We start from the raw sequence: 56,903 nt of genomic DNA on the forward strand, positions 1-56,903 counted from the left end.
ACAGCAAGGGCTGCGCCTGATTCAATTCGGCATCCTGCTTTTGCTGACTTTTTTGATACTGTGCCGTCAGAGCTTTGAACTCTTTTTCATAGGGTGGCGTTGGTGGTGGGAATTGTTCATTCTTGCGCGGAGTATTCCCGGTGCCACGTTTGCGTTTGATAATTTCCAACTGCTCTTTGGTGATTTCTGATTGAAACTTCTGGCGATAAAGATTTTCAATAATAGGTTTGAGCTCTGTGGGAACATCCACAGAACTGGGCTGCCTGTGGGGTGTTGTCTGACAGGAAATCAAAGAAAGAGTCAGGCCCAAAAACATTACGTGCACGGAGTTGGTCGTTGTCTTTTTCATTTGAAACCTATCGGAATATTAAGGGGTTGCCTGAATGCAGACAGAGGGCCGGAGGACCCATAAGGCCTGTTTCAAAATGAGAATAGGGTGCTGGGAAACCGATAAAAAAGAATTAATCCCGTTTTAATCGGGGTTTAACGGTCGAGTGCTATCTTGGATTTCAGAGAGATAACTCAAACAAAAACCAAAATGGAGGTTTTTATGAAGTTCGCACTCGTAATGATGTCTATGATGATGGCTGGCGCATTTGCACACGCTGAAAATACTGAGGCTCCTGTGGCTGCGGGCACAGAGGTTTCTGCACCAAAAACAGAAGTCGCCATGGTTAAAAAAGAAAAAGTTCACAAGAAACACATTAAAAAAGAGAAATCAGAAAAATCTGAATCTTCTGGCAAATAGTTTCCCCTCCTGAGTGTTGTTGAATCCTTTCAAGCCCCTCGCAATGAGGGGCTTTTTCCTTTAGTTCAGGTCCTGTTGTGGCGATAAGGCCTCTATGATTAAAAGAATCTGGTCTGTGGGACTTTTCTGTTTTTTTGCGACTGTTGGGTACTGGCACTCCTGGGAGGTTTCTCAAATTGCAGAGCTCAGCTCTCTGGATTCCTCGAATCCCTTTGTTGTGGCACATCGCGGGGATGAACAGCTTTTTCCTGAAAACAGTGCAGAGGCCTTTTTAAGTGGAGCCCGAGCGGGGGCCGATTATGTCGAGATGGATGTGCGCCGCACTCAAGACGGCGTCTTCGTTATTCATCATGATGACTCTACCGGGAGGAGTGTTCGTTGCGCCCAAAGCGAGGTGGCGATTGCCAGGGCCTCGTGGAGCTATTTGCGTTCTGAGTGTCGCTACAAAGACCTGCCTCCGGAAAAAGGGCAGGTGCTGACGTTGGCTGAAACCTTGGAGCTTTTGCGGAAAACAAAGACGGGTCTTGTTTTGGATGTGAAGCCTGTGATCAAAGAAAACGAAATGGCGGATCTGGCTGAAGAGCTTTTGCGCTTGGACCCACAAGGGCAGTGCGCGCTTGGGGTGGATCTCGGCGGCACTTACAATTGCTTTTCCAACATCATTATCTATGTCAATGATCTGCCAGCTCACGATAAGCTGTGGCGTTGGGCTAAAGGACTTGAGTCTGCTGAGGCTCGCTACAAAGTTCTGGGTGCGATGAAGTTCTTGAAGATCGTCCACAACGGCAGCGCTGCACTCAAAGAGCCTGCGAAGTATCTGGACAATGACGGCATCGCCTTCAATATGAAGGCGACATCCGTCGAGGACATCCAAGCTTTACGGGCACAGTTCCCTGAAAAGATTCTGGCCGTGTGGACTTTGGGAAAGAAAGCAGAGTTTGATCTAGCGCGAGATCTGAAGATGGACGGCATCATCACAAGCCATCTTCATGACTATCTCGGCCTATGGCGCTCGCCATCATTGCTGAATGATTCAGCGAAAGAGTGATTTTGTTGGCGGGGTTATTTCACCCATGATATGGCATTGCACCTTATGCATCTTGATGATCTCAACTTTGATGGTGAACCAGCGGGTTCATGCGCGTCGCGCTGTCCTTCGGTGACCGACGACTTTAAAATACGCACGGAAATGTTTTCGGCCACGGCAAGTCTGTTGAAGAAAATCCGCAAGTTGGAAAAAGACCATGCTGATTTTTTACGCTGGGATCAGCTTCTTTATGAGGACTGGTACAATCTGACCTTCCGCAAAGAGCGTCTGGCTGGCGAGCAGCTGGAACGACGGTATCGAACTCTTACCACCTTTCATCTTCATCTCAAACACGTCGCAGAGACCTCCAATGTCAGTCTGGCGCGGGCCTATGTGCTGCTCAAGGAAGAAGAACACCAATATCAGGCCGGGGATGAAGACTGGAAGTTCGTGATAGAAAACTTGCGTCACCAGCGTTTGAAGTGGGCAGCCAAAGATCCGGCTCCAGAGAGCGAGAAACGAATAGAACATTTTGTGACAGAAAGCCTGTTTCCTTCCGCTGAGTTGGCGGGTAGTACGGCAGGTGGACTGGGGTCGTTAAATCGCCAGGCGCGTTCTGTATATCACTACTTCGGTGAAGCCGGGGATGAAGTCATGAACCGGCACTTTGCTGATCCCACAGTGGGCTATGAGCTTTTTAAAGAAGTGTTTCAGATCGCCATGAAGTGCGGGGACTGGAAGCTGTTGGCTCGTATCTGGAAAAACACCAGCTTGCCTTATCAGCAAAAGTTGTTAAAGCCCATGCCATCACATCTGAAGGATTTTTTGCATCAGATGATCGGCAGTGTTCTGCAGGAAGGAACTCCTTCCTCAGAAATTGCTGAACAGGACCTGATTCTGCGTTCGACCTATCGAAAACTGGCGCGACTGCTGCATCCGGATATGCAGGCAGAGTCGTCAGTGATCTTTCAGGAGTGGTCTCTTAAAATGTGGCAGAAAGTGCAGACGTGCTACAAGGCCCGGGACCATCAAGGGATACGGCGGCTGGAGCTTATTTGCATGGCCGAACTGGGAAATCTTAGCGACCTGACACTGGACGAGATTTACGAAAGCTCTCTGGTATTTGCGGAAGAACTGGAAGCTTTGAAAAAGAACCTGCGCTCGTATCGCAAGCATCCGGCATGGAGGTTTTCTTCACGCCGAGGATACGAAGCTTTGACGATGAGAATCAGCCGGGAGCTGAAAAAGCGCTTCGGCCCTTTGGAGGCCGAAGTCAAAGCGATGGAAGATCTGCTTAAAGAGGTTTCTGCAGGGGAGACGCTTTAACCGGCCAGGTGCTTTTCAGCACAACCGGGCGTCCTTTGAAGATCAAAACTCCAAAAGTTCCATAGTGAGTCAGGCGTCCGGCCCATTCGGCGGGATTGTTGTCGGCACTCCAGCGAACCCACACCACAGTTTGTTGGGGGCGTTGTTTAAGACGAGCCACAAAAACGGAGCTGACTTCATTCAAGTTGAAAACCTGTCCGTCCACAGTCAGAGTTTTGTCGGTGACGGCGAATTTTTGCTCTGCCAATTCCTGCTTCATGAAGTTCACAAAGCCAGCCTGATCCCCAATGAAAACTACAGCACCTTTTTCGGGAACTGTAATGCCCTGATTTAAATCATGATAGATATCTTTCCCGTCTGTTTTGCTGGCCCAGGCGTCAGCAAATTTGCGGGCATTGCCGTCCGTGGAATCAAAATAATAGTGAAGCTCACTGCTTCCCAAGATGGACGACAGGGTGGCAGGGCGTTCTTCGCTGTAAAGATGACGGAAGATTCTGAAATCGGGATCAATGGAAATCTTCACCGGGCGCGAGTGGGAAGTGAAGGAATAGATCTGATTTTTTTCCGTCAAGCGTGCGATTTGACGGACTTCAGCTCCGGACTCCAGCGTCCACACCACCGGAATATTCAAATCATAAGGAAGCTCTTGGGTCTGGCTCAGCATATAAGTGGCCGTGGTTGAACCGTCATACCACTTCATCAGCTTTACATCGCTCAGCTCCAGTTGGGGAGCCCCAGTTCGATCCAACCATTGACTGAAGAAGGATTCCAGATTTTGATTGGCGACCTTTTCGAAACTTTTTTGAATTTCCAGGAAAGAAGCTTTTTTGAAAAGATTCTGAGCATAGAAGTCCTGCAGGGCTTTGATGAAAATCTCTTTGCCCAGTCGGAACTCAAGCATATGGAAAAGCATCATCGATTTGCCGTAACCCACAGCCTGAGAGCTGGAATTGTGGCGACCCCGGAACTGGCGCAGCGGGAAGTCTTTTTCCGGCTGGCTGGCAACAAAGTCAGCATAGTTGATCAGGGAGCTCAGTCGATACCCACGATCATTGCCACTTTTTTCCTGCTGCCAATAGTCTGACATGTAAGTTGTCAGGCCCTCGCACCAGTTGCCCTTTTCATAATCCACATAAACGCTGTTGCCCCACCAGTTATGCAAAACCTCATGCGGCAGGGACGAGTTCAGAATAAATGGCAAGCGCAGCACGGTGGGCCCCAGCAGTGTGAAGCCAGGCATTCCGTATCCGGTTTCCCAGAAATTTTCCACTACAGTGAAAGTCGAATAAGGATAAGGGCCAATCAGTTGGCTGTAGTGCTGAATATAGTCCGGAACCAGAGCCAGGAAGCTTTGGGCCAAGGCGGGCTCATCCTTGCGCAGCAGGACCTGAACCTTTTTCCCAGAGGCGGTATCCAGTTGATAGCTCTTAAAGGGGCCGGCCACCAGATAGATTTCCTCTTGCGGGTAGATCTCGACAAAACGCGTGATACGGTTGTTGCCCTGATACGCGGTACTGGTGATCTGTCCTTGAATCAAAGACATCCAGTCCGCAGGTGTCTGAACTGTGATATCAAAGTTTTTCTGTGTATCTAGAAAGAACGGATACCAGTAGGTGCTTCCGAACAGAGTCGCGCCTTCCGGAGAGATCAAACCGTTACTGTTGTCATTCACCACGGGGTCAAAGATCACACCGAAATAGCTGAGTGAAACCTTGTTGTCGCTATTGCCCAGAGTCAGGCCATATTCAGCATAAGGTTCTTTCAGGGTCGCGGGATGAAGAAGTGCAATGGAATCATCCGCACTGGTGACCGTGATCTGCAGATCCTTATGCAAAAGGAAGCTCAGCTTGCGTGGGGAATCCTTCGGGAACGTCAAAGTATCCTGAGCTTTGATCATTTTCAAACCCGGAGAGAGTTCGACATTCATTTTGTGATGAAGAGTCTGACCATGGGATTGCATGGAGACGAGAAGAATGAATAGAAGACCAATGACGATCATCAGTTTGTTAAGAGCCTGCGCTCGAGTCATGATTTACCTCGGAAACGGGGTCTGTTTCTACGCCCGTCCACCGAGGAGGTCAAAGGGATTTCAGTTTGTCTGTCAGGGGCTGCTCAGGATCAAAGAGAAATTGAATTTTCTTCCATTTTTCACAAGGGGGAGCCTCGATAGAGACTTTTTCGCCACTCCAGGGGTGGGTGAACTCCAGGCGCAGGGCTTTCAAGCAAAGCCCCTCAACACCCAATTCATTACGGAAAAAGCGGTTATGGTGTGAATCCCCATGCACGGCATCCCCTAAAAGAGGATGAGAGATGCGGTTAAAATGGCGGCGGATCTGGTGATAGCGTCCCGTGTGTGGCGTGACTTCCACCCACGAGTAACGGGCGGTGGGAAACTTTTTACCGACGGCGACCGGGAATTCGACTGTTGCCAGGCGTTTAAAGCTGGAATGGGCGTCCACGAGGTCCCCCGTGGAATCAAGCTCCAAGGGGATCTGGATATCGCCGTCTTCCTTCACATAACCACGGACCACGGCTTGATAGGTTTTATGGGTGGCGCGCTCTGTGAACAGTTTGCAGAGCTTTCCGGCGGCAGGTGAAGACAGGGCGAAAAGCAGCACGCCGCTGGTACCGGCATCCAGACGGTGCACAGGGTACACGTGCTGCTTCATCATGCGACGAGCATGGTACAGACAGATTTTATCCCGGGAAACACGATGTTCTGGGTTTTCGTGAGGATGTACGTGAAAGCCGCTGGGTTTATTGACGGCAATAAAAAATTCGTCCTTGTACAATAGCTCCACGAAAACTCTTTCCTAGGGTTGCCCCGCCCAGATGTAATAAACGCTGCCACCCTTAAGCTGGCTGACAACGGTATTGATATATTTTTGTTCGACAGCCGGGCAGCCTTGGCTGCGCCCCAGTGGTTTATACTGAGGATCGACGTACCAGGCGCCGTGCACCACAATGGCGCGATTCATGGCCTGGTCGTTGGTTTTTTCCAAACCAATCAGACGCATCGAGCGACCATGCTTACCACTGTATTCAGCACCGGTCACGTACATCCCGATCGAAGACATGTTAGACCCTTCGACATTGGAAAATTTTTTCGCGTAACCTGTGTGAGATGGATCTGAGCCTTTGCCGTGGGCTGTCAGATAGCGGGTGACGACTCCGGTTTTCATATCCACAACATACATGCGCTTGTTGCTGGAGCTTTGTGTGAAGTCAATCACCGTCAGATAGTTTTTGTTGGCGATTTTTGACAAATAGACGTCATAGTAGCGCAGGGCTTTTTCCAAAGCGGGTGTGGGGATTTCTTTTTTCGGGTCAACATAGTCGTATTTGCTCAAATCCACATCTGCAGGGCGAAGATCTGCAAACGCCGGGGCAATAAAGAACAAGCTGGCTAACAAAGCAAGGATGCAATTGCGCATAAGTTTTCTCCATGGAAGTTCGTTCTTCTCCATCGGAGTTTCGACTTGCAGACTTGACCTGTTGAGGGAGTCATCTAGACTTAAGCAGGAGGTTTTGCATGAAACATCGGGCTGTTCTATTCAGTGATTTCAACTGCCCCTTCTGTTACGCCCTGGAAGAAAGGCTGGTGGCCCTGCATTTGTCTGCTTCTGTAGATTGGAAAGGGGTGCAGCATGACCCGGGACTGCCGGAGCCTCGCCAGATCGCAAACTTTGCTGTGAGCCGGGCCTTGGAGCGCGAAGTGGTACACGTCAAAGAGCTGGCGCCCGAGGTTGATATCGCGTTCCCCGTCGGTAAACCCAACACCCGAAGAGCTTTGGAGTATTCAATCGCAGCAGCAAGAAAAGATGCGATGCTGGGGCTCGTCTATCGCCACACTGTCGCACGCGAGATGTGGGTGAATGGTGAAGATATTTCTGATGAAGTGCTGCTGTCGAAGATAGCACATCAACTGGGGTTGACCGATTTGAACGTCAGCGAGGCTGACCGAGCCAAAGCTCAGCAATGGCAGAGCGAATGGGAGCAGGTTGGCACGGGAGCTGTCCCAACATTGGCGCGTGATGATGGAAGAGTTCTGGCGGGCCTTGCCAGCACTGCGGATTTACAGAAGTTTTTTACTGAGTAAGAAATAGGGTTTTTCGTCCAGCTCGATCTGCTGTTGATTTGCAGTCGGTGCGGGGGATTCTGGAGTTCCTCTCTGCTCTCAGAGAGGATAAAGCCAGTGAAGGAGAGCCGCCATGAAGAGCCATAAAGTTCTTTTTGTTCTGACCAGTACAGAACAACTTGGAGACACCGGTCATCGTACCGGCGCTTATCTTGCTGAGATCACACATCCCTATGACGAGTTTATCCGGGCAGGCTATGAAGTGGATTCCATCAGTCCTCGTGGCGGCAAAGTGCCTTTGGATGGCGTGAAGATGGATGATCCTTTGAATGCCACGTGGATGAATGACGAAGAGTTCTTAAGCAAAATTGAAAGTACTCTGTTGCCCTGGCAGGTGAATGCCAAAGATTATTGTGCCATCTATTTCGCCGGTGGGCACGGAACTATGTTTGATTTCCCCGAGAACCTGCAACTGCAAAAGCTCACACAGGAGATCTTTGAAAATAATGGAGTGGTCGGGGCTGTCTGTCACGGATCGGCGGCGTTGGTGAATGTGCGCCTTTCTGACGGAAGCTATCTGGTGAAAGGCCATGAGGTGTCTTGTTTTACCAACGACGAGGAAGAAACCGTGGGCATGGAAAAAGCCGTACCGTTTTTATTGCAAACCCGATTGCAGGAAAGAGGAGCCCACCACACCTCATCGCCGAAATTTGCAGGCCACGTGGTTAAAAGCGGACGTCTGGTGACGGGGCAGAATCCCGCATCCGCCGCAGGAGTGGGCAAGGCCATGGTGGAAGTTCTGGAGTTTATCGAAGAAGGTCGCATCGTGCCGGAGCAGAACTGGTGCGAGTGGCATGAACCGCATGGGGAAGTGCGAGGTTCGTTGTGAATATAGCCGGTCATATTATTGGAAAAAGTCCACGCTTCATGGACGTGCTGGAGATGGCTCGTCGTGTGGCGGCAAGTTCAGCCAATGTTCTGATTACAGGTGAAAGTGGTACGGGGAAGGAAGTTATTGCGCGCTTGATTCATGATCTCAGCGCCCGTCAGAAGAAAACTTTTGTGCCGATAAACTGTTCGGCCATTCCGGAACCTCTTTTGGAATCCGAGCTGTTCGGATATGCCCGTGGTGCATTCACCGGTGCGCACAGTTCCCGTCAGGGACTTTTTGAAGAGGCGGACGGCGGAACTTTGTTCCTGGATGAAATCGGAGACCTGGCTTTGCATCTGCAGGCGAAGCTTCTACGGGTGTTGCAGGAAAAGAAAGTCAAAAGGGTTGGTGAAAATCATTACCGTCCTTTGAACTTGCGTATTGTCTCGGCAACGCACAGTGATCTGGAAGAAAATGTGGTGGAACGGCGATTCCGTGAGGATCTCTATTTTCGCTTGAAGGTGGTGTCCATCAGGATGCCGCCACTGCGGGAACGGGCTGAGGATATTCTGCCGTTGGCGCACCATTTTTTGGATAAGTTTTTACAGCGTTATCAGATGCCCGCAAAGCATTGGGGTCGGGAAGTGGATGAGTTTTTGGTCTCACGTCCCTGGAGCGGTAATGTGCGCGAGTTGGAAAACAGTATCGAACGCGCCGTTGTTTTGAGCCCCGGACCCGAGATATCCCTTAAAATATTTTTGGAAGATATCCACGATAAAGATGAAAGTCTGGAGCCCATCTTTGAAAGACTTTTTCAGGCTCAAGGAAGATTCTTGTCTTTAGAGGAATTGAATCAGGCTTATATTTCTTTCGTACTAAAAACCAATCGGGGAGCCCGTGAAAAGAGCTCCCGTGATTTGGGGATTGATCGCAAGACCTTGTATCGCAAACTGCACAGCTCACTTCAATGATAGCTTGTGGGGCTTTCACTGGCCGTTTCAGGATCGGGCCATGAGCTTTGTTGTGAGCGTGATGAATCCGTCGGCGGTGGCGGGGAGCTGGTGCGATGTTCGCGTTTGAACTCGCGTTCTTTGACGAAGTCCATTACCAAGGCGGCCAGAGCTTGTTCTAAAGAGCCCACGGGGTGTTCCTGTTGGCGGCGATGTTCTTCGGCGCGAATCTCCTGGCGGTTGCGGGCAGCCCGTACTCCTGGCCAAGCCATAAAATATACATACCCCAATCCCCCCAGTGCCAGCAGAACCAGAACACCACTGGTGATCAGTGTGGAATTCCAAACGATGATGCCAGCGCGATCATATTGTCTTGTGGATTCCAACAAAAACATAAAGAAGCCACCACAGATAAAGGCAATGGCGCCAAGACCGGCCATGCTCAAAAAAACCGCTGTTCGGCTGCGGATGGTGATTACATCATAAATTTCCAGTGCAGTTTCCTTGAGGCTTCTTCGTGGTTTGTCGGGCTTTTGTCCAAAGCCAAGGACAAAAGGAAGGATAAAGCTGAGCCATTTCATAGCATTCTCCTGGTGTGCATTTCCTAGTGCGGTTGCAAAGGCGGTGCTCAGGGATTGGATGCACTGTCTTTGCAACCGGTCTGTTATTGTTGTTAAATGACTTTAGTGTTTGCGATTGATCAGAGCCCCGGCCACGAAGCCAATGGCGGCCGCGCCCAAAATCGTGTAGAACGGATGGGCCTTTACAAACTCTTCAGAGGCATCCACGCCCTCTCTCACTTTGGATTCGACGGCGTGATAGCGGTCGCTCCAGGCGCTTCTTTCCAGACTGTGCGCTACATTTTCCTTGATATCGCCCATTTTCTTTCTGATTTCACCGGTTGTGGTTTCCATGTGTCTTCTCCTTTGTCATGGATGGATCGGTTTCGTACCCATAGCATCTTCAGAAGCATCATTGGTGCCAGGCTCGGCTGAAAACAGAAGCCTGTACACAGACTTTCAGAGGCAATTGGCCCCCAGGTGACAGGAAACTTGCCCCAAAACAGGTCTTCCGTTAGCATGACGGCATGAAAAAGATCTTTGTCCTGATTTCACTCTCATCTGCAACTGTTTGGGCTCAGCCTTGCTTGGAAAATCGCGCGGCCTTGGACCTTGGCTCAGGAACGACCAAGGCCTATGTGGCGACGGTGGATACTTGTGAAAAGAAAATTGTGAAGGTTATTTTTGAAGACCGTCTGCCTTTGGCATTTAACGAAGCGTTGGAAAAGTCAGCCGATGGAACTTTGTCAGAAAAGGTGATTCAGGAAGCCACGCCGCAGATTCAGGCGCTGCTCGGAAAAGTAAAGACCTATGAGGTGAAGCGCATAACGGCTGTGGCAACATCCGTCTTCCGTGTTGCTAAGAACGGAAGGGCTGTGGCGCAGGGCCTTGCCAAGGATTTGCAGATCCCGGTGGAGGTGATTTCTCAAGAGCAGGAAGCTGAGCTGGGCTATTGGTCGGCCCTGGCTCAGAAGAATATTTCTGACACCCGAAATCTGATTGTCTGGGATATTGGCGGAGGTTCGATGCAGATGTATTCCCGCGAAAAGGGAAAAGTGCATATCTATGAAGGTGACCTGGCATCTGTGACTTTCAAAAACAGAATTTTACAAGTGTTGCAGTTTAAGGATCCTAAAAATCATTCTTCGCCAAATCCGATTGGTCTGCAAAGGGAAGCCTCTTTGCAGTTGGCAAAAAATCATGCGTATTTGAATGTGCCTGCGTACTTTAAGAAAATGGCACCAAGTGCTCGCTGGGTGGGTGTAGGTGGGGTAATTTCCATGTCGGTGCAGCGTCAGGTTAATAAAGCTGCTTCCGAGTTCACACAAAGTGATTTGAACGAAGCCTTGAAGCAGCGTGTTTGGTTGAAAGACGCAGAGATCGACAGTGATTACCGCATTTCTGATATTTCAAATATGGCTTTGGTTTTGGGTTATATGCAAGCATTGAAAATTGACAAGATAGAGACAGCCCAAGCCTCTTTGGGGCAAGGGCTGATCTTTAAGAATTTAAGATAGCTGCGGCAGGGGATGAGCTGGGCATGTCGGCGCGTCCCAAAACGACCACTTCGCCACCGTGGCGAATCACTTCGCAGGCTATATCGTCCAGAACGTCATCATCTTTGGCGGTTGTTTGCTTTTCGTGAAAGGTGATGTGACCGCTTCTTCTGTTGAGTTCTCCCCAGACTTCACTGTTGTTTTGTAAAAACAAAGTTCGTACTTTGCCAATCATGGCGGCGCGGCTGATTTTCACCAGATCGTCGATGACTTTCTTTTGGCGACTCATGTCTTCAAGCTCATGAGCCGACACATTTTTTTGCTGAGAGTTTTCCTTTTGCAGATAGAGCTGGGCCTGATGGATCAGTCCCTCGGTGCGATAGCTGTTGCGTGAAGGCTCCCTTTTGAACAAAACAGGGTTGGGATGGTTGGTGATCTCTTTGTAGGCGTGAAACATATTTTCACTGGTAAATACTAACAAAGGGATCTCTTTGTATCCGTGCTCTTTGCCGATCTTGGCTTCAATCCAGCGCAGGAATAACTTTAAACCTTTCTTCTTACACTGGGTGTCCTCTGTCCCCCGGCCTCGCAGGTGGCTTTTTAAATGGGGAATTTGCGAAGTCTCGCTTTCATCCAGATGTTTCCAATGGATGCTGTTGCTATGTTGGCCTTGATGGAACAAGAAAGTATGAATTTCCGTTCCGGTTCCACCATTGCAATGAAGTAGAATTGCTTCGGCTGGCGACAAGGTCAGGATGTGACAACTGCTTTCCCCCTGCAGATCCTGCAGTAAAGGACGCAAGTGGAAGGTTTCCGCCACCACGACTTTAGAGGGCAGGAGGTGTCCGGCCAGATAGAAGCCTGCCCAGTGTCTGTTCACAAAGATGGCCATCCCAAAATCAGAGCGCTGCAAATGTTCGGCGGGATTAAAGTTATAAAGCGGAGCTAAAACGCGCTCCTTTTCTCCGTTGCGACGATCCAGTGACAATAGATGAGCGGCCCTGCGAACCAGAGTTTCATACTCCAGCTGCAAAGTCTTGTCGGGCATACCTGGGATATAGATGGAAATACAAGGTCCCTCGGTGACGGAGGTGAGCTTGAGCAAATCATTGTGAGTGAGTTTTTCGAGCATGAGGATCTCCGGGATAGGATAGATGAAGTCAGTTTTTATCTTCGGTCCTTTTTGAAGGCAGTTCAAAGTGTCTTGTGGCAGTCCAGTGTAAGGGGTCATGTTGTTGGGAATGTCACTATGTCGCTATAGTAGAAGGAGAACCCTTCGCAGAGAGAGGAATATCATGAAAACTTGGATTGTTGTGGTCAACCGATGTGAGGCGAAGATTTTTATCAGTGATCGCCGCGGCAACAACGGTGAGGTGCAATTCGTTGAAAAGTTGGAAAATCCCCGGGGGCGCCTGAAGTCTATCGATATTAATGCGGACCGACCTGGCTTTGTTAACAGCTCCAGCATTCATGGCGGACAACTTGTAAAAAAACAGTCCCCAACGGATCGGGTGTCAGAAATGTTTGCCAAAAAGGTGGCGGCCCATCTGGAAGAAAAACGGCAACAGAATGTCTTTGAAGAGCTGGTTCTGATTGCTCCGCCGCAGTTTTTGGGGAAAGTTCGTCAGAATTTCTCTCGGGAGTTGCGCGAGTGCATCGTGAAAGAAATCCCCAAAGATCTTGCTCAGACGGCAACGAGTTTTGAATTGAAAGAAAGAATCTGGCCGGAAAGGGAGGTCCGCATCGAACTCTGAGTCTGATTCGTGGATGCACCTAAAGAGGTGCATTCCACAATTGGAAGTAAAGTTTTCGTTCCTGCAAAAGCTGCTGATGGGTGCCGTTTTCGACCACTTGCCCTTGGGCGACAACATAGATGTTGTCAGCTTGAGTCACTGTTGACAGACGGTGAGCGATCACAATCGTCGTGCGCCCTTTGGTGGCTTCAGCCAAAGAGGCCTGAATCACCGCCTCGGTTTCGTTGTCCACCGCTGAAGTGGCTTCATCCAAAATCAGTATCGGTGGATTCTTCAGGATCACTCGTGCAATGGAAAGGCGTTGGCGTTGACCGCCGGACAGTTTTTGGCCGCGTTCGCCGATCAGGGTGTCCAGTCCTTGCGGAAGTTTTTCAATAAACTCCATCGCATGGGCTTTGCGGGCGGCTTCAATAACCTGATCACGTGTGGCCACAGGATTTCCATAGGCGATATTCTCAAAAATAGTTCCTTGGAACAGGAAGACGTCCTGGCTGACCAAGCCGATATGACTGCGCAGATCTTGAGGATCGCAATCCTGTATGGACTGTCCTCCGCAAAGAATGCTTCCTCCGGAGGCTTTATAGAAGCCCAGAAGTAATTTGGTGATCGTGCTTTTTCCAGAACCAGTCGGTCCCACAATAGCCACCGTCTTACCGGCAGGCACGGTGATGTTGACGTTCTTCAGAATCGGGAGACCGTTGCTATAGGCAAACGACAGATCCTTAAATTCAATTCCGTGAGAGTGATCAAATTGCTTTTTCTCTTTAGGAAGTTCTAGGTGGATCGGGGTTTTGATCAAATCCAGAACACGGTCGGCAGAAGCCATCGCGCGCTCGAACAGATCCACGGTGTCAGCCAACCCCGTCAGGGGCCACAGCAGACGCTGGGTCAGGAAGACCAGAACGCCATAAAATCCGACGTTCAGTTCGCCATTGAGAGCCATCTGTCCACCCATAATGAAGGTTGCAATAAAGCCCATCAAAACCGCCATACGAATCAACGGATTGAAAGCGGAAGACACTTTGATAGCCTCTTTATTGGCCTCCAGATAGCTGGAGCTGTCGCGCGCCACTTTGCGAGCTTCAATCAGCTCCGAAGTGAAGCTGCGGATGGTGGCCATACCCGCGATATTGTTCGCCAGGCGGGAGCCGATGTTCCCGGCCTTTTCGCGCACATCCAGATACAACGGCGCTGCTCGTTTTTGGAAGTAGAAAGCTCCCCACAAAATAATGGGAATAGGCAGAATCGCAAACACCGCGATATTCGGAGCCATGGCAAAGAAAACTGCCCCGATGAGAAGAACGGCGGTAAAGACCTGAATCAAACTGTTCATTCCCACATTCAGGAAGCGTTCCAGCTGGTTGATGTCGTCATTCAAAATGGAAACCAAGCCCCCAGTGCTGCGATCTTCAAAGAAGGACATGTCCAGCTTTTGCAGATGCTCATAGGCCTCGGTGCGGAACTCGTGCTGTAAGGACTGAGCAAGGCCGCGCCATTTTAAAAGCAGCAGATATTCAAACAAAGACTCAAACATCCAGATCAGCAAAGTCAGCACGGATAACAGCAGCAGTTGATGCCACGGGGATTCAAAGCCAAAGCGCGCCAAGAAGGATTTTTCCTGATTGGCGACCACGTCGATGGCGATACCGATCAGAATTTCCGGGGCAATATCAAAGGCTTTATTCAGGAACGAAAACAAGCTGCCAAGATAGAAGTCCCGACGGTGTTTTTTTGTATAAGCGAAAAGACGAGAAAATGACTGAAATGAACTTTTAGAATGCGCCATAAGGCACTGGTTTACACCGTTGCCTAGCGGGCGTCCATAGATATGTCGGGATCCAATCCCAAATGAAAGGGCATTGCAGTTGGCTCTTTTGATAGATGCGGTGAAGTCCTGAAGGCTTAGAGGGGCTTTGAATTATTTGATACTTTATTCAATAAACTACACCTAAATTAGATAATAGGATCAAAATATGATACCTTTATTTTGGCAATTGAGCAGGAGGGCGGAGCAGGGCATCTTCAAAAAACAAGCAGAACACAATTCCGTGATCTTCTTATAAGGGAGCAAAAAATGAAATCTTTGCTGAAAGCCGCCAGCCTGATGATTCATCAAATTTTCAATGGTTCCGTGTCTTGCCAACAAACCTCCCATCGACTGCATGTTTTTGGTGCGGGCTTGCTGATTGTGACAGAGTACAACGATTCAATGAAATAGGAGAGCCGATGTCGGATTTTAAGTCTCAACAGATTAAAAATGTCCTGAAGGATCTTTTGAAGAAAAAGAAGATGACCTACGAGGATGTGGCCGAAGAGTTTCAGTGTTCGGTGCCCACAGTTAAAAGAATTCTGGGGCCGGAAGAACTCAGTCTCAGTCGCTTGTTGCAGTTTTGTGAGCTGCTGGATGTGACGTTAAGTGAGGTCGAGGTGCTTATAAACTCGGAAGCCAAAGAACGCGAGGAATTCACCGAGGCGCAGCAGTTGTTTCTGGCTAAGAACCGAAGCTTCCTGTCGTACCTGATCTCGCTCTACAATATGAGTCCGTCAGAAATAGCGGCAAAACACAAACTGACACAAAGAAGCACGGACAAATATTTGATCGGCCTGGAAAAGCTGGAGCTGATTCGTGTCACGGGCAAACAACGGGTGAAGCCTCGCTATAAGCAGTTGCCATCCTTGGGGCATGGCGTGTTGGCAAAGGCCTATTATGAGAACTTCATGAAGTGCGGGACGCAGTTCTTTATTCAGAATATTGGTGATTCTTTGTATGCCCAGTCACAGTCTCAGGACACAACCAAAAGAGGCTTTGCTTTAAACTCTTTTAAGGTGACGCCAGAATCCTATAAAGCCTACGTCGAAGAAAATCTGAAAGCCCAGGCTGCCTTCCTGAGGCTGGCAGGCTATGAAGAGAAATCCCAGCCGCCCGGAAAACTGATGACAGCAGTCTTTATCGAAGCCTGGACTTTGGTTGAAAATGACAACAAGAACTTGGAGCTTCTGAGTAAAAGCTTCTCGGAAGTGACCAATCTGTGATGGAGAGTGGGGTGAACCCCAGAAACGAAAAAAGGCCATCCGAAGATGACCTTTGCCTGTTCCAACCTTCTGAAGAAAGAGAAGAGTTGGTGCGGGTGGAGGGACTTGAACCCCCATGCTTTCGCGGAAGATTTTGAATCTTCTGTGTCTACCATTTCACCACACCCGCAGGAGGAGTCTTTTGTAATAAGTTTGCTGCCAAGACTCAAGAGATTTCTTTTAAAAAAATAAAGAAAGGCCTAAAAAGGCCCCTCTTTATGGATATTTGCTTAATTTTTCAGCTAATAGACCCAATGAAAGGGTCTTTGCACTAGTAGCCGCGGTCCAATTTGGCGGACTGCTCACGAATCCAATCTAAATTTTCGCGAACATCGACATAGATCGCGACCCCGTGGCAAACCCGGGCGTCGCTGTCTTTCATCGCCTTGTGGTCCACGCCCATGGAGGTGATGCCAAGTAAAGTCAGGCCGTCTTTTGTTTTTGCATAAAGGGCTCCTCCGGAGTCCCCACTGCAAACCCCGGTGCGAGGCTGTTCAACAATGATGGTTTTATCCACACTTACGGTACGGTTGGCGCGGGCCAGGAAGAAACTTTTGCCGAGAATGTTAGAGGCCGAGGATTTCGTGAAACGCAAAGTTCCAGAGTCGCCTGCTTTTTCTGCGGTGGTTCCGTAGCCGCTCATAACCAGCGTGTCGGAAGGGGCGGTGCTGAATCCTGCAGAAGGCAGGCTGCGGATTTTATAGCCTTCGGGGATACTGCCTTTGAATTTCAGAATTGCGATATCATTAGTGGCGTCGTAGATGGAGTTGGAATGACTGTAGTCCTTGTTTACGGCCTTATCAATCACGGCACGAAGTGTTCTTTTCGGCGCAGAGCCCACGCATCCCACATTGTTTGTGAAGGCGATCGCAGTGACTCGGGCGGAAGGGGGCGCGCAGTGGGCGGCCGTCAGGACTTTATCTGTGTCTATCAATGTGCCGGTGCAAATGCTGACATCTTTATTATTGTCGATATTAAGAATCAAAACCGTGGAAGAACTAAGTTCGTTTCCGGAACCCAGAACCTGGCCCCCGACAATACCATAGGAATTTCCCGTGATTTCACAGTTGGAAGGTTCCACGTTCGCAGTCAGATTTTCACCGGAATCAGAAGAGCTGCACGCAGCCAGAACACAAAGAGAAATAACAGCAACAGAAGAGCGTAACAACGGGCGCATCAGAGAGATCTCCTTATATATAAGGTGAAGTTTTACCAAATTCATCCACAGTCGGGGGCATTATGATCCCGGTTTGCAAGAATTTCAGAAAGCGTACTGGAAGTTGTCACAAATCCCGTCACAGGCTGAATGCAGGCTTTTCAGGGGGGTGACGAAGAGCGCCGGGATATCAAGGACTTAGGCGGGAGGGCCGATTTTTGGCCGGGTTGGCATCAGGCTTGCTCTATGCGACCAGTGACTAAAAGGTTTTTATATAACCAGAACTACGAGGAGACCCTATGAAGAAGTATTTCTATATACTTGCGGCCTTGAGCATCGCGCCGACATTTGCTCTGGCTCAGAGTATTGAAAGCGATGTCGATGCTGAGCTTGATCAAATGTATTCAAGCCAACAAGCCCCTGCAGCTCAGGCAGGTATTGCCAACACAGCGCCGGTCAGTGGCCAGCCGATTTATATTTTGAATCAGGCAACACCGACTTCGAATGCGCAGTTGCAGCAACAGCAAATTCAAAAACAGCCGACTACTATTATTGAGGCGTCTCCGCTGACGGAGTCCCGCGCGGAACAAATCCGTCGTGCTCGTCAGGATGCAGAAATGCAAACTGAACAAAAAATCGTAGAGAAGCTTGAAACTTCCCGTATGGAAGATGAAAAGAAAAGAGCTTCTGTATTGTTCGGTGATAAGTTCAATCAGATGAACGAACAACAACAGGTTCCGCAAGTGCAACAGCAGCAGGTGGTTCAGCCTGTGTATGCACAGCCTGTTCAGGTTCAGCAGGTTGAAGAGCCTAAAGAAAACACACGCGACATCATCCGCGAAGAGCTGGCTGCTGCCATGAAGGTGGAAGAAGAAGCGGCGATTGCTCCAATCGAAACCAAGTATGTTGCCGGTGTTCTGGGTGTGGGTGACTATCCAGATGTTAGCAATGTGAAAGGGAACTACGCTTTGGGTGTGGCTTTCGGTAACAAATACGACAACTTCGTGATCGAAGGTACGTTCTTGTACTCCAACTATTCTGTTGAGGGTCAGGGCTACTACACTGGTGGTGGTTACGGTTACAACTATCCGTACAACAATACAGGTGGTTACTGGATTCCAGACAATATCGACGTGAATCAGTATTCCGGTCAGTTGGCAGCTAAGGTTCAGCTCTTTAACGGTATCATCAGACCAGTTATCGGTGGTTTGGTGTCTTACTCTTATAGATCTTTCTCTTGGTCCAACGACAACGTTTATGGATATAAGAACGACACAACTGCAAACTCTCACGCCATTGACGTGGGTACTGTTGTCGGTGCGGATCTTGAGTTCAGTCCGAAGTACTCTTTGGGCTTGGATTTCCGTTACATGTGGAATCTTTCCAGCCGTGTGAACGCTAAAAACACGTTTATGTCTGGACCTCAGTACAGTAATCCAATCGAAAAACTGCAGTATTACGTAATGTCTATTGTCGGACGCGTAAACTTCTAATCTAATAGATCTAAGTTAATTATTAATTCCTCAGTGGTTTCAACCCCTGCCTCGAAAAAGGTGGGGGTTGTTTTTTTGTGCGCCCCGCGCAGGATGTCGCAGCGTCGGCAGACGCGGAGACTGGACTTCGTCGGCTACGCCGAGGAGGCTGGAGGTGCGGCAGCACCGCAAGCTGGACTTCGTCCGCTTCCTTCGGCATAGTCTTTCTATGCGCTTCGTGTTTTCACTGCTTATATTTATGGCAACTTCGGCTTCGGCGGCGACTCTGGTGACAGAGACGGTTGGGCAGGTGTCGGACTATGTGGTGACCAGCCGTGAGGTTCAGATTTCTATGGCCATCGGGCATATCCTGTCTGGCGAAAAAGGCAAGACGGCTTTGTCGGAACTGCGCCCGGGTCAGGCCGAGTTCACTTCGGCGGTGACTCAGGTGCTTTTGGAGCTGGTGGTGGCGTTGGAGGCAGAGAACTTCAATGTGGCTGCGGTGCCTGACAATGAGGTGCAGGATGCGCTGGTAAAAATCGACCGTGCGGTGGCGGGGAAGGCTTATTGGGCCCAGATCGAACCCACGGCTGCCGAAGTGAAGAAGTTTACGACTCGCAAGTTGGCTGCCAAAAGTTTTTTGAAGTTTAAAACCAACTCCATGGCGGGGATTATCACCGATCAGGAAGCTCAGGTTTATTACGAAAACAATCGTGCGAAGTTCGGCAGTTCTCCTTTTGAGGGATTCAAGGAAAACATCAAAACTTTTCTGGCTCAGCAGCAGTTGGAAGAGCGCATCCGTTCATGGTTTGAAGTTATCAAGCGCAAATACAAAGTGCGCAACTTCGTGGCGGAATAACTATGCATATTGAAGTCCTTAAAGGACCCCATAAACCAGCCATGAGGGCCTTGGTGGAGGCTATTCACCAGGAGCAGGGGATGTTGCCGCAGTTTTACTGGCCCAATGATCTTTTGGGGGCTGAAATGGCGACGGCCGAGGCCTTGGGGATTTTTGAGGGCGAGGCTCTGGCAGGGTTCGTGCTTTATCGCGAAGTTCCGGATGTGTGGGAGATCTCCTTGGTGGCAACGCACCCTCAGTTTCGGCGACTGGGTTATATGGGAGCGCTGCTTGCCCATATGATTGCTGCAAAGGGTCAGGGGCGGGCGATTTGGCTGGAAGTGCATGAAGAGAACGTCTCAGCGCAAAAACTTTATGAAAAGCTCGGATTTAGAGAGGTTCGGAGGCGGCCTCGGTATTATAAGGACGGGGCAACTGCTATTTTGTACTCGGCTTCTTGAGGTCGGGCGACCCGCAAGGCCGAGGTCGAGATAAACCCTTGCACTCTCTCGATTTTATTGTTAATTTAAATCCGTTCAATGGGCCCCGCAGGCCCATTTTTTTTTGTACCGGCCCCGCCCGGGCAGTTCCCACAAAGTCGAACCCAACACGTACGACGAGGTAGCTGAAGCAGGTTCTTAGGGGCTTGTGAAGGCTTTTTGTATTGCCCTCGTGGGTAATATTTAGGATTGAGAGAAATGTCACAGTCTCCTGCTTGGATGGCAAAGATAGAAAAGATCGCCAGCGACGTGGCAACCGCGCAAGGTTGTTTGCTTTATGATATCGAATTCGTTGGCTTGGGCAAGGGCAGGACTCTGCGTTTGTTTATTGATAAGAATGAAGAGGGTGCCATCAGCATTGATGATTGCACCAATGTTTCCAGAGGTTTGAGCGAAATTCTGGATGCAGATGAAGAGTTGATTCCCGGTGGGGAGTACAGTCTGGAAGTTTCGACTCCAGGTCTGGACCGTCACTTGAAACAACCTTGGCATTTCCAGAAAGCAGTCGGCAAAAAGGTTTACATCAAAACCTTGAAAGCTCTGGAATCCGTGGGTGTGGAGGATAAGAAGTGGAAGAATGCCAAGACTGTTGAAGAAGTTTTGGAATCCGCAGACGATCAGGGCGTTCGTTTCGTTGTGAAGGATGTTGAAATCAAGATCCCGTACACAATGATCGACAGAGCAAAATTGGTTTTTGAATTTACTAAAGGTCAGAAAAAGTAACGAGAGAGGAAAATCATGGCTGAAAATGTGTTTTCAGATCTTTCCAAAGTGATTGATCAAGTCGGAAAAGACAAAGGTATCGATAAGCAAGTTGTTATCGACGCAATCACTCAGGGTATGTTGGTAGCTGCCCGTAAAAAATACGGCACTTATCGCGAGATCGAAGCTGCCTACAACGAAGACACCGGCGAAGTTGAACTGTTTGAGTTCAAAGAGGTTGTTCCTCGTGAAAAATACATTGATGAAGAAGTAGAGATTCCTTTGGACGAAGCTCAAAAGCTGGATCCAAATGTTCAGATTGATGACTCCGTTGGTATCAAGTTGGAAGCTTCTGATTTGGGTCGTATTGCAGCTCAAACAGCAAAACAAATCATCATGCAGAAAGTGCGTGATGCTGAACGCAATATCATCTTCAACGAATTTGAAGAGCGAAAAGGCGAGATCGCTTCCGGTATCGCTCGTCGCGTAGAAAAAGGCGCGATCGTTGTCGATTTGGGCCGTACTGAAGCGTACATCCCACCTCGTGAACAAATCCCAGGCGAACAATACAAGCCAGGCGATCGTATTCAAGGTTACCTTTCTGAAGTTCGTCAGACGACACGTGGACCGCAAATCATCATGTCTCGCGCTGATGAACGTTATTTGATGAAACTTTTCGAAATGGAAGTTCCAGAAATCTACGACGGTGTTGTTGAGATCATGGCAGCGGCTCGTGAGCCAGGCCAACGCGCGAAAATCGCGGTTCGTTCTAAAGACAACTCCGTTGATCCAGTCGGCGCTTGCGTGGGTATGAAGGGCTCCCGAGTTCAGAATATCGTTCAGGAACTTCGTGGCGAGAAAATCGATATCGTTCCTTGGGACGAAGATATCACTCGTTTTGCGTGCAACGCTTTGGCTCCTGCGGAAATCTCTCGCGTGTTCCTGGATGATGCCAACCGCGAAATGGAAATCGTTGTTCCAGACTCTCAATTGTCTTTGGCGATCGGTAAACGTGGTCAAAACGTGCGTCTGGCAGCGAAACTGACGACTTGGAAACTGGATATCATTTCTGAATCTTCAGCGGCTTCCCGTACTGCGGAATCCATCTTCAATTTGATGTTGATCCCGGGCATGAGCGAAACCATGGCTCAGAACATCTTCCAGTCTGGCTTCGGTTCATTCCAGGCTGTGGCGACGGCGGCTGTTGACGAGTTGATGACAATTCCTGGCTATGACGATCCAGACAAGGCTGAAAAGCTTTCCAACGAAGCCAAGGGCCTGGTTGCTAAATATGAATCCGAAGGTATCCCTGTTCCGACAGCGCCTTCTGTTTCTAAGGATAAGCAATCCAATGTGTCTGCAAAAGAGCAGGCAGACCTTCTGTTGAAACAAGAGTTGAAAAAACTCGATCAACAAGAAGCGGAAGAAGAATAATTTTTTTGGATAGAGAACAACTACAGGGAGACTGAGTGAGTAATCCAAAGGTTTTTGAATTTGCAAAAGAGATCGGGATGACCCCGCTGGCCCTCATGGATAAAATCCGCGAGTGGCATTTGCCTGTGAAAAGTCACATGGCGGAGCTAGAACCAGAAGTTCTTGAGCAAATTAAAATTAAACTCAGCGGTGGTGAAAAATCCTCCGATGAGCCGAAACCCAAAAAGACAGCTGCTCGTAAAGCGGCTCCGAAAAAAGCAGTAGCGCCACCTGCAGAAGCAGAGGCCTCTGCGGCCGCAAAAGCCCCTGTGATTCGCAGAAAGAAAGATGAAGCTCCGGTTGAGGCTCCAAAGGCTAAGATCGTCGCGAAGCCTGAAGCGGAAACAGAAGATGCGGCTTCCAAAACCACACGTGTCGTGGTGAAGAAGCCTGCTGCGAAAGTGGAAGCTGAAGAAGTTGAGGCAGCACCGGAAGTGGCTGCAGAACCCGTTGTTGAGAAAGCCCCTGTCAAAGAGGCGGCTCCAACTCCGGTTGAAAAAGTGGAACCAGTGGTGGCGAAAGAAACGCCGGCACCGGCTCCTGTGGCCCCTGTAGCAGCGGAGCCTGCGGCAGCCCCACAAGCTCGTAAGAAAGAGGTTGTTGTGGGCACCAGCGGTGTTTCCAGTTCTGCCACGCCGGCATCGGCACCAAAAAGAAATATTATCGGACGCATGGATCTGTCCCGCGTTCAGTCACAAGCCCCTCAGCGCCCTCAAGGGGAGCGCACAGGTGGATTCCAGCCTCGCGGGCCGGGTGGCGAACAGCGTGGAGCCAGCGCATCCTTCACAGGTCAGCGTCCTGGCGGTTTCAACCGTCCAGCAGGCGGTGCTCCGACTCGCAATATCCGTACAGGATTTGTAGCGCAGAATCAGCCTCCTGAACCGATCGTGGATCAGGGTGGTGATCGTGGCCGTGATTTCGATAAACGTAAGAGATTCGGTGCTCCGGCCGCACCAGCGACGGGCGCAGGTCCGGGCGCAGCGGGTGGCCGTGGAGGCGAAAAAGAGGAAGTAGTCGTATCATTCAACGCGGTGGAATTCCGTAAGCGTGAAATGGTCTTCCAGCCTAAAAAGAAAAAAGGCATGTTGGATCGCGACTCTATGAAGACTCAGATCACGACACCTTCCGCGCACAAACGCGTGGTGAAGGTGAATAACACGATGAAGTTGAGCGACCTTGCCATGGAAATGGGTCTGAAGGCGCCTCAATTGGTTCGTGAGCTGATGAAGCAAGGTGTGATGGCCAACATGAACATGGATCTGGACTTTGAGACGATCGCCTTGATCGTTCCGGAGTTCGGTTGGGAAGCACAAAACGTATTTAAAACGGCGGACGAAGTTGCTGAACAAACGGCATTCGGTGATCTGGATGCGGCTCCAGTGACTCGTCCACCAGTAGTGACAGTCATGGGTCACGTCGACCACGGTAAAACATCCCTTTTGGATGCGATTCGCAATGCGGACGTAGCTAAAGGCGAGGCCGGCGGTATCACGCAGCACATTGGTGCCTATAGCGTGAAAATCGACGATGGCAGCTTGATCACCTTCCTGGATACTCCGGGCCACGAAGCCTTTACGGCGATGCGTGCTCGTGGTGCCAATGCGACTGATATCGCGATCATCGTGGTGGCGGCGGATGATGGTATGATGCCTCAAACTCAAGAGGCGATTAACCACGCTAAAGCAGCGGGTGTACCTATCATCGTGGCTGTGAATAAGATTGATAAACCAGCTGCGAATCCGGAGCGAATCAAGCAACAGTTGACTGAGCTTGAAATCGTTCCTGAGGAGTGGGGTGGTTCCACGATCTTCTGCGAAGTTTCTGCGTTGAAGAGAACAGGTGTTAAAGAATTGCTTGAGCAGGTTAAGCTGGTTGCCGAAGTTGCGGAATTGAAAGCCAATCCTAAACGTTCTGGTACCGGTCTTGTGATCGAAGCAAAAATGGAAAAAGGCAAAGGCCCTGTGGCGACTTTGCTGGTTAAAGACGGTACGGTTGAAGTGGGTCAGTACATCGTTGCTGGTACCATGAAAGGCCGCGTTCGTTCTTTGACCAACGACCGTGGTGAGCGTGTTCAGTCTGCGGGTCCTGGTATCCCTGTTGAGGTGCTGGGTCTTGAGGCGGTTCCTGCTGCCGGTGACAAGTTCGATATCGTGAAAGACGAAGTCACGGCCACCAAGGTTTCTGAATTGAGAAAAGAACAGGCTGAAAAAGCAGCAGCGACTCCAGCGACTAAATTGTCTCTGGATGAAGTGTTTGCGAAAGTTAAAGCCGGTGACGTGAAAGAACTTGCGATCGTGTTGAAAGCCGATGTGCATGGTTCTTTGGAAGCGATCAACGGAATGCTTGCCAAGCTGTCCACTCCGGAAGTTAAAGCTCGTGTCATCCACTCTGCAGTGGGTGGTATTAACGAAGGTGATATCGTTCTTGCCAACACGGCAAAAGGTATCGTGCTGGGCTTCAACGTACGTCCGGATCTGGGCGCACAGGCGAAAGCAAAACAGATGGGCGTGGATGTTCGTACGTACTCTATCGTGTACGAGCTGATCGACCAGATGAAGGCTGCTATGGGCGGTCTGTTGTCTCCGGATATCATCGAGGAAGTCCTGGGGCGTGCAGAAGTGCGTAACGTGTTCACTGTTCCTAAAGTTGGTACGATTGCAGGTTGCTTCGTTCTTGACGGTAAAGTTCAGCGTAACGCGAGCATCCGTTTGCTGCGTGAAAATAAAATTGTTTATGAAGGCAAAATTGCCTCCCTTAAACGCTTCAAAGACGACGCCAAAGAAGTGGCAGCCGGCTATGAGTGCGGTATCGGTATCGAGAACTACAACGACGTTAAAGTGGGCGACCAGATGGAAGCCTTCGTTAAAAAAGAAGTGGCTCGCGATCTAGATAGCGGAGCACACTAATGAAGAACATGGGTGATGGGCGCCGTGTAGCCCGCGTCGAGCGTGAAATTCAAGCGACCATTGCTCAGTTTCTGATCCGTGGATTTAAAGTGCCGTTGCCAGGTCTTGTGACTGTGGCATCGGTGAAAATGCCTGCGGATCTTCGTGCTGCCAAAGTTTATATCAGTGTTCTTGGAGACGAAAAACAGCAGGATGAAGCGCTGGATCTTCTTCAGGAACGTGCTTTCGAAATTCAGAACTATATCGGTAAAGAGCTGAAAATGCGCTATTGCCCGAGGTTGACGTTCTATCTGGATCACGCCACCGAGCAGGTGCTGAAGGTTGAAAAGATCCTTCACGAACTTGAGCTTGAGCGCAAAGCCAAAAATCCTGGCGAAAGTTCCGACGAATCCGATGACGAATAATAATCAATTTAATGGTCTTCTGCTGGTGGATAAACCTTCGGGAATCTCCAGCCACGACGTTGTTTCACGTCTGCGCCGTATTTTAGGTACGCGCGCGGTGGGGCATTCTGGCACTCTGGATCCGATGGCCTCGGGTCTGATGGCTTGTCTGATCAATGAAGGCACCAAGCTCAGCCAATACATTCTGGAAGGGGACAAGGGGTACCGTCTGCGCGCTCAGTTCGGCGTTCGCACGGACACTTTGGACACCACGGGCGAGATTTTAGAACAAAAACCCACCGGTCATTTGACCCGGGAGCTGATTCTGGCCGAAGCCGCCAAGCTTCAGGGTGAGATGGATGTCGAAGTGCCTATTTATTCAGCGATTAAAGTTCAGGGCAAAAAGCTTTATGAATACGCCCGCGGTGAGCAGGAAGTGGCCGTTCCCAGGAAGCTGATGAAGTTCTGGGATATTGTCCCTGTCGAAGTAGGCCCGGATTGGGCTGAATTTGATATCAAATGCAGCAAAGGCAGTTATATCCGTACCTGGATCGATCTTTTAGGCAAAGCCCTGGGCTGTGGAGCCGCGATGAGTGGACTGCGCAGGACATGGTCGGCCCCGTATTTAATTCAGCAGGCGCAGACTCTGGAGCAGATTGAAGGGGTCGTCAAAGCAGGAGCTTTGGGGGCCGCTTTTGTTCCGATGGAGCTGGCTTTGCCTCAAGTCAAACGTATTCGAATTAAAGGCCAGGATAAGGTCCTTTTGGGCAATGGACAGATCAGTCATGATTTGCGCTCTCAATTGATTTCGGCCTTCAATCCGGACGTGGACCAATACATTCAGGTTCTGGCCCAAGACGGGGGGCACCTGCTGGCTATTATCGGCCTTGAGCCGGGTCGGGGTTTCGTTCTTCGCAGGGTCTTTAAATACTCTTGACCCCTCTAGGGGTTGGGTTTAAACAATAACTTCAAATCTCTCTGGTTCGACAGCCATGACGGCCAAGGGGGAGATGGTAACTAAAAACGGGATAAAATCCCGAGCAAATTAAGGAGACGCTAATGGCAGTCACTAAAACGCAAACAGCAGATATCGTTAAAAAATTCAAAACTTCTGACTTGGACACTGGTTCTTCTGAAGTTCAAATCGCTCTTTTGACAGCGAAAATCAACGATCTAACAACTCACTTCGCGAAACACAAAAAAGACCACCACGGTCGTCGCGGTCTAGTGACAATGGTTAACCAAAGAAGAAAGCTTTTGGACTACTTGCACCGCAAAGATGTTAAGAAGTACCAAGATCTTATCAAAGCTTTGGAAATCCGTAAGTAATCCAACAGATTCCAAATTAGATGAAGGGGCGGGAAAAGCCCCTTCGTCATTTCAAGCCACAGCAGAGCAGAGCATAAGGCTTTGTGATAACTTCAAGGAGATTCAATGAAAACGACTGTAACAACATCGGTGGGCGGAAAACAGATTACCATCGAAACAGGCCGTTTGGCGAAACAAGCGGATGGTGCCGCTCTAGTGAGCTCTGGTAACAACATGGTTCTTGTTACTGCGACTTCTTCAAAAAAAGCCTCTGAACTAGATTTCTTCCCTCTTACTGTTGAATACATCGAAAAATTCTATGCAACAGGTAAGATCCCAGGTGGTTACTTCAAACGTGAAGCCAAACCAACCAACGATGCAGTTTTGATTGCTCGTCTTATTGACCGTCCAATCCGTCCTTCTTTCCCTGAAGGCTACCGCCACGAAACACAAATCGTTGCGACAGTATTGTCTGCGGATGGCGCATTCCCATTGGAAATTTTGGCAAGCTTGGGTGCTTCTGCAGCCCTGCATGTTTCTGACATCCCATTCAACGGCCCAACAGCAGCGGTTCAAATCGCACGCGTTGACGGTCAGTTCGTAGCCAACCCAACTCCACAACAGATGGAAAAATCTGACATGGATATGATCGTTGCGGGTACTCGCAATGGTTTGTTGATGGTTGAAGGTGAAACGAAATTCATCTCTGAAGCAGACGCTTTGGCAGCATTGAAATTCGGTCACCAGTCTTTGCTTCCTCTTTTGAACGCTCAAGATGAGTTGCGTGAAAAAGCCGGTTCTGTGGCGAAACGTGCTTTCACTGCTCCAGCTATCGATGCAGACTTCAAAGGCAAAGCTGAAGGTCTGTTGAGATCTAAAATTGCGGCGGCTCTTTCTATCAAAGAAAAGCAGGACCGTTATGCAGCGGCCAATGAAGCAGCGGCAGAAGCTGAAAAAGCTCTTCTTGCTGATATCGCTGACAAAGATCTTTTGAAACAGCGTAAAAAAGAATTGAACGCTATCGTTGAAGATTTGAAGTACCAAGAAGCTCGTTCCATGATTTTGGATCGCGCAGTTCGTATTGATGGTCGTGATGTGAAAACTGTACGTCCGATCGCCAACGAAGTTGGTATCCTGCCTCGTGCTCACGGTTCTGGCTTGTTCACTCGTGGTGAAACTCAAGTTTTGGGGACTGTGACTTTGGGTACAGCTGATGATGAACAAATGGTTGATTCACTGTTGGGTCTGCAGAAGCGTAAATTCATGCTTCACTACAACTTCCCTCCATACTCTGTAGGTGAAGTGGGTCGTATGTCCGGTACCAGCCGTCGTGAGATCGGTCACGGTAACTTGGCAGAACGCGCGATCAAAGCAGTTCTTCCGGATTTCGAAAAGTTCCCATACACAATCCGTATCGTGTCTGAAGTTTTGGAATCCAACGGTTCCTCTTCAATGGGTACAGTGTGCTCTGGTACTATGGCATTGCTTGATGCCGGTGTTCCTTTGAAAGGCAACGTTGCCGGTGTGGCAATGGGCTTGATCAAAGAAGGTGACCGTGTTGCGGTTCTGACTGACATCCTGGGTGATGAAGATCACTTGGGTGACATGGACTTCAAAGTTGCGGGCACTCCACAAGGGATCACGGCTCTTCAAATGGATATCAAAATCGACTCTGTTTCTTTCGAAGTGATGGAACAAGCTTTGGCGCAAGCTAAAGAAGGTCGTTCACACATCTTGAACGAGATGGAAAAAGTGATCAAAGTTCCTCGTGGTCAAATCTCTGAATTTGCTCCTCGTATTGAAACAATCAAAATCAAGCCAGATAAGATCCGTGAAGTGATCGGTTCTGGTGGTAAAGTGATCCGTGGTATCACGGAAGCTACAGGTGTTAAGATCGAAATCCAGGATGATGGTACGATCAACATCGCTTCCGCTGATCCAGAAGCAACAAAAAAAGCTATCGCAATGATCAACGACATCATCGCTGAAGCCGAAGTGGGTAAGACCTACAAAGGCCGTATCGTGAAGATCGCTGAATTCGGTGCTTTCGTTGAAATCCTTCCGAACACGCAAGGTCTTTTGCACATCTCTGAAATCTCCAACGAACGTGTACGCGCAGTTTCTGACGTACTCAAAGAAGGTGAGATTATTGATGTTAAGGTTCTTGAGGTTGACCGTTCTGGTCGCGTCAAGCTTTCCCGTAAGGCTTTGCTTCAGTAATTGTGACAGACACTAAGTTCAAAAAAACTGAACTTTCTAACGGGATCCGGGTGGTGAGCGAGCTTCACCCAGGGTCCCGTGCCGTTTCTATGGGTATTTGGGTTTTGACGGGGACGCGGGATGAAACTCCTGAAGTTGCCGGTATTTCCCACTTGCTTGAACATCTGGTCTTCAAAGGCACCAAAAATCGTTCGGCCTATCAAATTGCCAAATCCTTGGAAGCCTTGGGTGGAGAACTCAATGCCTACACCACACGCGAATACACCTGCTATCATGCCCTGGTTTTGAAAGACCATTGGGAAAAGGCGTTGGATGTTCTGGCGGACTTGGTTTCCAACATGAAGCTGGTTCAAAAAGAATTTGATCTGGAAAAGGGCGTGATCCTGCAAGAGATCGCCATGTCCGAAGACAGCCATGAAGATATGGTCTATGACGTGTTCTATGAACAGGTCTATGGCAAACACCCCTTGGGACGTCCGATCCTGGGGACGCCGGTTTCTGTGGCTCGTATGAAACAGACCCAGGTGATGGATTATTACCGTCGTAATTACACCGGCAAAAACATCATTATCAGTGCTTCGGGTTGTATCAACCATGATGAACTGATGGCCGGAATCCAGAAACGTCTGGGCGTCAAAAAGAAAAGTGAACTTAAAAACACCCGTCGTGTTCCGCGCTGGTTGACCCGTCGTCATGTCGTGGAAAAACAGGCAGAACAGGTCCACATGCTTTTGGGGTTCCCAACAGCCAGCTTCCAGGACAAACATCGTTTTGAGGCGGTGGTGACCAACACTCTTTTGGGTGGAGGCATGACATCCAAGCTGTATCAAAGTGTGCGTGAAAAAAGAGGCCTGGTTTATTCCATTCACTCCAGCCTGAACACCAATATTGATTCTGGTATGTTGACGATCTATGCGGGAACAGAAGCCAAGAATGCCCGTAAAGTCGGGGATTTGATCTCTAAAGAGTTTGCGAAGATTCGCAAGCAGGGTGTGACCAAGGCAGATGTGGAGATGTGCAAAACTCAGATCATCGGCAGCATTCTTCTGGGATCTGACGATATTGAGAATCGTATGACGTCCTTGGCAGTGAATGAGATGGTGTTCGGCAAGTACCGCGCTGTTGAGTCTGTGATTGAAGAAATCAAGGCGGTGACAGTGGATTCCGTAAATCACTATATCCGCCACGAACTGGATCTGGATAAAGCATCCGGTGTTCTTCTGGGCCCTGAAGTGAAATCACTTGAGAGCTGGTGGAGCGATCTTAAATTGTAATTCTGAGAGCGAGGATTGAAATGCAAAAGTTGGCTGTAAAAATCAAAAAACTGGAAAACTTCCGCGGCGAAATTCCTGCCTATCAGTCTTTGGGGGCCAGCGGTGTTGATGTTCGTGCTCAGCTTGCTGGAGCTGTGACTTTGAATCCCGGTGAACGAGCGATGATCCCAACGGGTCTGAGCTTTGAAGTTCCATTGGGATATGAAATCCAAGCCCGTCCGCGCAGTGGTTGGGCGGCAAAAAGTGGCCTGACGGTATTGAACACTCCGGGCACGATTGATGCTGACTATCGCGGCGAAGTAAAAATCATCGTGATCAATCTGGGCAACGAGCCCGTGGTTATCAGCGATCAAGAGCGCTGTGCCCAACTGGTTGTGGCTCCCGTGATTCAAGCGCAATTCGAAATCGTGGACGAGCTGAGCTCCACTGAGCGTGGTGCGGGTGGCTTCGGCTCCACAGGTCGCGCGTAGAAAAGAATTTGTTTTTATCAAAAGACGTCAAACCCACCCTTTAAAGGTGGGTTTTTTTATGCCCTGATACCTGCACAGGGCTTTTTAAAAAGTCTTAGAATTAAGAATTCCGTCCTTGGAATTCCACGGGAATATCCGAAAAAGGAGCTCAGAAGACATATATCGGATCTGAAGGTCGGAACGTACCTTGCTTTGGGGGGTACTGACGATAAAGGAGATGTTATGTCAGTACAAAACACTTTTAAAATGTTCATGATTGCAATCCTGTCCGGCCACCTTCTGGCGTGCCAAGGCACAGGTGGAAACAGCCCGCAAAGCCCGACTGCGGGCTCAGACAATAGTGCTCAAGAGGTCAACCCCCGCCGTGTTCTTGCTGAAGGTGTGGTGATTGAGATCAAGAAGGTCGCGGATCTTCGCGAAGACCGTTCAAATTATTCAGAGTTCAAAAATAATCTTAATATCTACGAAACCAAGCTGTCGATCCCGGAAAATATTTACGTCAACCAGCTTGAGATCAAGCGCTCGTTTTCATCTTTGGCGGTAAACCCTGCCTATGAATCCATTTCCAAAATTGATGCAAAGTATGTGTCGGGTCAGTACGTGATTTCAGACCGCTTGAATCTTTGGAAGAATGATCACACTCAGAAAACTGTCACTTACCGTATCTATTCTCAGGAAAAACTAATCGCGGAAAGCACTTACACTTTGACTCCCGATCTGGTGGTTTCCTCCGCAGATAAAGTGACGACTTTGCAGTCTTTGGGAATTTCTTCCGGGGCCTATAAGTTCGGCATCATCTTCATTGAAAAAGAAAATATTCTTCGCACAGAAGGACAGCAGGTTTACCTGGAAGTCGGTCGCCTTTATGCGGAAGACACGGCCACCATTGAATCATTCTCCCGGGAAGACGCGGAGAAAATTCCAGCCGCAGGACAGGTGGGTAAAAATGGGGGCTATCTTTCGTTACGAGCAGGTATGGCTATGGGACACTTGAATATCAATATGCGTGGAACAGCAGGGGGCGATGGCTTGCCGGCAGCATTGCAGACGGGAGTCGGAGCAAATGGGGCACGTGGATCGGATGCAAAATTCCACAGAAGCTGCTTTGGTGGTGGAGTCTATCGGGATGCTTTGTTGGCACGTCCTGGCCGGGAAATTTGTGAGCTTGTTTGTGAGAGAAGACCTTCTGATGGCACACCCGGCGGCGAAGGCCCCAAAGGATATCGCGGAGGTATGGGGATGATTGGTGGCCATTCAGGTTCTGTCGATATTTCAATTTCCACGGGCCCTTTCTTTACGGCCAGTCTGAGGGTTGAGCCTGGATTGGGCGGTTTCGGTGGTCCCGGTAGCGAAGGTGGCAAGGGTGGAGAAGGTGGAGCCCCTGGTACTGGTCGCCCTGGATGTGAGGGGTCGGTCGCAGGCAGGCAAGGTGCTCAAGGTCAAAAAGGTGACAACGGGGCCTCTGGTCCGCGTGGTCAGCAAGAAGACAGTACTGTCACCGTCAATGGTCAGTCCATTATTTAAGGAGTTGGAAAGTGAAAAAGCAACTTGTTGTATATTCGACCTCATTTGCTTTGCTGATGTCAGCTTGCGCTCCGGCCGGGAAAAATGTGACCACGACAGCTCCCCAAAAGCAGAATCAGAATTCTGGCTGGGAGCAATTTCAAAAGTTAATATTTGCGGAAAACGCCAACCTGCCGCTGGCCGAGGCCTTGCGGTCGTTGTTGCAGGAGCAAAATCCCGAGGTGCTGGTATTCCTGAAAGCACAATTGGAAGAAGGGAAGACCTTGGCCTTTCCTGATGAAATCAGTCAAAGATGGGATCTGGCGAAGAAAAGCATCATCGTCGGCGACTCCACAGCTTTGGCAGACACCGATCTTCTGCTGAATACGTTGAATTTAAACTTGAATGAAGTTCAGCGCAGCAATGCTTTTCATCATCAGTTGGAAGGGAAGATGGCCGGTCTGGTTCAATCTGTGGCATTGCGCAATTTACTGAAAGCCTTCGATGAACAGATCAAAAAAGACAGCCGCGAAATCGCGGTGGATGTTGTCGCCAAAATAAAAGTAGCTCGCCCCGAGGTGCTGGATAAAATTGATAAGACTAAACTCATCGGCGATCGTTCCGCCCAGATCGAGCAGATTGTTGCGTACTTAAAACAAGCTGACTATTTATTTTACCAATATGGCTTAAGTGAAGATGATCAGGCAAGTCTGGCTCTTTACACGGCAGTGGCAGGTGCTATGGCCGCAGTCCTGGCCGAATCAGCAACAGTCAAAACATTGCTGGTCAATATTCAGCAGGTCCGTGATGTGGCGGAAAAAGCCAAAAAGGTTGTGGCTCTGGCCGAGTCTCTGAAGGCCTACAGCGAGTCCTTGAAAAAGGATGCGGTGGTGATGGGTGGTTCTGTCAAAAACATCTATGGAAAAATTAAGAATCTGACGGACGATATCGATCTGTCCTTGTCCGAGCCGGGGAAAAAACAGGCCCGGGAAATGATGGATGCTCTGTTGAACGGTCGCGCCTCAGAACCACCGTCACCTGAGGTGGCGGCGGAGCTGGAAAAGAAAGGGTTCTTCCAAAGAAAACGGGAATTGGATTCTGATGTTCAAAAGTTTGTAAATAGCGCCGACAATGCTTCAAAGTCTTTGGACAATATTTTAAAAACCACATTGCAAGTGACGGATGCTTTGGGCGTCAAGTTGAGCCCTGGAGTGACCAAGGCCATTGATACGGCCATGAAGATCAATCAGGGAATTCAGGCTGTTAGTGCGATCTCCAAAGCCTTCAGCGCCGGTGGTTTTGTTGGAGCGTTGGGTGCTTTCTCTGGCGGCCCGGCAACGATGGCCTTGGCTGCCTTTGGTGGTTTGGGTGGAGGCGGACCGGACCCGGCCGTGATGGCAGAGCTGAGAGCTATCAAGCAGAGTCTTGCTGAAATCAAGGCCATGCAAAAAGAGATTCTTGAGAACCAGAAGAAAATGATGGTGATGATCAAGGATTTGGCTCTGATGATGGAAGAATACCATAAAGCCCAAATGAAGCAGGCGATGGATACATACGAAGAGGTGTTGAACAACCGCAGTGCTTTGACCGAGATTGATGAAAAGTCGTTTCGATCTTGTGAGGCAATGACGACTTTTGCGCTTAGCAAGGCACCTTATTACAAGCGTATGGATTCTGCATCTTACAAAACCAAAACTTTCTTGAGTATCTCGAACATGGAGCTGGTGCAGGAAATTATTCGTGACGTGACAGGTTCCCCCAAAGAACTAATGCAGTTTATTAACAATGGCTCGTCGGAGAACTTTAAGACATGTCAGCAGGAAATGAGCACGGTCTTCATGACCCGCGACATTCAAAAGTTCAGCCGGGCGGCTTGGACGGAGGGAAGCCCCGAAAAAGAACTGAAAGATGGTGGTGAAGTTGTAAGAAAATACTACGTTCCTGCTTTGTCTTATCTGCAAAAAATGACGGTGGATAAAGAGGCGCGTTGGCAGAAGTTGGGACTTCATTTACCGGTTCTGAACGTGTCGGCTTTGATTGCCAAGAAATCCCGTTATGTAAATCAGCCAGGACAAATCAGTAATCTGATGGAATTGCAGAATTTGACTGCGACCCACAAACTTGAAAAATATGTGACTGCATTGCTGCTTCTGCATCCCTATTTGACGGTGGACTATGAAAACTGGAATTCCTCATTGCAGGAAGTGCTTAGTGCGGCAGTCACAGAGCAAACACGGGAACGCACGCGGCAGCTGCTCAGCAATGCCTTTGAACGCGTGCAGATGGCGGTTGCGCAGGAGGCCTTGCTTGCCGGAGAGCCTTTGCTGCCTGACTTGAGTTTGCATTGGACTGAATTGGTGAAAGAGCAGAAAAATTGCGAGGGACAAGAGAAGTTCTGCTTTGTTCGTGAAAACAAGTTGATGATGGGAAATCTTCTGACGTATGTGCTGGTACAGCGAACAGGTGTGATTTCGAATACTGTTGAAGCTATGACAAAGCGTCGGGATATCTATCAACAATGGCTTCGTGAGCCCGCGGTTCTCGCTCAGATCTTGATGGTGCCGGTCGAGGCTTTGGTAAAAGATGAAAAAGGCCGTTTGCAGCTAGTGCTGGCAAAGGGGGAGGCCTTGACGATACTCATGCCAGAGGTTGAGGACGTGGCTACAGGGCAGTTGCAGTATACCGAAGCTATGTCCCGAATGATCCAGCTTCAGCATCGAGTGGCTGACGAGTTGGCGAAGATCTCCTCTATGGGATACAGCTCTGAAGAACGGGAAAAACTCGCCAAAGCGATGTTCTTAAAGTAATAAAAAAAGGGACAGGTTAAGCCTGTCCCTTTTTTGTTAGCCCAGTCGCTCCAAGCGACTGATATCGATGCGATTCCAAAGCCAGATAATAAACACAATCGCGAACAGAATTGTGACAAGCCTTAGTGAGCGGCGTTTGTCCATCTGGAAATTCTCTGTCAGGCCCACGGCCATCAACAGGGCGGTGAAAGCAAAGCCGACCAGTGTGATGGGTGGAATCAGCTCTGAACCTACCTGGAAGATGAAAAACGGAATATTTGCAAAAAGAAGCAAGGTAAAGATCTTGCGCAAAGAGCAGGTGCGTTTTTCAAAAACCTGGAAGTAGTAATAAATGAACAGGGAGCCGATAAAGGTAGTCACCAGACCGACAATGGGGGACACGATGATTCCACCCATGATGCGGTAGAAGTTCGGTGGTACCAGCCCTGTCAGGACTCCGGAGATGATCGACAAAGACACCAAAGTCATCAGAAGCAATGGCCAGTTCCAGTCCGGCAGTGTTTTGATTTTTTCGATGGGATGGCGAAGGTAGTTGATGATGTAGCGAACAACCTCTTTGGTCATTTCAAAAGAGGGCTGCTGTTTATTCGGGGTGACGTCTCTGTAGTCGCTCATGACATTATCTCACCACCGCGCATTAAATCTGGCAAGGTGTATTTAGGAATCCCGCAAATCCATCTCTGCTAAAGTTTGCGCTCTTTCTAGTAACAACATCGAGTTCGTCAAGGCGGACTCTGGTAATGCTCCCAAAGAACTTAAACTGTTTAAGGTTGTCCGGCGCACCAGTTGCTTGTGCAGGCGATAGCTGATGTTCAAAAACAGGCTGCCTTTGTTATAGACGGGCATTTCGATGTCCGTAGTGGGGATCGGGAACGCCTGCAGCCCCTGAGGACGGCTTTGCCCCGGGTCGGTAATTTCAGTAATGCTGATCACGCAGTTGGATCGGCGTTGGCGCAAAAGATCCTGAAACTCCTGCCAAGTCGGCGCATCAATGACCAAGTGAAAGCGACGGCCCAGGTCTTCTTGTTGTTTTAAGAAATACTCGAAGCGCACCTTGCGCAGGTCCTTCTTGTTCCAGGGCAGATGCAGGGTGAAGACTTCATAACCGTGTTCGGCCAGGAAAACGGTGTATAGATTCCAGTAGCTGCTGAAGTAGAAAATAGACCGCGGCCCGGTGACAAACAGCAAAGGCCAGCGAGTCAGAAGACAATTGGGTTTGAGCTCAAAGGCGATCTCCTGACGGCGGCGGGCGCGATTGCTCATCAAAGCCAATCCCAAAAGAAACACCGTCGTTGCCATCGCCAGAAGAATAATATCCACGCGCTATTATATTGAGATCCCTGTTTAAAATGCAAGAAGTCGAGTTAGAAGCGCTTCAGCCACTCCAAAAGGGTCAACACCACATCCGGCCGCTCATCGGTCTGGCGAAGCTCCGTACGAATGGACCACGGTCCTCCAAGGCGGCGCCGAACGGTGAACTGCCGTTCTTCGGAAAAATCAGATCCCATACTCAAGGTTGTGCTGTCATCCAGGCGCACCCGGGCCGTGTAGGACTTGGTCACCGGGTTGTAACTGACCGATTGAATTGGCGTTGACGACAAGAACAGCAACGAGAACAGGCCAAAGGCGCCGTCCGACATCGCCCGGCTCATGCTGGCGGTGGAGTTGACTTCCTCTTCATTCAGCTCGTCCAGGGATTTATTGAATAAAAGAACCGAAACAATTTGCTGACGATTCAGAGGTGGATCACTTTCAAACTCGATACGGGGCTTTTCCAAGTTGCCTAAAAGCAGGATGCGGATATCCACTTCGGGATTGGCATAGTTGATCTGGCCTGAAAGCTCAGGAACACGTGAGTTGGCGTGGAAGATAAGATCCACGTTCTTTACAACCGCTTTCTTGCGGAAGATCTCAAACGGAAAGCTTTGAACGGCGACAGAGCCTTTCATCAGTCCGCTGTCTTCAATATGCAGATCCACGGCCACCGGAATGTTCTGCGGCAGTAAAGAAGAGGAAATCAGAATCGGCTTTGCTGTTTTGACATCCACGGTCCAATTTAGCGTGAACGGAAGTTTGTCTTTCAGCGCAGGCGCAGAGGTTTCGGGCTTCGAGGATGCAACCTGTTCTGCATTCAGCACAAAGCGTTTGTCGGGCAGAATCTGCGGGGGTGGTTCCAATCTCAGGGGTGGTGCCTCCAAGCGGATGTCTTCCAGAGTACTTTGCACGGCAACGGTCACGCCTGTAAGCTGAGGGATCGCGCCTGTGGTTGAGACAGTAGCTTCTGTTTTGGTCCAGAGCTTTTGAGTTTGGGAACTCAGGCGGGTTTGGACTTGGGCCGTGGCGGAAAGCGGGGAGTTTAGATCCGGCAGATGAGCTTCGGCGTGTAAAAGCACTTCGCCCTTAAGCACATGTAAAGGCGCAGGGATGGCGTAAGGGGTTTTTTCAAACAGATCCTTCCACACGACGAAGTCGGGAACTTTTAAGTTGGCAGTAAGATCAAAGACGGCCTTCGACAACTGAGGATTGGCGGAAAGGTCTTTGAGCTCAGCGCGCCCTTGAGCTGAAATTTTTCCGGTCAGAAAGGCGGTTTCGCCTTGAAGTCCTGCGATCCCAGAGACGGTCAGAAGCTCATTGGTGCCAGTACCTTGGCTGCGCAGATGGAGTTCTGCCGTCAGCCTTGTTTCAACTGAGCGCAAGTTGCGGATTTTCTTTTGTGGCTTGGCGGTCAGCACGCAGTTCAGTTTTGCTTGTGAAGGAAAGCCTCTGTCCGCATGCAGGTCGCTGACAATGTAACAGTCAGAAAGGCCGAGTTCTCCTCCCAGCCAGATTTTTTTGGAGCGAAGGGGGCCGGCATGCAGTTCAAGTCGGGTTTTGGACCAGTTTAAGGATATCAGAGGACGGAACCTCTCAGTCATTTTTTGAACTTGGACCTGAAATTCGGGCTGGGCTTTTAAATTTAAAATCTCGGACCACGACAGCTCCAAAGGGGTTTGAATTTTAAGAGTGCCTGCTTGGAGAGTGGCTTGTCCGTGCACGCTCAGAGATTGAGGGTTTAATGTTCCCTGTGCCGCCAATGTTGCTGCGAAAGAATTTTCCTGAGAAGCCTCGGCACTTACAGAAAATTCTACCTGTTCGCTGGGAGCCGGGTTCGTTCGCTGCAGGCGGGCTTTAACCAGCAGAGATGGTTTTTCCTTTGCATGCAAACGAAGCTGCTCGAGAGTGATATTAAGACCACCTAGTTTTTTCAGATCCAGAACTCGTGGGAACAGGCTGGCAAAGGACGGCAGGCGCAAGTCCGGTAGCAGTGAGGTGGGTTCTTGCGGCTCGCTTTTTTCCGGCAGTTCAAGATCCAGATGGCTGATATGAAAATTCACTTCGCCTAAATTTGTAAGAACCGGCTTGAATCCTTCAATAGCGAATGAAATATCAATCTTAATTTCAGGCGCACACGTTGACAGTAGAGGTCGGTAGTCCACACAAAGTTCGGCGGAATTCAAATGAACCCGTTTTTCATTCCAGCGCAGGTTTTCAAATTCGATATTGAGCTTCCGCCACTTGGCCTGCAGTTCGGTCGGAGCATAGGTCAGGGCTTTTTTGATATTGTCTTCGTTGATAATTAACGATGGATAGAACCAGACCGTCAGCAGTACTGTCACAAGCAGGGCTGTCAGGAGGAAAATCAATCCGCTGAGGGTAAGAAGGATGTTCTTGAATATTTTCATTTAGAACTCCTTCCCGAAGCTGACAAAGAACTGATAGCCGGGATTGATGCTGCTGGGATCACGATCCACGACAAAACCGCGTCCGACAGTGCCCCGAATGGTTCCAATCGGCGAGCCCCAGCGCAAGCCCACACCCGGCGAATAGTAGATGGCCGAATCCAGCTCGGCGGCAAAGATCCCGGCTTTTGCCGCATCCAAAAAGATCAGCGGTTGCAGGTTGTAAGGAAGGATGTCGCTAGCTCGCAGCTCCAGCCCCTGATAAAACACCGTCAAAAAGCCATTATCAGAGGCGGGCAGTTGCTTACGCGCAAAACCACGCAAGTCTGCGTCTCCCCCCAGGAAGAAACGTTGAGTGACCGGAATGTCGTCGCTGTCTTTAACGCCGTCAGGAAGCAGGAAGGTTCCGGCCCAGCCACGCCAGCCTAAAATCAAAAATGGCGGGTCCCATTCATTCAGATTCCAGATAACTTGGTGGCGCAAGGTCACACGGTGAATGTTGGCTTTGGAAATAGCCCCCTGAACTTGCGAGGAGGCGTTCAGAGTCACGCTCCAGCCGTCTTGAGGATTGGTCAGGAAGTATTCGTAAAGGTGACTGGTCAGATTGACTTCGCCTGCGATACGAAGAGCGTCGATCTGATAAGGCTCTGGTCCGCGCATGATATCCGTGCGCTCGATCAACGGGCCTAATTGCGCCATTCCTGAGTAGGGTAATGCCTCCCAACCGAAGGCCAAACTGGTTCCCAGTTGATAGGTCATGGCTTCATAAGAGCTTTCCGATTCCCGTTTGACCATGGCGCTGGAGAGCAAGTGCAAGCGTGATGTCAGATCCGAGGAAAAATAGTGACGGTGTTTACCTGTCAGGGTTTGTTCCAGCAAAGAGGCAAAGAATGAGGCTTCCAGATTGTCGGCGGTTTCGTTCAAACGTGCCTGTTTGAGGGTCGAGCGAAACAGCGCGCCGCCCTCAGAGTCAAATCCCAATCCGAAAGTCAGCAGCCGGGGTTTGGCGGGAATCATACGCCGAACGATTTCCACATCACCTTGAGCGGTGCAGGTGATGTCGTAATAGGTGCTTAAATAAAGATCTTCCTGCAGGACTCGATTGGACGTGATTTCCAGCAGGCGGATGTCGAAGGGGGCCCCAGGGAAAAAGGCAGAAAAGCGATCCAGAATAGCCGGGTTCAGATTGTCTTCGCCCACAGTCGTGATTGTGCCAAAGTGATAAGCAGGTCCCGGAAGCACGTTCAGATCAAATTTTTCATCCAGCACCAAAGCTTGGGCTTCAACTTGCGGGCAAGGATAGCCGTGTTCCTGCAGGCGACGGCGTGCCCAGTTGGTGATTTCATCCAGAGTGGTTGGTGTAAAGGGCCGGCCTTTGACATAGCGACGCTTACGCCAGTTCCATTCTTCGGGGGCATTGTGAACTTCCAGTGACTGCAGTGTCGAGCGGGGGCCCAAGTTGATATGCAGGTTGTCTGATGTGGCCGTGAAAGTGGACTGGTGATAACCACGGCTTTGCAAAAAACCTTTCAGAAACAGTGTGCGTTGGGAATTAGGCATGTTTTGCCAGGCGGGACTTTTTGCTGAACCACAAAGCCAGTCGCGCTCGGTATTGGAAAACTCGATCTTTTCAGCGCCTTCAATGCGAATTCCGCACAGGCTTGTGGTTTCAGCCGGTGTGGTGATGGCAAAAAATGTTGAGAAAAGTAGCAGTAGCCAAAAAAAACGCATGCCTAGAGTTAACAGTTCTTGGGCATGCGGGCAAGTTTCGGAATTACAAAGAGGTGTTTAGGCGGAACGCGAAGTCAAAAGAGTTCTTATCGGAAGTGCTGTTCACCATGGCGGTGTGAGCGCTGATTTCAGCTCCGACAGAAAGATGCTTGTGAACCTGAGCACTGAAACCCGTGGAAACAACCAAAGACGGCGTGGTCTCATTCACGCTAATACCTTTGGAGGAATCACTAAAACGCAGGAAGCGATTGGAAAGGCCAGAACTGATAGAGTAAGACCAGATGCTCTCCAGACGGTTGGTGTAGCCGATCTTCAAGTCCAATTCTCGCAAAGTCATTTCTTCGCTGCCGGAAGAAGTGACGCCGTAGTTTTTGAACACGCCTTCGGAGTACCAGTTCGGAGAGAACAGATCCATTCCCAAAGACAGTTGAATGCCGTTCGCGTGACGGTTGAAGTTCTGGCTGTTGGCGGAAATATTCGTGAACGAGTTGGCGTAGCCGATACCTGCGTGCAGACGAACATCGTCAAAAGAGCTTTCAGACTTGCGTGCGATAGAGTTCTTTTTGGCGCTCAATTCATTCAGAAGATCGTCATAACTGACTTCTTCATAGTCAGAGCCGTTGGAAGCGGCCTGGACCAAGGTGGGAGCGGAAAACAGGGCACAAGCGATCAAAGCGAACTGGATTGTTTTAATGATTTGCATACTCTGATTCTAGCAAGGCTTTGTCATTTTTCAAAAAATGATCTTTCGTTCTGGACCTTGTCTTTGGCACACTAGATATATGTTGTCGTTCTTTAAGACCCGTCATAACTGCTATTGTGCCTTTTGTAAAAGCCCGCGCCGTATTTATCGCCGTAAAAACATTTCTTTTATGAATGTGGTGGGGAGCGCTCTGGCGTCTCTGGTGATGATGTTCGCTTTGTGGCAGCAGTATGATCCGCGTGTCCTGATCGTTTTTGTAATCTGTCTGGCGGTCTCGGAAGTGTTCGTCAAAATCCGCTGGCGCCTTTCGGTGGTCTGCCGTTCTTGCGGGTTTGATCCGGTTCTTTATTTGAAGTATCCGGAGCAAGCTGCAAACAAAGTGAAAGAGCAGTTGGATCTGCGTCGTCAAGACCCAAAATATTTGCTGGCAAAACCATTAAATTTGCCTGCAATTCCCGCAGATAAAGCGAAGGCCCTTCAGGAAAAGGGTAAAGGCCGCTTGGTATCCCGATCCATTTGAGCAAAAGATTGCAAGTCAGGGCTCTTTGTGACAGCTTAGAGCCATGAAAAACCTGGTCGTCATCCCTACGTACAATGAAAAAGAAAACATTCAGGCGATTGTGCCTGCCGTCTTTGCCCAGAATCTGGGCGTGGAAATTCTGGTCGTTGATGACAACTCTCCAGATGGGACGGGTGCCATTGTTAGGGAAATGCAAAAAAGCATGCCACAACTTCATCTTTTGTCCCGCCCGGGGAAACAAGGGCTGGGCAAAGCTTATATCGCCGGTTTCCGTTGGGGTATGGATCATGGTTTTGAAGGCATCGTTGAAATGGATGCGGATTTTTCTCATAGACCCGAGGATTTGGGGCCTTTGCTGAAGGCCATGCAGGCCAATGATTTTGCTGTGGGCTCTCGTTATGTGCAAGGCGGCCGTACGGTGAACTGGGGAATCATTCGCAAGATTATTTCCCGCGGTGGCGGGATTTATTCCCGTATGATTTTGGGTTTCCCGCTGAATGATTGGACCGGTGGTTTCAACGCCTGGAAAAAAGAAGTTCTGCACGGGATTGATTTGTCCTCTGTCGAGTCCAATGGTTACAGTTTCCAGATTGAATTGAAATACAAGGCTTTGAAGAAAGGCTTTAAAGTAGCAGAGTCTCCGATCGTGTTCGAAGATCGTCGTGTGGGGCAAAGCAAGATGTCCTTGAAGATTGTACTTGAGGCGTTTTATCGTGTTTGGCTCATGCGCTTTAAATAAAGCTTTGGCGGGTTTTCTGCTGGTGTGGCTGCTGCCCTTTAGTGTCTGGGCTCAGGCGCAGCAGGCGACAGTTATCATCGAAGGCGCCATGGTTTATCAGGACGCAGACTTCGATGCGCCGGTCATTTCCACGTTAAAGTTGGGAGGTGTTTATAACATCTCTACCAAGAAAAAAGGTCCCTTTTACAAGATCCGTCTGAAGCCGGGTTATACCGGTTGGATTTCCGATACTGATATCAAGCCTGGAGTCATTAAAATTGCCGCTCCGGAAAAAGCCAAGCCAGAGCGTGAGGAGAAGCGCAAAAGACCTTTCTTTGCCACCCGCTATCGCGGCCCGGTTTTGCAATACACGAACTACATGGAAGACACTCTCGGGAAAGAGCGCACGGATGGATTGCTTTTCTATGGTGCAAAGATCAATGGATTTAACACCATGTTCACGGGCGAAATTTATACGGATGCCAATATTTTATTCTTCTTCGGGGCGCCTTCTTATTATCAGGATTACACCAAGCGCTCCGCCGATGGATTTATTTTTATCGCTGATTTTCTTTTGCAGACGGTGATGCCACAAGGGAAGAACATGCTGTTCTTCTATGGCTTCGGTCCGATGTTTAAGTATTCTCACTTTAACCTGGATGTTCCCAGTGGCAGTTCTACTTTAAGTTATTCGGCTGATGACATGAGTCTGGGCGCAGTTTTTGACTTGGGAACGGCGATTCGCATGGGAAGCTGGTCCTTGCGCGGCGATGCAAAATATTACTGGGAACGAACCAAGTATCTCGCTTTCGGCCTGAGTTTTTCCCACGACTTCTGACGCATAGCTTCTGCAAAAGTAAGCAGGTACCTTTTCGGGGGACGGGGTGTTAAGAAAGTCCCCGGGTTTGAGGGGGCCTTTCTGATGCGTTTTGTTGCGTTGCTTATTTCACTTCTGTTTGTCTGTTCGTTTTCTTTTGCTGCGGATATTGAACCTTACTTTGAGGCTTTGAAGAACTCCGGAGCCAACTATGAGCCCGACGGGACCGTCTGCGAACAAGTGGCTCGTGTGGATATCGAGAAAGAGTTCGGGCCATCCTATGATGTTACGACTGGGATCGAATACAGCCTGGGGGAAGATACTCTGGGAGAGCTGGATGTCGTTGTATTTGAAAAGGGCACTCATAAGGTTGTCTTGGTGGCCGAGGTGAAATGCTGGAAAAACTTGCAGCAAGCCATGGACAAGCTTAAGGCACAACGGGATCGCTTTACCTGGAATCTTACCCAGCATGCCAACAAGATTCAGTTTCAGCCCCATGACGAAAAGCTTTCCTTCCGGGTCGAAGACTTCCAAGGCGGGTTTAAATTCCGTGCCATTTCTCAGTTTGGCGGCCTGAAAAAGGGCTTTGATCAGGAAATTCAAATGACCTTGAGAGATGCAGAGCAGCTGCGTTCCCGCCTGCTGAAATGTCAGGCCTGGGGCGAGTGTTTGCGTCCCCAATAGACCTTTGACTTGAGGGGGGAGCTCATGCAAATTCCCCCTATGTCGATTCAGATTTTATCTCCTGAAGTAGTGGACCAAATCGCCGCAGGCGAGGTGGTCGAGCGTCCTGCTCACTTGGTCAAAGAACTTGTTGAAAACAGCATCGATGCCGGGGCCACCCGTGTGCATGTCGAGTTTTTTGACGGTGGCCGTATCGTCAAGGTCATTGATAACGGCAAAGGCATGGCGCCGGAAGATCTTCCTAAAGCACTGGAACGATTTGCGACCAGTAAAATTTCAAAAACCGATGATCTGTGGAGTCTTCGCACTTTTGGTTTTCGCGGTGAGGCCTTGGCCAGTATCGCGGCAGTCAGTAAGTTGACTCTGACTTCACGTCGCAGTGGGGATGAACAGGCTCATCAGTTGATCAGCGAATACGGACGCAAAAAAGACCTCGACAAAGTCGGCGGGTCACAAGGCACGACTATTCTGATTGAAAATCTTTTTGATAACACTCCGGCACGTTTGAAGTTTTTAAAATCGGATTCGGCTGAAAACACGGCTATCAAAACAACTTTGAAAGCGATGGCGTTGTCCCATTTTGATGTGGAATTCCGTATCCAGGAAAATGGCAAGCTGGTTTCTTTCTGGCCCGCGTGTAAAAATCGTAAAGACCGTGTTGAGCAGATTTTGGAAATCAAACCTCTCTTTGAGGGGGAAGCCGTTCGTGAAAACGTGCGCGCCTATGCCGTATTTGCTGATCCTCACAATGTGGCAAAGACATCCAAAAATATCTGGTTGTTTGCACAGAACCGCTGGATTCAGGATCGCAGTCTGCAAGCGGCGGTGAATGAAGCCTACAGAAATCTTCTGATGCACGGAGAATACCCGATTGCAGCGGTCTGGGTGGAAACAGATCCGGACTGTGTGGATGTGAATATTCATCCGACCAAATCCCAAGTGAAATTCCAAGAGCCATCGCTGGCCTTCCGTGCCGTGGCCGGGGCTTTGCGCAGCACTTTGGAACAAGCGCCCTGGATTGTGCGTAATACTGAAAACACGATTCAAGCGGGGGCACCCGTTGCGGGTTCTGCGACGACAGCCGATGACCTGTCTTCGGCAATGCCGATGCCACAGCAGAATCTGAGTTTCCAGGACAGATCCCTGGACGTGACTCAGTTCCAGAAAAAAGAATTCAATTTCCCAAAATCAGTTCCGTCCTCATCAGTGCAGCAGCCGCAGACAACCTATCAGGCTTTGGCGGAAGCGGCGAGCGGTCGGGAAAGCTTTGCTCCCGCAGGGACTTCTGCCGCGACTGACGCTCCGATGGGCTACTGGTCTTCGCTTGAAGTCTTAGGTCAGGCCAATTTGACTTACATTGTGACTCAATCCCGCGAAAAGATCGTCTTCGTCGATCAGCATGCGGCTCATGAACGCGTTGTCTTTGAAAAACTGATGACTGCCTGGAAGGGTGGCAAGGTTGATATCCAGGATTTCCTGTTCCCGTTGGCGATTGATATGTCTCCTGAAAAGGTCGAAGGCCTTTTGACGATGGCCAAGGAAATCGAACGCCTGGGGGTGCATATTGAAGCCCTGGGGCCTGGCACCATCGGCGTGAAAGCCGCGCCGTTAATGATTAAGGAATCCAGCCTGAGCGGGGTTCTGGATAGAATGGCGACAGAAATTGTCGATCAAGGTGGAAGCTATTCTTTGGAGCGCACGGTGGGTGACATCTGCGCGACGATGGCGTGTCATTCTGTGGTTCGTGCCGGGCAATCGCTAAGCCATGATCAGATGAAAAATCTTCTGCGTGATATGGATTTGTTCCCACTTTCCAGTTTCTGCCCGCATGGTCGTCCGGTGAGTGTGGAATATCCGTTCTACAAACTGGAAAAAGATTTCGGACGAATTGTTTAGATGGCACAACGGCACGTGATCTTTGTCGTGGGCGCCACTGCCACCGGAAAATCCGAGTGGGCGCTAAAGCTTGCTCAGCAGTTTGATGGTGTGATCGTGAATTGCGATTCGGTTCAGGTTTATAAAAAACTTGATATCGGTTCGGCCAAGCCTTCCAAAGAAGAGCAAGCTCTGGTGCCGCACTACCTGCTGGATTACGTTTCTGCGCCTGAAGAAATGACGGCGGGAGTTTACAGCCGTGACTTTTACGAGGTGCTAAAGGGCATCCCGGAAGAAAAGCCGGTGTTCGTTGTGGGTGGGACGGGCTTTTATTTTATGGCCATCGAAAAAGGCATGTACCCGGTGATTCCAGTCCCGCTTGAAATGCAAAAGCAGATCGAGCAGGAGCTGCAAACGGAAGCGGGGGCTGTGCGATTGCACGCTGAAATGATGGCGGTCGACCCTGAATATGGAGCCAAGATCCATTTGTCGGATAGGTATCGTATTGGTCGCGCGATTGAGCTGATTCGCAGTCAGGGAAAAAGTGTGACTCAGATTCAGCGCGAGTTTGAAGCACAGCGCGCTCCGTTTCCATACCCGCTGTTAAAGATCGGTCCCCATTGGGATCGTGAGGTTTTGCGTGAGCGCATCCGGGGGCGGGTGCAGAAGATGATGCAGGCGGGTTTGGTGACTGAGGTGCAGGGGCTTCTCGATGAAGGTCTTGCCTCGTGGGCGCCGATGAGCAGCGTGGGTTACAAAGAAACGTTGGATTTTTTAAAAGGAACACTGAGCGAAGAGCAGCTCTTTGAAGAGATCGTGAAAAACACGCATCAACTCGCCAAAAGACAGAGAACGTGGTTTCAAAGAGACAGAGAGATTCAGTGGTTTGATGGAAGCTCGGGTTTTGCTGAGGCAAGAGCCGTGGTCGAGAAATTTCTCAAGCCTTGACCCTGATTCCGGGACAAGTCGAGAATAGAGGTAATTATGAAAAGCATGACAGGTTACGGCACCGCAAGAGTTCAGACCAAAGACGTCACTGTGGAAGTGAGCATCCGTTCGGTGAACGGTCGTTTTTTGGAGCCGCGATTTCATTTGCCAAGAGAGTTTGTTCCCTATGAAGGGGAGCTGAAGAAGGTGTTGGGGACGACGCTATTGCGTGGGACTGTGGATGTTTTTGTTTCCCGCCGTGTGAAGAATGTTGCCACCAAGGCGCAAATGACGGTGAACGATGCATTGGCCAAGAAATACATGGCGGCTTACAAGCATCTTTCCAAAGAGCTGGGCGTTCCCATGAATGTTCATCTTGAAGCTTTGGCACGCCTGCCGGAAATTATCAAAATCGAAGACAGTTATGAACTGTTCGGCGGTGAGGATAAGATTCTTAAGAAAGCGTTTGCTCAAGCCTGCGCCAATTGTGACAAAGAGCGCTCTCGCGAAGGGAAATTCCTGCAGAAGGATCTTCAGAAGCTGTTGTTGTCACTGGAAAAACAAATCAAGGTTATCAGTGAGTTGCGCGGCGAAGCCAATGCTCAACTTCAAGACCGCTACGAGCAGAAGGTTCGCGCTCGCCTTAAAGGAAATGAAATTGACTCTTCTCGTTTGTCCCAGGAAATCGTGATTCAGCTTGAAAAAGCCGATATCAACGAGGAGTTGACCCGTTTGGCGGAACATATCAAGAACTACCGCCAGTTGGTGGGCTCTCAGCAGGCGGAAGGGAAGAAGCTGGACTTCTACACCCAGGAGCTGCTCCGCGAAGTGAATACGATCGGGTCAAAGTCTCAGGTAGCCAAGATCACTTCCTCTGTGGTAGAAGCAAAAACCCTTATTGAAAGACTTAGAGAACAGGTACAAAACGTACAGTAATTATGAAAACGCGCATGATTATCGTCGCCGCTCCAAGTGGCGCAGGAAAAAGCAGCTTTGTTGAAAGGATCACTCGGGAAGATTCCCGACTGGTGGATATTGTCACTTTCACAACACGCTCCATGCGCAAAGGGGAAACCGAAGGGTTGCAGTATAACTTTATTACTCATGAAGACTTCGAGGCCAAAATCAAAGGCGGCTTCTTTGTCGAGTGGGCGAAGGTTCATACGAACTTCTATGGTACTTCCTATGAGTCTTTGGAATCCGCTTGGAATCAGGGCAAAGCTGCGATCATGGATATCGATATTCAGGGGGTTGCGACCTTTAAATCCAAGTTTGAGGACGCCAAAACCATCTTTATCCACCCGCCATCCATAGACGAGCTGCGTCGCAGAATCGAAAAAAGGGACGGGAAGGTGCCTGCGGACATCGAGGTTCGCATGGCCAATGCGGAAAAAGAGATCCAAGAGGCTTCCAAGTTCGATTATCAGATCGTAAACGACGTGTTTGAGCAATCCTACGCGGAATTCAAAAAAATCATTGAAAAATTGCTAACTTAGCGGTAATTTACCCAGATATATTTTTTCGGAGGCGTAATGGCTCGTGTAACCGTTGAAGATTGCTTGGAAAAAGTTCCTAACAGATTTGCTCTTGTATTGATGGTGGCGAAAAGAGCGAAGCAACTTCTTAAAGGAGCGGAAGCGACAGTTTCCACTCGCAGCAATAAATACATCGTAAGCTCTTTGCGTGAAGTGGCAATGGGCAACGTGGGTTACCAAGAAAGCTTGGAAGCCACAGAGGCTATCCGCCAAATCGAAAAGGACTTGAACAAGTAGTCTTTGGCGAAAATGCGACTTCCCCTCGAGGGAAGATGAAAAGGGAGGTTCAAAAACCTCCCTTTTTTGCGTTTTGAGGGGCTCCAAAGATGAACCTGTCTCCACTTTGGGCGAGTCGGCGAAAAACCAGTAAAATTAATAATTTATTTCAGGTAGGCTAATTTATATGTTTAGTCTTCTGAAAGAGGATAGCTTATCCAATAAGCCCGTCAAAACCGTCGATGATCTTCTTGCTCGCATTCGCGCCTTCTATCCGAATGCGGATCTGAAAGTTATCGAGAAAGCCTATTCGTTCTCTGAGAAAATGCACGAAGGTCAGATTCGTCGCAGTGGAGAGCCTTACATTTCCCATCCTCTGTCTGTGGCCGCCATTCTTGCGGATTTCCATCTTGATCTGGATACGATTGCCACGGGTCTTTTGCATGACACCGTTGAAGACACGGCGGCGACGTTGGAAGACATTCGCCGCGAATTTGGCGATGTCATTGCGCATCTGGTGGATGGTGTGACCAAAATTGGTCAGATGAAATTCAAGAACAGTCACGAAAAGCAGGGCGAAAATATTCGCAAGATGATCGTGGCGATGGGTAAAGACGTGCGCGTGGTTCTGGTGAAGCTTGCGGACCGCTTGCATAATATGCGAACGCTGAATTTCATGCCGTTTGAAAAACAAGAGCGCATTGCTCTTGAAACGTTGGAGATTTACTGTCCTTTGGCAGGTCGTATGGGTATCAGCTCTCTGAAGATTGAGCTGGAAGACCTTTGTTTCCGTTACTATCGCCCGGACATGTACTATGAGCTGGTTCAGCAGATTAAAAAAACTGAAGCAGAACAAAATCGCTACATTGATGAAGTAAAACATCTTATCGGCAAAGAGCTGACCAAGGCCGGATTCCGCTTTGAAGTGTATGGACGTTCCAAGCACTTGTGGTCGATCTATCGTAAGATGCAATCTCGTAGCATCGACTACGATCAAGTTTATGATGTTCTGGCTTTCCGTGTGCTGGTGGATTCCGTGGCGGAATGTTATGCCGCTTTGGGGTTGGTGCACTCTTTGTGGAAGCCGATCCCAGGCCGTTTTAAAGATTTCATCGCCATGCCCAAGGCCAATAACTATCAATCACTGCACACGACAGTGATGGGGCCTGGCGGGGAGCGTATTGAGATTCAGATCCGCACCCAGGAAATGCATTTGGTCGCGGAAAAAGGGATCGCGGCGCACTGGAAGTATAAAGAGCGCGGCAAGATGGTTGATGATGGGGATCTACAGCAGGCCAACTGGCTGCGTGATCTGGTGAGCTGGCATCAAAACGTGCGCAACCCGGATGAGTTCCTGGACACGGTCAAAACGGATTTGTTTGAAACTGAAATTTACGTTTTCACACCCACGGGTGAGGTACGGGAGTTCCCGGAAGGGGCCACTCCTGTGGACTTTGCTTTTGCAGTTCACACTGAGCTGGGCAATCGCATTGTCGGTGCCCGCGTGAACGGTCGTATGGTGCCGCTCAAGTATCAGTTGCAAAACGGGGATACCGTGGAGGTTGTGACCTCTAAAACACAAGTGCCATCAAAAGACTGGCTGAAGTTTGTTGTTACCAATAAAGCCAAATCCAAAATCCGCGCCTTCGTTAAAGAAGAGCAGCGTCGTCGTGCGATCATGCTGGGTAAAGAGCTTGTGGAAAAAGAATTCCGCAAGTTTGGCATGGCGGCGGTGAAATATCTTAAAGGGCCGGCATTTGAAACTTATTTAAAGGATCATGGCCTGGCGGATTTGGATGAACTGTATGTGACAGTTGGTTATGGAAAACTGGAAACCCGCATTCTGGTTGAAAAACTGTCACCGGAAAATCTGGCGAAAGAAGCTGCTAAAACCGAAGATTCCACCTTCATGGAAAAGGTCATGCGCGCAGCTACACAAAAAACGCGCAAGACCAACTCCCTTATCAGTGTTGATGGAATGGATGATGTTCTGGTCCACTACGCAAAGTGCTGTCATCCGATTCCAGGTGATCCGATTGTGGGCTTTATCAGTCGTGGTCGGGGTATTTCCATTCACCGCAGCGATTGCCGCAAGGCTTTTGAATTCGATCAATTGCGCAAGGTGGACGTGACGTGGAATGTGAAACATGCAGGGGAAGGTCAGGAACGCATCGTTCGCCTGAGGATTGTTTCCCAGGACGTGCCAGGATTGCTGAAGTTGATGTCCGAGGCCTTTGCTCAGCAGGGGATCAACATTCAATCTGCCCAGATCCGTACAACCAAAGATAAAAAGGCCGTTTGTAACTTTGAGGTCAGTGTCCGTGACTCCAGTCAGCTGAATCAGGCGATTTTCGAGATTCAGAAGATCAAGGGGATCATTGGGGTCACCCGTGTTATTCACTAGTTTAAAAAGAAATTTGCATTACGTGTTGGCGCTGTCAGTTCTGGCAGTGGCCTGTGTGGTGCTGTTGGGATGGGTGATTCAAAGCGCCTCAGTCATTCAGGTGCGCCCGGATTTTGCCCCGATGGTGGTCAACACGGCCATCAGCTTTTTTGTAATCAGTCTGTCGTTTTTAATTCAGCAGGGAAAATTTCAAAAGCTGTCAGAGTACTTCAGTATTTTTGTGGGAGCCTTGGCAACACTGACGCTCTTGCAGTATCTGACCGGATTTGATTTTGGCATAGATCAGGTTTTTTCTCCGGCCTTTTACTCTGTCGGGGTCAGTTCTCCGGGCCGCATGGCGATCAGTACCGCGGTTTGCTTTTTACTTCTGAGTTTGTCGGATTTATCCATCGGCAGTACGTATGCCAAGCGCGTGATCAAGGTCACCACCAGCTCTTTGGTGTTTGGCTTTGGTGTCCTGGGGTTTTTGGGTTACTTTCTGAATTTTAGTTCTGAGTATGGCTGGGGGAACTTTTCCCGAATGGCCATTCATACATCTGTCTGCTTTATATTTTTGGCAACGGCGCAGATCTGGAAAGTTCGTATCAATGTTCGTGAAGAAGAAGCCGGACGAACAGCAACGGTGCCCATCTATGTGGTCATGATCGGGGTCTTGACCTCGGTATTGATCTGGCAGCTTTTGATGTTTAAGGATATCGAAAGAAACCGCAGCGTGACGCTGGTGCAGGCTGAAGGTTTTAAAGCCAAGCTTGATGGCTCTTTCATCCCTTTGGAAAAAGCTTTGCAGCACATGGCTCGTCGTATGGCGGCGGGGGCTTATGGCGAGGAAAAAGTCTGGCGCCTGGATGCTAAATTCTACTATGAAGAATTCAAAGGGATTCGTCGCTTGATGTGGGCCGATCCGAGGTTGATCATCCGCTGGCTGTACCCGATGGATGATTTCAGCAAGTCTGTTTTGAATACCACCATGGGGCGCTCGCCTGAAATTGCTGAAACCCTGGCAGAGGTAAAGGCCACCGGAGTACCGCGTATATCCCGGATCTTTGAAATGAAATCCGGCGGTCGGGGGTTCGGAGTTTTAGTGCCGGTTATGGCAAATCAAAAATTTATGGGGGTTGTGGCGGCCGCGATAGACTTAAAAACTTTCATTGATCGTTTCGCCCGAACGGAAGGCTATCGTGTTGCTATTTTGCAGGACGGAAAGGAAGTCTATCGCAGCTTCGAATGGGACCCGGTGTTCTCGCGGGATTGGGCTTCTCAGGTTCGTTACAGTAATTTAGGTGTGGATTGGGTGATCTCTTTCACTCCAACCACAGGGGTCATTCGTCAGAATATTTCTTCGTTGCCACAGATGGTATTGGTGTTCGGGGTCAGTGTGACGGTTTTGCTGGGACTGGCATTGAGTTTCTACAATCGCGCCACCGAGCTGGGCAAGCGGGCTCGGGCCGTTGCTGACTGGAAGTCTGCCGCAATGGATGCCACACCTTTGATGATGGTGTCTTTGGATGACAATGGAATTATCCGGGAAATAAACAGTTCGGCGGAAGCTTTGACTGGATGGAAATCCGAAGAGCTGGCGGGGAAAGAGATGCCAACTCTGTTCCATGACCATCAAGACATGACATTGTTCCGCCTGAAGATGGAGCAGGAGTTAGGCAAGCCATTGCCCGAGATGGTAGACTTGATTGAGGCGATGTTCGCGATGGGATACAATACGGCCTCGGACTGGGTGTTTATCGGCCGCGATGGGCGTCGCTTTGAAGGAACGCTGTCAGTTGGAAAAGTTGTTGATGAAAAAGGCCACACGACCGGATATTTGGCGGTGGTGGAGGATGTCACGCAGAAGCGTGTGAAAGAACGACAACTGAAAGAGCAGGAAAAAAAGATCATCACGTCTTCTCGTCTGGCTTCGCTGGGGGAGATGGCTGCTGGGATTGCCCATGAAATCAATAATCCTCTGACCATTATAAACGGCCATTTGAGTGTTTTAAGAAGACTTCTTAGCACCCGGGGTCTGGCTTCGGATATGGAAGTGCAAAAGCGTCTGGAAGTGGCGGAATCCACAACAAACCGTATCGCTAAAATTGTGAAGGGTCTGCGTTCTTATGCGCGGGAATCTGATCAAGGGGATAAGGAGCGTGTGGTGGTGGAGGCCATTGTTGAAGACACACTGGCGTTCTGTGCTGACAAATTTAAGAGCGAAGGGATTGATTTGGTCTCTCGTCTGGAACCTCATCTGGAAGTCTTTGTTCGTCCGTATCAGATTTCCCAAGTACTTTTAAATCTTTTGAATAATGCCGCTGATGCCGTGGCAGGATGCCCTGAACGCCGAGTCGTTATTGAGACCGCAGCCCGGAACAATGGTGTGGAAATCTCGGTCACAGACACGGGAGCAGGGGTTCCGCCGTTCCTAAAAGAAAAAATCATGGAACCGTTCTTTACGACCAAAGAAGTCGGCAAGGGTGTCGGGTTGGGATTGAGTATTTCCCAGGGGATTATTCAGGCGCACGACGGAAAGTTCTATCTGGATGAAAGTTCGCCAAAAACACGGTTTGTGATTTGGCTTCCGGTCTAAAGATTCCAGGCCCAGCCGGCTTTGATGGAAATCATGCTGGCTTTGACGGTGTCAGAAGCTGGGAACATGTTGTATTCAATGCTGACGGGGACATAGTTTTTGCGGTTCATTTGCACATCCACGCCCCCACCGACCGTGAAAACCTGATTGGTGGAAATCTGGGATTCATTCAAAGCTGTGCTGCTTTTTGAAAGAGCCAGTAAATAACCCATGCCGCCGCCAACCCAGACGCGATATCTATCCTGCAGGGGATACCACTTCAAGATTCCATACAAAGACAGATAGTTGATTTTGGCATCGCAGTTGGTGCTGTTCTGGCAGCCTGCTGAATCCGCAGAGCCAGCCACATTGAACTGTTCAATGCCCGCAGAGCCTCGGCCGACCAAGCTGGAATTTAGAACATAGTCATAGAATCCGCTCACGCCAAAGCCACTGCCGCTCATGCTTGCGGAGGTTTTCTGGATGACATCGAAGCTGTTACGATAGGTGATGTCGGCATCCATTGTGGACATCAGGTAGCCCCCGGTGATGCCCCAGGAGTCCGTCAGGACGCGAAGGTAGCCGGCAGAGTTACTGTTTGAAGTGCTGCCAGATTCCGAAGGTGTCGCATCGGCACTCATCGAAGACGGTGCCTTGGCCTGAAGGGAGGAGCCTCTGACGGCTTTTCCACGCAGGATATCGCCCAGGGCTTTACCCGGTTTGACTTGTTTGATGCGAATGACGGCGGTGCGTTTTTGCGTTTCGGGATTGATCAGATAAAATTCGTCACCGACTTCAGCGGTGTCGCCATCTAGATTGATCAGAACTTTTTGTCCTTTGACGGCAGACACCGTTGCTGCAAAACCTGTGGAGGAAAAACTAAGAAGCAGGCAGACGGCAAGGAGGTAGGTTCTGAAAGTCACGGGGCCTCTATTCAAGTGTCATCAAGTTGTTTTCGAGTTCTCGGATGAATTGATCTTTGTAAAGTGTCCAGACCGTTTCGTTGGCAAACTGATAGATGCAGGATTGGGTTGTTTTTTCGCTTTTCTGCAAAGCTTTGACTTCCACGACAGATCCTCGTTGCGTGCGCCAGATTTCCAGATCAGGTTCCGCCAGAACCAACTCATATTCATGAGCGGGGAACTCCTCGTGGAACCAGGTTTCAAGTTTGCCTTCTTTTTTGCAATTGATAAGTTGAAAAGAGGCGCCAGCAACTTTGCCCGGAGCTTCGGATTCAAATTGCTTACGACCCTCTGAGCGGTAAACAGTGCAACCGCCAAGAATAAATATAGCAAGGGTGGAAAGTACTAAAGCCTTCATAACCCTTTTATTATAGGGCATTTAAAAGGCAAAAAAAAAGCCCCGAATTTCTTCAGGGCTTTTGGCTTATGCGGCTTCAGCTTGCACGCCTCCCGGCGCTCCAGCTCTGCCCGCGATGCGGACTAAAAAGGGATCTCGTCGTTTGAATTGAAGCTTGGCTCCGGACCGAAATCTTGGAAGTTGAAATCGTCGTTGCCACCCATGGAGTTGCTGGAGGATTTTTCACCTGTTGCGCCACCCAGGAATTGAACAGTGCTGGCCACGATTTCAGTCGTATAGCGTTTTTGACCTTGTTGATCTTCCCACTGACGTGTTTGAAGTTTGCCTTCAACGTAGACTTGGCGACCTTTGGAAAGGTGTTTGCCACAGATCTCAGCAAGCTTGCCCCAAACTGTGATACGGTGCCATTCAGTGCGCTCTTGTCTTTGACCGTCTTTAACCCATGATTCACTTGTTGCCAGATTCAAACGCGCAACAGTGCTGCCGCTGCCGATAGCTTTTACTTCAGGATCAGCGCCCAAACGGCCAACAAGGATAACTTTATTTACTCCAGACATATTCCCTCCAATGATTACCCAATCGTTTTTGGTCAGATTAAGAGTGAAGTCAATAAGGACTTCGGACTCGTTTTTAATTCCCAAAGAGGTGTGCAATTATTAGGCAAAACCCCTCGTCAATTTAACTGAGAGAGGGGCAAGATGAGTGGGTAAACTTCGGACTAACGCGCGGCACCGATGCTGGGTGGCATCATAGGATTGCTGGCAGAGACTTTAAATTTGTACTGAGAGCCTTCTGGTGTCTGTGTTTTATAGCCGTCGATAAACGTCAGGAACAGGGCTGCACGCTCTTGGAAGCTGCGTTTGGTGCGCAGATCCACTTCGATATTATAAGCCCCAATTTGATGTCCAAAAGAGTTTCCGCGGTTCACGATAGTCAGACCAATCTTTCCTTTGATCGTGCCGTACAGTTCGTCCCCGGGTTTTCCGATCGTGCCGGTTTCGATTACGAACTGACCTGCCGCCAGGCGGCCTTTCAATTCCACCGCGCTCAACTTCAAATCCGGCAAAGTCAAAGGACCCATCGGGGTATTGACGTTGGAAGGGGGAAGTTCAAACTGGTTGATAGAAAGATTCATCTCCACATCCGGTTGTTCCTGGAAGCTCAAGTCCGCCAGAACAGTGGACTCCAGATTCAATTGACCTTTTAGCAAGACCGGCAAGTTCGCCATTTCGCGCAAGTCATGCAAAGAAACTTTCTTCGCGCTGACCTCGATCTTGTGGCGTTCAGCACCGTTTTCTGTTTTAGAGCCCTTGCCAACGTGAACATCCACATCTCCTTTAAGCAGCCCCTTGGCAGAGACATGGCCGTAAGGCTTCTGCTGGATCAAGCCACGAACAGACGGGGTGATCACCAGCTCTTGAGCAGAAATCGCCGGAGTTCTCAGGGATTCGATATAAACCTGATCCATTTGCACGCCTGGTTGTGGGAACAGGCTCATTTTTAGTTTTTCAAACTGAACATAGACGGAATTATTGCTCAGACGGGACACTTGCGACGAAATCAGGTCGCTCAGGTCGTCAAACGGGAAGAGCAGAAAAGCAAACACCAGTGTGGAAAGGACCATCACGGTGATTTTGCCTTTGCTTTGTCCGATCAATTTCAAAAGCTGACGAAGTTGACTCATGGCTATTCGTCCCCGTTGTTGCGGTTTTTACGACCACGAGGAGGTTCCATCGGTTCTGGTGCCGGAGGAGCCGGAACGGCCAAGGCCACCAGTTTGTAAACCACGTCAAAGTAACGGCTGTCTTCGCGATTTGCCGTCATTATCATATCTTTTAGTTTTACACTGGAGTTGATGCTTTGGAACTGATACCCCAGATCCAGAACCTGGCGCAGATTCAACTTCACCAGGCTGACTTGCAACAAACCCTCAGTCAGATTTTTAGGAACCAGGTTCGAGGCATTTTCCTGAATCTCGGTGCCTTGAATTTGTTCCGGCAAAAGGTTGGCCGCCTTGATCTGGTTATCCACATTATTGCGGATCATATCCATGGAAGGGGCCTGGGGAATTTGTGGGACGTCTGAAGATTCACGGCTGACTTTCAAAAGCTCGCGAATTGTCATGCGCTTGCTTTCAAACTCACCCACGTATTCGTTGGACTGAGTGTATTTCCCGTAGGGGATGGAAAGCACAATCAAGGTCAGCAATGCCGCGCCACCAACCACAGTCATTTTTTGCATGGCCGGTGTCATGTTTTCATAGCGGTCACGCATTTGGTTGTAGGC

Annotated in this window: 54 protein-coding genes and 1 tRNA gene (2 of these 55 only partly in view); 35 read left to right on the forward strand and 20 right to left on the reverse strand. The window is 49.5% G+C overall.

Features of this window, described 5'->3' with window-relative positions:
• Positions 1 to 349: the 5' end (the start) of a phosphatidylserine/phosphatidylglycerophosphate/cardiolipin synthase family protein gene (locus ACES2G_RS06605; RefSeq protein WP_374001617.1), read on the reverse strand. Its footprint begins 1,853 nt before the window's first position; only the first 349 of its 2,202 coding nucleotides appear in the window; the start codon lies at positions 347 to 349; the stop codon falls past the left edge of the window.
• Between the two features lie 201 nt (positions 350 to 550).
• On the opposite strand from ACES2G_RS06605, the gene ACES2G_RS06610 reads away from it, so the two are divergent.
• The 3 genes from ACES2G_RS06610 (at position 551) to ACES2G_RS06620 (ending at position 3,101) form a co-directional block, all read left to right on the forward strand.
• The gene (locus ACES2G_RS06610) at positions 551 to 748 is read left to right on the forward strand and encodes a hypothetical protein (RefSeq protein ID WP_374001618.1); all 198 of its coding nucleotides are present in this window, start codon (positions 551 to 553) and stop codon (positions 746 to 748) included.
• A 94-nt stretch (positions 749 to 842) separates the two neighbouring features.
• Positions 843 to 1,796: a glycerophosphodiester phosphodiesterase gene (locus ACES2G_RS06615; protein WP_374001619.1), complete on the forward strand. Its 954-nt coding sequence runs from the start codon at positions 843 to 845 to the stop codon at positions 1,794 to 1,796.
• A 30-nt stretch (positions 1,797 to 1,826) separates the two neighbouring features.
• A complete protein-coding gene (locus tag ACES2G_RS06620) occupies positions 1,827 to 3,101 on the forward strand; it encodes a hypothetical protein (RefSeq protein ID WP_374001620.1) in 1,275 nt (424 codons plus the stop codon).
• On the opposite strand, the gene ACES2G_RS06625 is transcribed toward ACES2G_RS06620, so the two are convergent.
• The 3 genes from ACES2G_RS06625 to ACES2G_RS06635 are packed head-to-tail and all read right to left on the reverse strand — an operon-like array spanning position 3,070 to position 6,535.
• On the reverse strand, positions 3,070 to 5,130 hold the full coding sequence (locus ACES2G_RS06625; RefSeq protein WP_347357609.1) for a M1 family aminopeptidase: 2,061 nt from the start codon (positions 5,128 to 5,130) through the stop codon (positions 3,070 to 3,072). The two genes, ACES2G_RS06620 and ACES2G_RS06625, sit on opposite strands and share 32 nt — an antisense overlap.
• 49 nt (positions 5,131 to 5,179) lie before the next feature.
• A complete protein-coding gene (locus tag ACES2G_RS06630) occupies positions 5,180 to 5,902 on the reverse strand; it encodes a pseudouridine synthase (RefSeq protein ID WP_347357610.1) in 723 nt (240 codons plus the stop codon).
• Positions 5,903 to 5,914: 12 nt separating this feature from the next.
• Positions 5,915 to 6,535 carry a murein L,D-transpeptidase catalytic domain family protein gene (locus tag ACES2G_RS06635; protein ID WP_374001621.1) on the reverse strand — a complete coding sequence of 207 codons (621 nt, stop codon included), beginning with the start codon at positions 6,533 to 6,535 and terminating at the stop codon, positions 5,915 to 5,917.
• 98 nt (positions 6,536 to 6,633) lie between these two features.
• Between ACES2G_RS06635 and ACES2G_RS06640 the strand changes: the two genes are divergently transcribed.
• From ACES2G_RS06640 to ACES2G_RS06650, 3 genes are all read left to right on the forward strand, one after another.
• On the forward strand, positions 6,634 to 7,200 hold the full coding sequence (locus ACES2G_RS06640; protein ID WP_374001622.1) for a DsbA family protein: 567 nt from the start codon (positions 6,634 to 6,636) through the stop codon (positions 7,198 to 7,200).
• 112 nt (positions 7,201 to 7,312) lie between these two features.
• Entirely contained in the window at positions 7,313 to 8,068 is a 756-nt protein-coding gene (locus ACES2G_RS06645) for a type 1 glutamine amidotransferase domain-containing protein (protein WP_347357613.1), read from the forward strand.
• Complete coding sequence (locus tag ACES2G_RS06650) at positions 8,065 to 9,021, forward strand: sigma-54 dependent transcriptional regulator (protein WP_347357614.1); 957 nt, start codon at positions 8,065 to 8,067, stop codon at positions 9,019 to 9,021. The genes ACES2G_RS06645 and ACES2G_RS06650 overlap by 4 nt, the downstream gene beginning before the upstream one ends.
• Here the strand turns inward: ACES2G_RS06650 and ACES2G_RS06655 are convergent.
• A complete protein-coding gene (locus tag ACES2G_RS06655) occupies positions 9,015 to 9,581 on the reverse strand; it encodes a hypothetical protein (RefSeq protein ID WP_347357615.1) in 567 nt (188 codons plus the stop codon). The genes ACES2G_RS06650 and ACES2G_RS06655 overlap by 7 nt on opposite strands.
• Before the next feature lie 102 nt (positions 9,582 to 9,683).
• Positions 9,684 to 9,914: a YqjD family protein gene (locus ACES2G_RS06660; protein WP_374001623.1), complete on the reverse strand. Its 231-nt coding sequence runs from the start codon at positions 9,912 to 9,914 to the stop codon at positions 9,684 to 9,686.
• 173 nt (positions 9,915 to 10,087) lie between these two features.
• Between ACES2G_RS06660 and ACES2G_RS06665 the strand changes: the two genes are divergently transcribed.
• Positions 10,088 to 11,077, forward strand: a complete 990-nt coding sequence (locus tag ACES2G_RS06665; RefSeq protein WP_374001624.1) for a Ppx/GppA phosphatase family protein — start codon at positions 10,088 to 10,090, stop codon at positions 11,075 to 11,077.
• Here ACES2G_RS06665 and ACES2G_RS06670 read toward each other — a convergent pair.
• Positions 11,061 to 12,188: a hypothetical protein gene (locus tag ACES2G_RS06670; protein WP_347357618.1), complete on the reverse strand. Its 1,128-nt coding sequence runs from the start codon at positions 12,186 to 12,188 to the stop codon at positions 11,061 to 11,063. The two genes, ACES2G_RS06665 and ACES2G_RS06670, sit on opposite strands and share 17 nt — an antisense overlap.
• Positions 12,189 to 12,351: 163 nt before the next feature.
• Here ACES2G_RS06670 and ACES2G_RS06675 point away from each other — a divergent pair, with 163 nt between their 5' ends.
• Complete coding sequence (locus ACES2G_RS06675) at positions 12,352 to 12,810, forward strand: host attachment protein (protein ID WP_347357619.1); 459 nt, start codon at positions 12,352 to 12,354, stop codon at positions 12,808 to 12,810.
• Between the two features lie 19 nt (positions 12,811 to 12,829).
• On the opposite strand, the gene ACES2G_RS06680 is transcribed toward ACES2G_RS06675, so the two are convergent.
• Positions 12,830 to 14,596 (reverse strand): ABC transporter ATP-binding protein, encoded by a 1,767-nt coding sequence (locus ACES2G_RS06680; protein ID WP_347357620.1) that lies wholly within the window; start codon positions 14,594 to 14,596, stop codon positions 12,830 to 12,832.
• Positions 14,597 to 14,884: 288 nt separating this feature from the next.
• Here ACES2G_RS06680 and ACES2G_RS06685 point away from each other — a divergent pair, with 288 nt between their 5' ends.
• Together ACES2G_RS06685 and ACES2G_RS06690 are read left to right on the forward strand one after the other, a co-directional pair.
• Positions 14,885 to 15,028, forward strand: coding sequence for a hypothetical protein (locus tag ACES2G_RS06685; RefSeq protein WP_347357621.1), 144 nt, complete (start codon positions 14,885 to 14,887; stop codon positions 15,026 to 15,028).
• 8 nt (positions 15,029 to 15,036) lie between these two features.
• Positions 15,037 to 15,843, forward strand: coding sequence for a helix-turn-helix domain-containing protein (locus ACES2G_RS06690; RefSeq protein ID WP_374001625.1), 807 nt, complete (start codon positions 15,037 to 15,039; stop codon positions 15,841 to 15,843).
• Between the two features lie 87 nt (positions 15,844 to 15,930).
• Here ACES2G_RS06690 and ACES2G_RS06695 read toward each other — a convergent pair.
• A tRNA-Leu gene (locus ACES2G_RS06695) sits at positions 15,931 to 16,012 on the reverse strand.
• 141 nt (positions 16,013 to 16,153) lie between these two features.
• Positions 16,154 to 17,059 (reverse strand): trypsin-like serine protease, encoded by a 906-nt coding sequence (locus tag ACES2G_RS06700; protein ID WP_347357623.1) that lies wholly within the window; start codon positions 17,057 to 17,059, stop codon positions 16,154 to 16,156.
• Between the two features lie 278 nt (positions 17,060 to 17,337).
• Here ACES2G_RS06700 and ACES2G_RS06705 point away from each other — a divergent pair, with 278 nt between their 5' ends.
• The 14 genes from ACES2G_RS06705 (at position 17,338) to ACES2G_RS06770 (ending at position 34,894) form a co-directional block, all read left to right on the forward strand.
• Positions 17,338 to 18,531, forward strand: a complete 1,194-nt coding sequence (locus ACES2G_RS06705; protein WP_374001626.1) for a hypothetical protein — start codon at positions 17,338 to 17,340, stop codon at positions 18,529 to 18,531.
• A 154-nt stretch (positions 18,532 to 18,685) separates the two neighbouring features.
• On the forward strand, positions 18,686 to 19,369 hold the full coding sequence (locus ACES2G_RS06710; RefSeq protein ID WP_347359576.1) for a hypothetical protein: 684 nt from the start codon (positions 18,686 to 18,688) through the stop codon (positions 19,367 to 19,369).
• A 2-nt stretch (positions 19,370 to 19,371) separates the two neighbouring features.
• Positions 19,372 to 19,809 carry a GNAT family N-acetyltransferase gene (locus ACES2G_RS06715; protein ID WP_347359577.1) on the forward strand — a complete coding sequence of 146 codons (438 nt, stop codon included), beginning with the start codon at positions 19,372 to 19,374 and terminating at the stop codon, positions 19,807 to 19,809.
• Between the two features lie 237 nt (positions 19,810 to 20,046).
• Positions 20,047 to 20,571, forward strand: coding sequence for a ribosome maturation factor RimP (gene rimP / locus ACES2G_RS06720; protein ID WP_374001627.1), 525 nt, complete (start codon positions 20,047 to 20,049; stop codon positions 20,569 to 20,571).
• A gap of 15 nt (positions 20,572 to 20,586) precedes the next feature.
• Entirely contained in the window at positions 20,587 to 21,984 is a 1,398-nt protein-coding gene (nusA, locus tag ACES2G_RS06725; protein ID WP_347359579.1) for a transcription termination factor NusA, read from the forward strand.
• 35 nt (positions 21,985 to 22,019) lie between these two features.
• Positions 22,020 to 24,929 (forward strand): translation initiation factor IF-2, encoded by a 2,910-nt coding sequence (gene infB, locus ACES2G_RS06730; protein ID WP_374001628.1) that lies wholly within the window; start codon positions 22,020 to 22,022, stop codon positions 24,927 to 24,929.
• A complete protein-coding gene (gene rbfA / locus ACES2G_RS06735; RefSeq protein ID WP_374001629.1) occupies positions 24,929 to 25,333 on the forward strand; it encodes a 30S ribosome-binding factor RbfA in 405 nt (134 codons plus the stop codon). The genes infB and rbfA overlap by 1 nt, the downstream gene beginning before the upstream one ends.
• A complete protein-coding gene (gene truB / locus ACES2G_RS06740; protein WP_374001630.1) occupies positions 25,323 to 26,249 on the forward strand; it encodes a tRNA pseudouridine(55) synthase TruB in 927 nt (308 codons plus the stop codon). The genes rbfA and truB overlap by 11 nt, the downstream gene beginning before the upstream one ends.
• Positions 26,250 to 26,371: 122 nt before the next feature.
• Positions 26,372 to 26,641 (forward strand): 30S ribosomal protein S15, encoded by a 270-nt coding sequence (rpsO, locus tag ACES2G_RS06745; protein ID WP_347359645.1) that lies wholly within the window; start codon positions 26,372 to 26,374, stop codon positions 26,639 to 26,641.
• A 105-nt stretch (positions 26,642 to 26,746) separates the two neighbouring features.
• Positions 26,747 to 28,840: a polyribonucleotide nucleotidyltransferase gene (gene pnp / locus ACES2G_RS06750; RefSeq protein WP_374001631.1), complete on the forward strand. Its 2,094-nt coding sequence runs from the start codon at positions 26,747 to 26,749 to the stop codon at positions 28,838 to 28,840.
• Between the two features lie 2 nt (positions 28,841 to 28,842).
• Positions 28,843 to 30,114 (forward strand): M16 family metallopeptidase, encoded by a 1,272-nt coding sequence (locus ACES2G_RS06755; RefSeq protein ID WP_374001632.1) that lies wholly within the window; start codon positions 28,843 to 28,845, stop codon positions 30,112 to 30,114.
• A 20-nt stretch (positions 30,115 to 30,134) separates the two neighbouring features.
• Positions 30,135 to 30,584 (forward strand): dUTP diphosphatase, encoded by a 450-nt coding sequence (gene dut / locus ACES2G_RS06760; protein WP_347359648.1) that lies wholly within the window; start codon positions 30,135 to 30,137, stop codon positions 30,582 to 30,584.
• A 222-nt stretch (positions 30,585 to 30,806) separates the two neighbouring features.
• Entirely contained in the window at positions 30,807 to 32,108 is a 1,302-nt protein-coding gene (locus tag ACES2G_RS06765) for a hypothetical protein (protein WP_374001633.1), read from the forward strand.
• Between the two features lie 11 nt (positions 32,109 to 32,119).
• Positions 32,120 to 34,894 carry a hypothetical protein gene (locus tag ACES2G_RS06770; protein WP_374001634.1) on the forward strand — a complete coding sequence of 925 codons (2,775 nt, stop codon included), beginning with the start codon at positions 32,120 to 32,122 and terminating at the stop codon, positions 34,892 to 34,894.
• Between the two features lie 36 nt (positions 34,895 to 34,930).
• Here ACES2G_RS06770 and ACES2G_RS06775 read toward each other — a convergent pair whose 3' ends face one another.
• From ACES2G_RS06775 to ACES2G_RS06795, 5 genes are read right to left on the reverse strand one after another with little or no spacing between them, the layout of a single operon-like run.
• The gene (locus ACES2G_RS06775) at positions 34,931 to 35,509 is read right to left on the reverse strand and encodes a Yip1 family protein (RefSeq protein WP_347359382.1); all 579 of its coding nucleotides are present in this window, start codon (positions 35,507 to 35,509) and stop codon (positions 34,931 to 34,933) included.
• A gap of 42 nt (positions 35,510 to 35,551) precedes the next feature.
• A complete protein-coding gene (locus tag ACES2G_RS06780; RefSeq protein ID WP_374001635.1) occupies positions 35,552 to 36,214 on the reverse strand; it encodes a hypothetical protein in 663 nt (220 codons plus the stop codon).
• A gap of 44 nt (positions 36,215 to 36,258) precedes the next feature.
• Positions 36,259 to 38,616: a translocation/assembly module TamB domain-containing protein gene (locus ACES2G_RS06785; RefSeq protein ID WP_374001636.1), complete on the reverse strand. Its 2,358-nt coding sequence runs from the start codon at positions 38,614 to 38,616 to the stop codon at positions 36,259 to 36,261.
• On the reverse strand, positions 38,617 to 40,344 hold the full coding sequence (locus ACES2G_RS06790; RefSeq protein WP_374001637.1) for an autotransporter assembly complex family protein: 1,728 nt from the start codon (positions 40,342 to 40,344) through the stop codon (positions 38,617 to 38,619).
• A gap of 43 nt (positions 40,345 to 40,387) precedes the next feature.
• Complete coding sequence (locus ACES2G_RS06795) at positions 40,388 to 41,047, reverse strand: hypothetical protein (RefSeq protein WP_347359386.1); 660 nt, start codon at positions 41,045 to 41,047, stop codon at positions 40,388 to 40,390.
• A gap of 79 nt (positions 41,048 to 41,126) precedes the next feature.
• On the opposite strand from ACES2G_RS06795, the gene ACES2G_RS06800 reads away from it, so the two are divergent.
• The 11 genes from ACES2G_RS06800 to ACES2G_RS06850 all read left to right on the forward strand — a co-directional run bounded on the left by ACES2G_RS06800 (position 41,127) and on the right by ACES2G_RS06850 (position 53,318).
• Positions 41,127 to 41,567 (forward strand): hypothetical protein, encoded by a 441-nt coding sequence (locus ACES2G_RS06800; RefSeq protein WP_347359387.1) that lies wholly within the window; start codon positions 41,127 to 41,129, stop codon positions 41,565 to 41,567.
• A 43-nt stretch (positions 41,568 to 41,610) separates the two neighbouring features.
• Positions 41,611 to 42,306 (forward strand): polyprenol monophosphomannose synthase, encoded by a 696-nt coding sequence (locus tag ACES2G_RS06805; protein WP_347359388.1) that lies wholly within the window; start codon positions 41,611 to 41,613, stop codon positions 42,304 to 42,306.
• On the forward strand, positions 42,281 to 43,123 hold the full coding sequence (locus ACES2G_RS06810) for an SH3 domain-containing protein (RefSeq protein WP_347359389.1): 843 nt from the start codon (positions 42,281 to 42,283) through the stop codon (positions 43,121 to 43,123). The genes ACES2G_RS06805 and ACES2G_RS06810 overlap by 26 nt, the downstream gene beginning before the upstream one ends.
• A gap of 84 nt (positions 43,124 to 43,207) precedes the next feature.
• A complete protein-coding gene (locus tag ACES2G_RS06815; RefSeq protein ID WP_347359390.1) occupies positions 43,208 to 43,786 on the forward strand; it encodes a hypothetical protein in 579 nt (192 codons plus the stop codon).
• A 24-nt stretch (positions 43,787 to 43,810) separates the two neighbouring features.
• Entirely contained in the window at positions 43,811 to 45,682 is a 1,872-nt protein-coding gene (gene mutL / locus ACES2G_RS06820; RefSeq protein WP_374001638.1) for a DNA mismatch repair endonuclease MutL, read from the forward strand.
• A complete protein-coding gene (gene miaA / locus ACES2G_RS06825) occupies positions 45,683 to 46,609 on the forward strand; it encodes a tRNA (adenosine(37)-N6)-dimethylallyltransferase MiaA (protein WP_347359300.1) in 927 nt (308 codons plus the stop codon).
• Between the two features lie 36 nt (positions 46,610 to 46,645).
• Entirely contained in the window at positions 46,646 to 47,524 is an 879-nt protein-coding gene (locus ACES2G_RS06830; RefSeq protein ID WP_374001639.1) for a YicC/YloC family endoribonuclease, read from the forward strand.
• Positions 47,525 to 47,526: 2 nt separating this feature from the next.
• Positions 47,527 to 48,084: a guanylate kinase gene (gene gmk, locus ACES2G_RS06835; RefSeq protein WP_347359302.1), complete on the forward strand. Its 558-nt coding sequence runs from the start codon at positions 47,527 to 47,529 to the stop codon at positions 48,082 to 48,084.
• Positions 48,085 to 48,120: 36 nt separating this feature from the next.
• Positions 48,121 to 48,360, forward strand: a complete 240-nt coding sequence (gene rpoZ, locus ACES2G_RS06840) for a DNA-directed RNA polymerase subunit omega (RefSeq protein ID WP_262552485.1) — start codon at positions 48,121 to 48,123, stop codon at positions 48,358 to 48,360.
• A 166-nt stretch (positions 48,361 to 48,526) separates the two neighbouring features.
• Positions 48,527 to 50,743 (forward strand): bifunctional (p)ppGpp synthetase/guanosine-3',5'-bis(diphosphate) 3'-pyrophosphohydrolase, encoded by a 2,217-nt coding sequence (locus ACES2G_RS06845; protein ID WP_347359303.1) that lies wholly within the window; start codon positions 48,527 to 48,529, stop codon positions 50,741 to 50,743.
• Positions 50,730 to 53,318, forward strand: coding sequence for an ATP-binding protein (locus ACES2G_RS06850; protein ID WP_374001642.1), 2,589 nt, complete (start codon positions 50,730 to 50,732; stop codon positions 53,316 to 53,318). The genes ACES2G_RS06845 and ACES2G_RS06850 overlap by 14 nt, the downstream gene beginning before the upstream one ends.
• On the opposite strand, the gene ACES2G_RS06855 is transcribed toward ACES2G_RS06850, so the two are convergent.
• The 5 genes from ACES2G_RS06855 to ACES2G_RS06875 form a co-directional block, all read right to left on the reverse strand.
• Positions 53,315 to 54,220, reverse strand: coding sequence for a hypothetical protein (locus ACES2G_RS06855; RefSeq protein WP_374001643.1), 906 nt, complete (start codon positions 54,218 to 54,220; stop codon positions 53,315 to 53,317). The genes ACES2G_RS06850 and ACES2G_RS06855 overlap by 4 nt on opposite strands.
• Positions 54,221 to 54,227: 7 nt before the next feature.
• On the reverse strand, positions 54,228 to 54,617 hold the full coding sequence (locus tag ACES2G_RS06860) for a hypothetical protein (RefSeq protein WP_347359306.1): 390 nt from the start codon (positions 54,615 to 54,617) through the stop codon (positions 54,228 to 54,230).
• Positions 54,618 to 54,739: 122 nt separating this feature from the next.
• The gene (locus tag ACES2G_RS06865; protein WP_347359307.1) at positions 54,740 to 55,174 is read right to left on the reverse strand and encodes a single-stranded DNA-binding protein; all 435 of its coding nucleotides are present in this window, start codon (positions 55,172 to 55,174) and stop codon (positions 54,740 to 54,742) included.
• A gap of 161 nt (positions 55,175 to 55,335) precedes the next feature.
• Positions 55,336 to 56,301, reverse strand: a complete 966-nt coding sequence (gene gspN, locus ACES2G_RS06870; RefSeq protein WP_374001644.1) for a type II secretion system protein GspN — start codon at positions 56,299 to 56,301, stop codon at positions 55,336 to 55,338.
• Between the two features lie 2 nt (positions 56,302 to 56,303).
• On the reverse strand, positions 56,304 to 56,903 hold the 3' portion of the coding sequence (locus ACES2G_RS06875) for a hypothetical protein (RefSeq protein WP_347359309.1). The gene runs 78 nt beyond the window's last position; only the last 600 of its 678 coding nucleotides appear in the window; its start codon lies beyond the right edge, outside the window; the stop codon is at positions 56,304 to 56,306.

Origin of the sequence: Bdellovibrio bacteriovorus, from assembly GCF_041888015.1 — a bacterium.
GTDB lineage: Bacteria > Bdellovibrionota > Bdellovibrionia > Bdellovibrionales > Bdellovibrionaceae > Bdellovibrio.

Excerpts from the sequence above, each read along its gene's own strand:
- ACES2G_RS06670 (WP_347357618.1), bottom strand. The coding sequence starts at position 12,188 with ATGCTCGAAAAACTCACTCACAATGATTTGCTCAAGCTCACCTCCGTC.
- ACES2G_RS06800 (WP_347359387.1), top strand. The coding sequence starts at position 41,127 with ATGTTGTCGTTCTTTAAGACCCGTCATAACTGCTATTGTGCCTTTTGT.
- ACES2G_RS06675 (WP_347357619.1), top strand. The coding sequence starts at position 12,352 with ATGAAAACTTGGATTGTTGTGGTCAACCGATGTGAGGCGAAGATTTTT.
- ACES2G_RS06705 (WP_374001626.1), top strand. The coding sequence starts at position 17,338 with ATGAAGAAGTATTTCTATATACTTGCGGCCTTGAGCATCGCGCCGACA.
- ACES2G_RS06785 (WP_374001636.1), bottom strand. The coding sequence starts at position 38,616 with ATGAAAATATTCAAGAACATCCTTCTTACCCTCAGCGGATTGATTTTC.
- ACES2G_RS06645 (WP_347357613.1), top strand. The coding sequence starts at position 7,313 with ATGAAGAGCCATAAAGTTCTTTTTGTTCTGACCAGTACAGAACAACTT.
- ACES2G_RS06775 (WP_347359382.1), bottom strand. The coding sequence starts at position 35,509 with ATGAGCGACTACAGAGACGTCACCCCGAATAAACAGCAGCCCTCTTTT.
- ACES2G_RS06660 (WP_374001623.1), bottom strand. The coding sequence starts at position 9,914 with ATGGAAACCACAACCGGTGAAATCAGAAAGAAAATGGGCGATATCAAG.
- gmk (WP_347359302.1), top strand. The coding sequence starts at position 47,527 with ATGAAAACGCGCATGATTATCGTCGCCGCTCCAAGTGGCGCAGGAAAA.
- ACES2G_RS06795 (WP_347359386.1), bottom strand. The coding sequence starts at position 41,047 with ATGCAAATCATTAAAACAATCCAGTTCGCTTTGATCGCTTGTGCCCTG.
- ACES2G_RS06700 (WP_347357623.1), bottom strand. The coding sequence starts at position 17,059 with ATGCGCCCGTTGTTACGCTCTTCTGTTGCTGTTATTTCTCTTTGTGTT.
- ACES2G_RS06625 (WP_347357609.1), bottom strand. The coding sequence starts at position 5,130 with ATGACTCGAGCGCAGGCTCTTAACAAACTGATGATCGTCATTGGTCTT.
- ACES2G_RS06685 (WP_347357621.1), top strand. The coding sequence starts at position 14,885 with ATGAAATCTTTGCTGAAAGCCGCCAGCCTGATGATTCATCAAATTTTC.
- ACES2G_RS06790 (WP_374001637.1), bottom strand. The coding sequence starts at position 40,344 with ATGCGTTTTTTTTGGCTACTGCTACTTTTCTCAACATTTTTTGCCATC.
- rbfA (WP_374001629.1), top strand. The coding sequence starts at position 24,929 with ATGAAGAACATGGGTGATGGGCGCCGTGTAGCCCGCGTCGAGCGTGAA.
- ACES2G_RS06690 (WP_374001625.1), top strand. The coding sequence starts at position 15,037 with ATGTCGGATTTTAAGTCTCAACAGATTAAAAATGTCCTGAAGGATCTT.
- nusA (WP_347359579.1), top strand. The coding sequence starts at position 20,587 with ATGGCTGAAAATGTGTTTTCAGATCTTTCCAAAGTGATTGATCAAGTC.
- mutL (WP_374001638.1), top strand. The coding sequence starts at position 43,811 with ATGCAAATTCCCCCTATGTCGATTCAGATTTTATCTCCTGAAGTAGTG.
- ACES2G_RS06845 (WP_347359303.1), top strand. The coding sequence starts at position 48,527 with ATGTTTAGTCTTCTGAAAGAGGATAGCTTATCCAATAAGCCCGTCAAA.
- miaA (WP_347359300.1), top strand. The coding sequence starts at position 45,683 with ATGGCACAACGGCACGTGATCTTTGTCGTGGGCGCCACTGCCACCGGA.
- ACES2G_RS06865 (WP_347359307.1), bottom strand. The coding sequence starts at position 55,174 with ATGTCTGGAGTAAATAAAGTTATCCTTGTTGGCCGTTTGGGCGCTGAT.
- ACES2G_RS06680 (WP_347357620.1), bottom strand. The coding sequence starts at position 14,596 with ATGGCGCATTCTAAAAGTTCATTTCAGTCATTTTCTCGTCTTTTCGCT.
- ACES2G_RS06815 (WP_347359390.1), top strand. The coding sequence starts at position 43,208 with ATGCGTTTTGTTGCGTTGCTTATTTCACTTCTGTTTGTCTGTTCGTTT.
- rpoZ (WP_262552485.1), top strand. The coding sequence starts at position 48,121 with ATGGCTCGTGTAACCGTTGAAGATTGCTTGGAAAAAGTTCCTAACAGA.
- rimP (WP_374001627.1), top strand. The coding sequence starts at position 20,047 with ATGTCACAGTCTCCTGCTTGGATGGCAAAGATAGAAAAGATCGCCAGC.
- ACES2G_RS06655 (WP_347357615.1), bottom strand. The coding sequence starts at position 9,581 with ATGAAATGGCTCAGCTTTATCCTTCCTTTTGTCCTTGGCTTTGGACAA.
- ACES2G_RS06830 (WP_374001639.1), top strand. The coding sequence starts at position 46,646 with ATGAAAAGCATGACAGGTTACGGCACCGCAAGAGTTCAGACCAAAGAC.
- ACES2G_RS06860 (WP_347359306.1), bottom strand. The coding sequence starts at position 54,617 with ATGAAGGCTTTAGTACTTTCCACCCTTGCTATATTTATTCTTGGCGGT.
- truB (WP_374001630.1), top strand. The coding sequence starts at position 25,323 with ATGACGAATAATAATCAATTTAATGGTCTTCTGCTGGTGGATAAACCT.
- rpsO (WP_347359645.1), top strand. The coding sequence starts at position 26,372 with ATGGCAGTCACTAAAACGCAAACAGCAGATATCGTTAAAAAATTCAAA.
- ACES2G_RS06635 (WP_374001621.1), bottom strand. The coding sequence starts at position 6,535 with ATGCGCAATTGCATCCTTGCTTTGTTAGCCAGCTTGTTCTTTATTGCC.
- ACES2G_RS06665 (WP_374001624.1), top strand. The coding sequence starts at position 10,088 with ATGAAAAAGATCTTTGTCCTGATTTCACTCTCATCTGCAACTGTTTGG.
- ACES2G_RS06620 (WP_374001620.1), top strand. The coding sequence starts at position 1,827 with ATGGCATTGCACCTTATGCATCTTGATGATCTCAACTTTGATGGTGAA.
- dut (WP_347359648.1), top strand. The coding sequence starts at position 30,135 with ATGCAAAAGTTGGCTGTAAAAATCAAAAAACTGGAAAACTTCCGCGGC.
- ACES2G_RS06715 (WP_347359577.1), top strand. The coding sequence starts at position 19,372 with ATGCATATTGAAGTCCTTAAAGGACCCCATAAACCAGCCATGAGGGCC.
- ACES2G_RS06765 (WP_374001633.1), top strand. The coding sequence starts at position 30,807 with ATGTCAGTACAAAACACTTTTAAAATGTTCATGATTGCAATCCTGTCC.
- pnp (WP_374001631.1), top strand. The coding sequence starts at position 26,747 with ATGAAAACGACTGTAACAACATCGGTGGGCGGAAAACAGATTACCATC.
- ACES2G_RS06805 (WP_347359388.1), top strand. The coding sequence starts at position 41,611 with ATGAAAAACCTGGTCGTCATCCCTACGTACAATGAAAAAGAAAACATT.
- ACES2G_RS06640 (WP_374001622.1), top strand. The coding sequence starts at position 6,634 with ATGAAACATCGGGCTGTTCTATTCAGTGATTTCAACTGCCCCTTCTGT.
- gspN (WP_374001644.1), bottom strand. The coding sequence starts at position 56,301 with ATGAGTCAACTTCGTCAGCTTTTGAAATTGATCGGACAAAGCAAAGGC.
- ACES2G_RS06610 (WP_374001618.1), top strand. The coding sequence starts at position 551 with ATGAAGTTCGCACTCGTAATGATGTCTATGATGATGGCTGGCGCATTT.
- ACES2G_RS06615 (WP_374001619.1), top strand. The coding sequence starts at position 843 with ATGATTAAAAGAATCTGGTCTGTGGGACTTTTCTGTTTTTTTGCGACT.